Source organism: Rickettsia endosymbiont of Halotydeus destructor, from assembly GCF_049278075.1.
GTDB lineage: Bacteria > Pseudomonadota > Alphaproteobacteria > Rickettsiales > Rickettsiaceae > Rickettsia.
Genome location: NZ_JAPNPB010000002.1, coordinates 115,343 through 173,013, shown reverse-complemented (window position 1 = coordinate 173,013; position 57,671 = coordinate 115,343). Strand labels below are relative to the sequence as shown.

The window sequence follows — 57,671 nt, the reverse complement described above, 5'->3', positions numbered from 1 at the left end:
CTAGCGTATATTTAATATTTAGCAAATCACGCCCAGAACTACGATTCATGGTAATTCGTGTTAAACAACGCTCTACATCGCCGGTTTTTTTTAGTATTTCCCTAATCCCGCTAGTTATGTCTAAGTTAGAATAGAAAAATTCTGTAATATTAAGACGATGATTTATTTTAGTAATATTAGTTAAGGGGCTAGATAGAAAATTATATAGTAAACGGCTCCCAGGCTTGGTAATTGTATGATTAAGGGTGCTAAGTAAGCTACCTTTGATGTTACCAGATAAGTTAGCAACAATTTCAAGGTTACGCCTCGTTGCGAAATCAATTGTCATATGCTCCGATAAATTGACAATTTTCGGCAGCGGCAAATGCGGTATATGTTCTTTTTGTGTTAAGCTTAGATATTCTAAAATACTACCGATACTACTCACTTGTTGATCGGATATTTCACCGATAGCTTTAACATCTTTAATTTTATAAAAATCTAGAATAATTTTTTGACATTTATTAAAGGCAAAAAAACTATCTACGTGGTAAGTAATTCGAAGACCAAGTTGCTTAGATATATTGTTTGCAAGTTCTGAGGATCTTAAATTTTCGCTAAGTAAAATTTCTTTCGGTTTAAGCCGTGCCAGTTCATTTAGCACTTCATCGAAAGCAATGTTAATTATGAAAATTTGTGAAATGGAAAGATCAATATAGCAAATTGCTGCTAAATCCCTATTTTTATGTAAGGCAAGGCTAGCTAGATAATTTGGCTCGCTCGCTGAAATTAAAGATTCTTCGATAATTGTGCCAGGTGTAATAATACGAGTGACATTTCTACTCACTACCGCTTTATAACCGTCACGCTTTTTAGCTTCTTCCGGTGTTTCTAGCTGATCGCAAATAGCAACTTTATAATTTTCTTCAATTAATTTTGTTAAATATGTTTCAAGCGCATGATGAGGCACTCCGCACATCGGTATATCTTCCTCACCGTTCTTACCTCTTTTAGTTAAGGCAATACCAAGGATGCCACTTGCTAGAATTGCATCGTCGTAAAACATTTCATAAAAATCACCCATTCTAAATAACAATAAACAATCCAAATGAGCAAATTTAATATCTAAATATTGTTGAATCATTTTGGTTGCAACATCGTAATTATATTTTTGCTTAAAATCCTGAATGTTCATTTTGTCTTTATTTTATTTTTGATAACCGCACGCTATGCCTGCCGCCTTCAAATTTAGTAGCTAAAAAACTATCTATTATCTCATAAATTATTTTAGAGTCCAATATCTTAGCTCCTAGAATTAATATATTAGCATCATTATGAGCTCGTGCACTTTTTGCCGTAAATACGTCAAAGCAAAGAGCTGCTCTTATTTCTGAATTTCTATTAGCAGCAATTGACATCCCAATTCCGGTATCGCCAATTAAAATGCCGAGCGGTGCCAGTTTCTCGATAATACCGTCTACAGCTTTTTTTGCATAATCAGGGTAATCTACTCTTTCAGTATCATTAGTACCGCAATCATAAACAGTTAAAGATTTTTTTTGCAAATAACTAATAATATTGCTTTTTAATTGGTAACCGGAGTGATCGCTAGCTATTATAATATTGTAAGTTTTCATAATTAATGTTTTTTATGGAAAATAATGATAAAAATTATATACTATGCTTAATTCATTGCCTAATAATAAATTTCGGTAAATATATGATATCTCGGGTTATGTTGCTTTTTTTTACAGCGATTCTGGTTGCTAGTTGTGTTGATCAACCTGCTGCGCCTATTGAATATGGCGGAGGAACGAATACATCTAACAATATGGTAAATACTGCTAAGTCGACTAATGGGTTAGAGCAGGATGAAGGCATAATAGTCAGGAGGGATATCGAGGATGATATACAGGAAAAGACTGCTGGAATCTTGAAAGAAGAGCAGGAGAGCTCGGAAGAATCAGATGATATAATTACAGTGCCTGCAAAGGATGATAATAAAGTAATTTATCATGAAGTGCAAGAAGATGAGACATTAGAATCTATCGCTAGAGATTACGACCAAAATGTTAAAGCATTGGCAAGCCTTAATGACTTAAGTTATCCTTATCAGTTAGATGAATCTCAAATCATTAAAATTAAAGTTAGTAATGAGCTATTAAATAAAAAGAATAGAGAAAATGCCTGCCAGGTAAATAGTGATTTTATTAAACCGGTAGACGGCAAAATCATTACTAATTTTGGTGAGGAAACGCAGCACGGTAAAAATAAAGGAATAAATATTGCGGCAAAAGAAGGTAGTATAGTTAAGTCTATAACCGCTGGTACGGTAGTATATTCAGGCTATGATAAACAATTTGGTAATTTAACTATAGTAAAATTAGATTCTAGCGACTTATACGCAGCGTATGCTCATTTGAAAAGTACAGAGCTTAAAAAGGGTGATGTAGTTGCTAAAGGGGATGTAATAGGTCATGTAGGGCATACGGGCAATGCTAAGGCAGCGCAATTGCATTTTGCAATTCGTAAAGGTAAAATTGCCGTTGATCCTGCTACATATGTACCATTAAACTAATGACGGAACAATTTTTTACTCTGGATAAATACGGTAATCCTGAAAAGATAGAAATAAGAAAAAGTCAAAAAGCTAAAAATATAAGTATAAGAATTACTCATAAAGGTGCGGAATTGGTTTTACCTTTTGGAGCAAATCCCGAAAATGGTTATAAATTTTTAATAACTAAAGAATATTGGATTAGGCAAAAATTACGAACAAGATTAACTTTAGTTGAAGCTGATAATAATAAAATTCCTATTTTAGGCAAAATTTATAAAGTGGTTTATACTCTGTCAAATGATCATGCGGTAAAATTAGATGATGATACGATAAAGTTATATAGTACTGATAACTTGCGAAAAATAACTTTACAAATTTTTCTTAAAAAGAAATTATTAGAGGAAATTACTAAACTAGTAGATGTAATAGCCGGTAAACATAAGTTAGCTTATGAGAGCCTTAGAATTATGGACAATATGACTAGATGGGGAAGCTGCTCAAGCAAAGGCAATCTTGCTTTTAATTGGCGAATAGTTTTTGCTCCTTACGAGGTTTTGCAATATTTAGTTGTCCATGAGATGTGCCATTTGAAAGAAATGAATCACGGTAAAAATTTTTGGCGATTAGTGGCGAAGATTTATCCGGAATATCCGCTCGCAAGATTGTGGTTAAAGAATAACGGCAGAAATTTGTATAATTATTTGAAATGATTTAGAGGATAAAATGAGTCAAACTACCCTAACTAAAAGAGCAGTTGTTTCTTCTCTAGAAGAAATATTATATGAACCTATCAAAGTTTTAGATCACGGTTTTATTAGAGTTATCGATTATATGGGTGATGATAGTGCTGTTGTGCAAGCAGCTCGCGTGTCATATGGTAAGGGAACAAAACAGACTAATCAAGATAAGGGGCTCATTAATTATTTAATGCGTCATCATCATACCACGCCGTTTGAGATGTGCGATATTAAATTCCATATAAAATTACCTATTTTTGTTGCAAGGCAATGGATACGTCACCGAACTGCCAGTATAAATGAATACTCAGCTAGATATTCAATTTTAGGCAATGAGTTTTATTTACCGGAAAGAGAAAATATTTCAGTGCAATCCAAAATTAACAAGCAAGGAAGAGATGAAGAAAATAGCGTACCGAAAGAGCTAGCCGATAAAGTATTATTATTGCTGGAACAGGATGCGAGGAATTGCTATAGTCACTATACTGAAATGCTAAATGCCGATGAGGACGGAAATATATTAGACGAAAATACTATCGGTATTACTAGAGAGCTCGCGCGAATGAGTTTAACCCTAAATTTTTACACGGAATGGTATTGGAAAATTAATTTACATAATTTATTACATTTTTTAAGATTACGTGCTGATTTTCATGCGCAATATGAAATAAGAGTATATGCCGAGAAAATGCTTAATATCGTAAAAGCTTGGGTGCCTTTTACTTACGATGCCTTCAATGAACACCGGTTAGAAGGAAAAAGCATTTCTAAAAAAGGACTTGGTGCAATAAAAAGAATGATTAACGGCGAAAACGTCACGCATGAAACTAGCGAAATGACTAAAAGAGAGTGGGAAGAGTTGAAAGGTATTTTGGGGCTAGAATAAAGTTAGGAATGGTAGTTTTAGTAAGAATCTAATAACAGATAATGAGTTATAGCACTAATGTTCCAAGAGAGAGAAGGTAAATTTGAAGCTGTAATAATTCCAAAGAAGCTGAGTAGGATAGAGGGGATCAGAAGATTCTATCCTTATATGCAAAGGGAATGAGCTTATCAGCTATTAAGATGCAATTGCAAGAATTGTAGGGAGCGGAGATAAGTGAGAGCGTAATCAGTAAAATTACGGATAACGTAATTGATGAAGTAAGGATATGGCAGAGTCGTCCTTTAGAATGAGTATATGCGAAGTATTTTTTGATTGTTTAGTATTAAAAGTAAGGCAAGATAAGCGTATTATTAATAAAGCGATATACGTCTAATGCTAACCCATTTACGATATGAGATATGTTTTTAAAAAAATAAAAGATAATGTAGAAATTGCACCTAATTCAATACATTTTACTATATACCAATAATGCGATCGAATCGGTAAATAGTCAGTTGCGTAAAGTTACAAAAAACAAAAGAGTTTTTCCAAACGAGGCGAGGACGCAGTATTTAAGATTTTATTCTTAACGATTGATAATATGACTAGAAAATGGACAATGCCAATTCAAAATTGGAATATTGCCATGGCTCATTTTATGATCAAATTTGAGGGGAGAATTTAAGGGCTATTCTGGAATTTACACAAATCCTAGGACAGAGCCGGGAAGAATTTAGAGCCTTCTACAGAAATTTACACAATTAAATGGAAACGACTCGCTATTCATCCTGAATTTGATAAATTATATAATCTAATGTAGTTTTAAGTGCTTGTTCATAAGCGAGGAGATCATGTTCGGTACAATTATTTTGCTTTACTGCTTCGTATATTTTTCTTAGCAAAATACTACTATTGCTAATTTGAAAAAATTTTCTTTCATTTTCTTGCTTGTATTGTCGATGTGCTGCGTTACCGATTTCTGCGTGCTCATGCATTTTGGGTGTGCGTATTTGCACCTCTACCCTTCGTTTACAGGGATTAATTTCAATTACAGTATGTAAAGATTGATAACCATTTTCTTTAGGATACTCGATAAAGTTTTTACTTTTTTGTAAATCAACATTATAAAGTTTATGAATAATATCACGAGTTTTATAACAGGTTTTTTTATCGGCTACTATAGCTCGGAATGCAATAATATCGGTTAATTGTTCTAAAGTGGTTCCTTTTCTTATTATTTTTCTTAAAATAGATTCAGGTTCTTTAATTCTGCCAGATATCTCTGCCTTCACTCCATTTTTTAATAAATCTTCACGAAGAAGGCAAGCAATAATATCAATCAAATATACCCCCTAACCAATTATTTTTAGTTGTTAAACAATTATTATTTTACAAGGTTAGTTGAAATAAACTTTACAAATTTAATTTTTTAAAATTATACAACCATAATTGGTTGAATTTAACTTATCTAAAAGTTGAGAAACCGATAAATAATATCTTTAAAATTAATTTTTTCAACTATTTATTTTAAAAAATTCAGAAATTAATACTAGTTGTATGTATCTATTATCAACAACACCTAAAATTATTTCTCCCCTTTTTCTAAATTTCCTTTATAATATTTCCGATTGTAAAATTTAAAAAAACAAAAGAAATATGAGCATAATTTATGAATTACTACACAAAATTAGAAAATGAATTTTTAAAAATTTCACATATTAATAATGCGTTGAGTATACTTTATTGGGATATAGCAACTAATATGCCGATCGGAGCGGCCGAAAGCCGTACTAATGAAATAGTGACTTTAACCTCGTTAATACATTCTAGGCTAAAATCCAATGAGCTACGTGATTTAGTCGGTCAAGCTAAAGAAGAAATAAAAGAGCTAAATGATTGGCAAATGGCAAATGTTAGAGAAATAGAGAGGAATATATTAGATGCAAATTGCATTGATGATAAATTGCAGGAGAAAATTGTTGCCGCAACTACCGAATGTGAATTAGTATGGCGACAAGCGCGAGCAAATAATGACTATAATCAGTTTAAGCCTCATTTGCAAAAAGTACTAAATTATACGAAAGAACTAGCTAAAGCCCGAGCTAGCGTATTTAATTGCGGAATGTATGACGCTTTAATCGATATGTATGATCCAAATAGAAAAAGTGCCGAGATTAGAGAAATTTATAAATCCTTAAAGAAAAATATTCCGGAATTAATCAATAAAGTTGTAGAAAAGCAAAAAAGCGAAGAATTAATAGTAAGTAGTAATAAAGTAAGTGCGGATATACAAAAAACTATAGGAAAGCGTATTATGGAAATAATGCAGCTTGATCTTACTAAAGCGCGTCTTGATGAATCGGTGCATCCTTTTTGCGGAGGTACTTCAAATGATGTAAGGCTAACAACAAGATATGACGAGAATAATTTTATTTCTGGATTAATGGGGATTATTCATGAAACAGGGCATGCTTTATATGAACAAAATTTACCGAATTTATATAAAAATCAACCGGTAGGAAAAGCAAAAGGAATGGCTTTCCATGAAAGCCAATCGTTATTTATGGAAATGCAGGTAGCAAGGTCAAAAGAATTTATAGAATTTTTGGCTAAACTTTTAAAAGATGAATTTGCTTTTAAAGAAGCTGAATATTCCGCTGATAATCTTTATAAAAAAGTTACAAGGGTTAAACCGGATTTTATAAGAGTTGATGCCGATGAAATAACTTATCCAATGCATGTAATATTAAGATTTGAGCTTGAGGAGTTACTTATTGAAGGTGATTTAAATCTTGATGAACTGCCGAGCTACTGGGATGCTAAAATGCAAGGATATTTAAATATTAAACCTGAAACTTTTAGCAAGGGCTGTATGCAGGATATTCATTGGTCACATGGAAGTTTTGGCTATTTTCCTGCTTATACTAACGGTGCAATTATTGCTTCGATGCTAATGAAAAAAGCACAGGAAACTCACGGTGAGATTAAACAAGATATTTTAAAAGGCGAATTTAACAATTTAAATAACTTTTTAAATAATAATATTAGAAATTTCGGTTCATTAAAAAATTCTAATGATTTGTTAAAAGATGCTACCGGTGAGGATAAAATTAATCCTGATATATATATAAAATATTTGGAGAGGAAATATTTATAACGTTGTCATACCGTAGGAGGTATTGTTGCATGGATCGAAAAAAACTGAGCAATGCAACGATAGTCAAATCATGGCATAACGTATTTAAAACTAAATAAAAAAATAAAAAGGAAAAATTTCAGAAATATGACATCATTAAAATATAAACGGGTTTTACTTAAAGTTTCAGGCGAGGCTTTAATGGGCGATAAACAATTCGGTCATGAATATAACGTAATAAGAAAAATTGCCGAAGATATAAAAGAGGTTATTGATTTAGGAGCAGAAGTCGCTATTGTAGTTGGCGGCGGAAATATTTACCGTGGTATTAATGCGGCATTAGTAGGTATGGAGCGAGCTTCGGCCGATTATATCGGCATGCTTGCGACTGTAATCAATGCCTTAACCTTGCAGAATATCATGGAGAGCCTAAATATATATACTAGAGTGCTGTCGGCAATTCCTATGATGAGCGTATGTGAGCCTTATATTCGTCGTAAAGCTAAAAAACATATGGAAAAAAAACGAGTGGTAATTTTTGCCGGCGGTACCGGTAATCCGTTTTGTACGACCGATAGTGCAGCGGTGCTGCGAGCAATTGAAATGAACTGCGATATTTTAATGAAAGCCACGCAGGTTGATGGGGTATATGACTCTGATCCGAAAAAAAATCCAACAGCTAAAAAATATTCTACTATTAGCTATAAAGATGTTATAACTAATAATTTACAAGTTATGGATATGGCTGCCATTGCAGTTGCTAGAGAAAATAAATTACCTATAAAAGTATTTTCTATAAAAGAAAAAGGAAATTTTGCTAAAGTAATGCAAGGCAAAGGTGAGTATACGATAATTGAGGAGGTATAATACGTATGTCATTCCCGCGCAGGCGGGAATCCAGAAAAAAATTAAAAAGTTATCCTGAATTTATTTCAGGATATTTTTAATGGATGAGGCAAGCTTGTTCAGCATGGCAATAAAAACCTGGATTCCCGTTTTCACGGGAATGACATAGAGCGTGCTTTATTTATCTCTGCAACAATATCAAAATTAAATGATGGATAAAATATTATGGACAAAGCAACTTTGAAGAAAGATTTACAAGAAAGAATGGAAAAGGCTTTAAAGGTTCTAGATCATGAACTTAAAGGCTTACGTACCGGTAGAGCATCGGTTAATTTACTCGATAGCGTAGTAGTGGAAGCTTATGGCGATAGGATGCCGTTAACTCAAGTATCAAGTTTATCTACACCTGATGCAAGGACGATCACCGTACAGGTTTGGGATAAAGAAATGGTAAAGTCTGTAGAGAAAGCAATTACCGAAGCTAATCTTGGTTTAACTCCTGCAGCTGATGGCCAGTTAGTTAGGTTAGCTATTCCAAGTTTAACGGAAGAACGCCGCAAAGAACTTGCAAAACTTGCTCATAAATATGGAGAAAATACTAAAATTTCTTTGCGTAATATCAGAAGAGACGGCAATGAAGAACTTAAAAAGCTTGAGAAAGATAATATTATTGCGAAAGATGAGCATCATAATTTATCTGAAGAAGTGCAGAAATTAACCGATGAATTTAGCAATAAGGTAGATTCTGCAGTGAAACAAAAAGAGCAAGAAATATTGACTGTTTAGATCGTTTGAGATTGTCGACCAATAAAAATATAATATGTTTATGAGTAAAATTACCCCTAAAATAGATATTGCTTTTAAGAAAATCTTTGGCGTTGAAGAAAATAAGGATTTACTTATCTCGCTGATTAACTCGATAGTCTCAGAAGAAGATCTGGTTACAGATATAACATTACTTAACCCGTATAATCCTGCTAATTTTCGTAACGATAAGTTATCTATTCTTGACATAAAAGCTGAAGGGCATGATGGTAAGAGACTTAACATTGAAATCCAAATAACCAATGATGCAGAGTATGACAAAAGAGCGCTGTATTATTGGGCAAAGCTTTATACAGAACAATTAAAAACCGGTAGTGATTATTCTAAACTTTCAAAGGCTATAGGTATCCATATCCTGAATTTTACAAGCGTTCCAGGAACAGATAAATATCATAATGTTTTTCATATTAGGGAAAAAGATAGTGGTATTAAATATTTTAAAGATTTAGAGCTACATACTTTAGAACTTAAGAAATTCTCACCAAATTATGAGGAAGAGCTATCAGATATAGTAGTAAAAGTAAAAAATTCATTGGATAGGTGGTTAACTTTTTTAACTCGAAATGATTTATTAAATAAAAATAATTTACCAGAAGAGTTAAACGATATCCATATTAAAAAAGCGTTAAATGTCCTGGATATAATGAATTTTAGTGATGAAGAGCGAGAAGCTTATGAAGACCATTTAAAATGGTTGATGACTGAAGCCAGTGCTCTTAATACAGTAAGAGAGGAAGGAAGAGTAGAAGGAAGAGTAGAAGGGATAGCAATAGGTGAAGCCAAGGTAAGAGAAGAAAAGATTACTTTAGCTAAAAAAATGTTGGTGAAAAATAAATCTTTAGATGAAATCATTGAATTTACGGGTTTAACTGAAGAAGAAATTAAAAATATAAAGTAAAAACTCATATATTGCTAAAAAATAAAAACAAGAGTGATTAATGATTACACAAGAACAAGTAAAAAAAGTAGCGAAGCTAGCAAGGTTAAAATTTGAAGAAGAGAAAGTAATAAGCTTTTCAAATCAGCTTAGTGAGATTATGGCTATGATTGATGTTTTAAATGAAATAGATTGTGAAGAGGCTAAGCCTTTAACCTCGGTTTGTGATATGACCTCTAGAACTAGAAAAGATGAGGTAACTTCCTCCGATCTTTCGGAAAGGTTGTTTGATAATGTTCCGGGTAGCCAAGCCGATATGGCTAAAGAAGTAAAATATTTTATTGTCCCAAAAGTTGTTGAATAAATTATGTCAGAATTAAATAAATTAAATGTATCAGATAGCATAAAAGGTTTGAAAAACAAGGATTTTACAAGCACAGAACTAGTGAATGCACATATTAACCAAATAGAGAAGCATAAAAATCTTAATGCTTATGTAACAGAAACTTTTGATATAGCTTTACAAAGTGCAAAAATTGCTGATCAAAATTATGCTCAAAATAAAGCGAGAGCGCTTGAAGGTATTCCGATTGCCGTAAAGGATTTATTTTGTACTAAAGGCGTGCGGACTACGGCTTGCTCTAAAATACTGGGTAATTTTATACCTAATTATGAATCCACCGTTACACAAAATATTTTTGATAAAGGCGGAGTCATGCTAGGTAAAACTAATATGGATGAGTTTGCTATGGGTTCGGCAAACATCACTAGCTGTTTCGGTAATGTAATTAGCCCCTGGAAAGCAAGTGATAACAATAGCGACTTAGTTCCCGGAGGCTCTTCGGGAGGTTCGGCTGCAGCGGTTAGCGGCTTTATGGCAAGTGCGGCGCTTGGAAGCGATACGGGCGGCTCTGTGCGTCAGCCGGCAAGCTTTACTGGACTTGTGGGCTTTAAGCCTACTTATGGGCGTTGTTCAAGATACGGGATGATATCGTTTGCTAGCTCTCTAGATCAAGCCGGGATATTTACTAGAAGCGTTTTAGACAGTAGCATTATGCTTGAAGCAATGATGGGATTTGATGAAAAAGATTCTACTTCCGTTAATGCACAAGTACCGCATTTACAATCAGCTGTCGGTAGTTCTATAAAAGGTATGAAAATAGGTGTACCTTTAAGTTTAGGCGAAGACTCCATCATTGAACCCGATATTATGAAAATGTGGCAGAGTTCTATAGAGCTACTTAAAAATGCTGGAGCTGAGATAGTCGATATTACCTTGCCGCATGCTAAATACGGTGTTGCAGTTTATTACGTGATAGCACCGGCTGAAGCTTCTTCAAATTTATCTAGATACGACGGTGTTAGATACGGCATGCGAGTAGAGCGTGAAAATATGACACTTGATGAAATGTATGAAATGACGAGAACAGCCGGTTTTGGCGATGAAGTAAAACGTCGTATTATGATCGGAACATATGTACTTTCCTCTAGCTTTATGGATGCATATTATTTAAAAGCTCAAAAAGTACGCCGCTTAGTTGCTAATGATTTTAATAATGCTTTTACTAAAGTAGATACTATCTTATTGCCGTCTACTCCGAGCGAAGCGTTTAAAATCGGTGAAAAACAAAATGACCCGACTATTATGTATTTAAATGATCTATTTACTATCCCTGCAAGTTTAGCCGGTTTGCCTTGCGTATCAGTCCCGGCTAGCTTATCGGCACGAGGTTTACCGCTAGGTATGCAGGTTATAGGCAAACAATTAGATGAATATAATGTTTTAAAAGTAGCCTCGGCTATTGAGGTAGGTGTTAAACATATTAAATTTAAGCCAAAAGGTTTTTAATTATGGCATATATTGAAGGTAACACGGGAAAGTGGGAGTACGTAATCGGTCTTGAAATTCATGCTCAAATTTCCTCAAAATCTAAGCTTTTTTCAGGAAGCAGTACGACATTTGCAGCAAGTCCTAACTCCCAAGTTTCTTATGTCGATGCGGCGATGCCTGGAATGCTCCCGGTATTAAATGAACATTGCGTGCATCAAGCGATTAAAACGGGACTAGGGCTTAAAGCTAAAATAAATAAATATTCAGTTTTTGATCGCAAAAATTATTTTTATGCTGATCTTCCGCAAGGTTATCAAATCTCACAATTTTATTATCCTATAGTACAAGATGGTACTATGGAAATACCGACAAATACGGGTGAGCTTAAAACTATTCGCATTAACCGTTTACATTTAGAACAAGATGCTGGTAAGTCAATGCATGATCAATCGCCTTATTATAGTTTTATTGACCTAAATCGTGCAGGGATCGGTTTAATGGAGATTGTAACCGAGCCAGATATATCATCACCTGAAGAGGCTGCCGAATTCGTTAAAAAGCTTAGAAGCTTGCTGCGTTATATCGGTAGCTGCGACGGCGATATGGAAAAGGGATCAATGCGCTGTGATGCTAATATATCGGTAAGACGCACGGGCGAACCGCTGGGGACAAGGTGCGAAATTAAAAATATTAATTCAATTCGTAATATTATCAAAGCTATTGAATTTGAAGCAGCAAGGCAAGTGAAGCTAATCGAAGGCGGTAAGACGGTAATTCAAGAGACACGCTTGTTTAATGCTGATAGCGGTGAGACAAGAACGATGCGGCTAAAAGAAGAATCAGAAGATTATAGGTATTTTCCTGACCCTGACTTGCTACCAGTCATTGTGTCCGATGAATTGATAAATACACTAAAAGCTGATTTGCCTGAGCTTCCGGATCAGAAAATAGAAAAATATATAAGTAAGTTTGGTTTAAGCAAATATGATGCCGAAGTAATCGTTGCCGATGAATTAATTGCTAACTACTTTGAGGTAGCTGCTAATTTATGTAATCCTAAAATACTGGCTAACTGGCTCACTAGTGAGTTATTTGGGCAGTTAAACAAAGCGTCGATTAATATAGATGAATGTAAAATTACGCCTGAAAATTTTGCTAAATTAATTAAGTTAATAGAAGATGACGTTATTTCCGGAAAAATTGCTAAAACAGTTTTTGAAATTATGTTTGAAAACGGCAAAGCAGCAGACAAAATTGTAGAAGAGCAGGGCTTAGTACAAGTATCGGATGCAAATATACTTACTGCAATAATTGATAAAATATTGGCTGAGAATGTTGATTCAGTAGAAGCTTATAGAGGCGGTAAAGATAAATTACTCGGTTTCTTTGTCGGGCAAGTAATGAAAGAAACAGCTGGCAAAGCAAATCCGGCAGTGGTAAACAAGCTTTTGAAAGAAAAATTGCAGGGGTAGTTTGTTACACGTATGGTGTCATACCGTGGCTTGATCCAGACGAACGTTGTTATATGATTCTTAAAAAGCCCCAGATAGTCATGCCCGCGCGGGTGTTGTTGCGTGGATAGGTAAAAGCACCATCGGTGTCATTCCCGTGAAAACGGGAATCCAGAAAAAAATAGTCATCCTGAATTTATTTCAGGATCTACTACAAGGGATGCTGAACCAAGTTCAGCATGACAAAGTAAAGGCTAGATTTCTCACCTAGAGCAGGAATGACATATAAGGTCAGGTAATAACATTAACCTTTACTTAACTTGTTGAACAGATGGTTTACATAAAACTCTTCCCAAGCAAAGGAATGAGTATAAACCGCATAGACCTATAATAATATATAATATTCTAGTAACGCTAGACATTGCACCAAATAAGTATGTTACTAAATTAAAATCGAATATACCGATAAGTCCCCAATTTATTGCTCCTATTGAAGATAATAAACTTGCTACGGTAGTGACAGGATTACTGGAAGTATTTATTAACATCTTTAACCTCTATAATTAAATAATTAGCATTAGAATTAAATTATTATTTACAACTAAAGTCTATCTAATTTTTAATAAACTGCAAATTATTTGTTATAGGTTGCATAATTTGTTAATAAAAGTGATAATAATATAAAAACGTAAAAGTATTTTCATGAAAGTAAAACCAGTAATTATAGGGATAGCGGGAACTGACTTAACCTTGCAAGAAAAGGAGTTATTTACTCAACATCGTCCTTTAGGGGTAATTTTATTTAGACGTAATATTGCCACAAATGATGAAAATGGAAAAAAGATTCAAGATAAGCAGCAGCTTATTGAGCTTATTGCTAGTATAAAAGAAGTGCTAGGTGAGCAGTGTATAATCGCCATTGATCAGGAAGGAGGTAGAGTTAAAAAGCTTATTGCTCCTACTTTTAAATCCGCTCCTAGTGCTAAGACATTTGCCGATATAGCTGAACAAGAAGGGTTAGAGATCGCTACTAGAAAATGTAAACAAAATTATAAAGAAATAGCCGAAGAGCTTAAAAAATTAGGCTTTAATTTAAATTTTGCTCCGGTAGCTGATGTAAGACATGAAGGAGCACATGATATTGTCGGAGACAGGAGTTTTGGCTCTAACCCCGATAATGTAATCCGTTTGTGTCAGGCAGCGCTTGAAGGCCTGGCTGAAGGAGGTATAAGAGGTTGTATCAAGCATATCCCTGGGCATGGGCGTGCTACGGCAGATAGCCATTTAACACTACCAACTGTAGAAGCTTCGTTAGAAGAGCTGAAAAAAACAGACTTTGCTGTTTTTAAGGAATTGGCTAAATTCCCGGCTAGCAAACTTGCTATGACGGCGCATATAATATATAAATCGCTCGATCCTGATAATCCTGCTACCTTATCAAAAAAAGTCATTGATTATATCAAGAACGATATAGCCTTTAAAGGCTTGATTATTTCCGATGCGATAGATATGAAAGCATTATTGGGCAAGCCGGCAGATATTACTGCAGGATGTTTTGCCGCCGGGATTGATATAGTGCTGGAATGCACTGGTAATATTGACAATATGACTGCTATTCTTGCAACCGCTCCCTTAGGCAAGATAAAAGATTTTTCTGATCTATTTATTGGTTAGTAAATCGTCATTGCAAGAAGAGTAAGTTTGCTAGTCACCCATCATTGCAAGAAGACGTTGTTGCCTAGAGCAGAATTGTTATAAAGCGTTCAATATCATACCGTGGCTTGACCACGGTATCTAGTCTTTTTTTAAGGTTTCTTCAGGATGTCGTGATCAATCTATGGCATGACACTATGCAGTAACCTTAATACGATAATATGATCCACGCGAGTAATACCTTGCGAAGAGGGGCGCAACAAACCTAGACTTCTTCCCATCATTGCTAGGAGCCGCTAGGCGAACGCGGCAATCTAAAAATATAGCTATAAATTAGATTGCCACGCTCCTTTTAGTCGCTCGCAATGACGATTTTAATATCCACGTGGGCAATGTTGCCACAGAATGACAGTTCCCTAAATCTCTTCAATTTCTCTTTAAAAATAATTAATAGTAAATAATTATCAAATAATTAAACAAATATATTGAAAACATTTTAAATTAATATTAATCTGTTTTTTAATTTTTGGTTAAAGAATTAATTTTACCCATCGTACTTAGTAGCGTAGAAGGGTGGCCATATTGTAAAATATATAATGATTTTAAATAACGGCTACTTTCAATTGCAACTACCAAAAGGTGAGTTTTTTAACAGTAAATATTATCGGTAACAGTTATAGTTTCAAGCATTAAGGTAAAATGTTAATGTTTGAAGCTATATAAAAATATCTCATATTTTTTAGTAGGAGGGATGCTTGATTCACGAAACTATCAACCTATTTCAAGATACTTTGCATAAGGTCGGAGTAGGGCATGAAATATATGCAAGGCTTAAAGATCCTTACTCTATTTTAAAAAAGATGAAGAGGAAAAAGACTACAGTTGAGAAATTGAGTGACCTTATTGCGTTTCGCATTATTGTCTGCCATAAAAACGACTGCTATAAAGCACTTGATGCGTTAAATGATTTCTATCATTTAGGTTTAAAAAATATTAAAGATTACATATTGTTCCCTAAGGAGAACGGTTACCAATCTATTCATGCGATAGTAGAATTTCTTCATTCCGGGCGCAATGCCGAAATACAACTGCGAAGCCATGATATGCATAAAGTAGCGGAGCTCGGCAGAGCTGCCCATTTGACCTATAAGCAAGAGCAAGATAAGCATTTAGAAGAAGTTTTTAATAGGAATAATTATAAAATATTTCAGGCAGCAAATGAGATAAGACGTTATTTTAGTTGGACTGAAGAAGAAATTATTGCCTATGAGCAGGAAATTATGCGAATTTGGCACAGTAAAAGCGATGAAATATCCTCCTGGGAAGCATGTCCTAAAAAAGTTATTGTTTGAGATATAACCACTTCCATCATCGCGAGGAGGGGCGTAGCCCCGACGTGGCAATCCAAAAAATAAAAACTATGTGGTAAAAATATCGCTCTGCCGTCAACTATATATATAAATTTTATAAGAGTCTTGTAATTATCTATTTTTTATATTATACTGACCGAGGTGTTTAGAGACCTTTGATGTAGGCTTTAGGTATTTTGCTTTAATGATTGGGTAAAACCGACGGTTATAGCAAGTAAATCGTAAGATATACTACTTAAAGTGTATTTCGATGTTATACTAAAAAATTTTTAAACTTAAATAGGAAAAAATATGGCTCAAAAACCAAGTTTTTTAAAAAGAATAACAACTGCCTCGACTGTGGCTTTCGCTGCTGCTGCAATCGTCGGAACCGGAAGCTCGGCGTTCGGTGCTGATTTAATTACTACGGGTAATCCTGCTGATTATGCTGCTGGTGGTAATATTAGAAGTGCTGCTGCTGCTGCCCCAGTTATCCCAGCAGCAGGAGACTATTTATTTCTAGGGGGAGCACATGATGTAGTATTAGATTCAACTGTTGCCACAACAATTAACCTTTATGGTAATACTGGGCAGACAATAACAGTTGGTATAAATAATGCTACATTAACTGCGCTTGTAAATGACGTTTCGCCAGCTGCAGTTGCTAGAGCAGGTACTGCAAATACTGGTGCTATTGCGGCTGGAGCTGCAGGCGCTCCTACCGCTACTCTTGCTTTTGGTGCTGGTCCTTTTAATTTCAACTTCGTACTCAATGATGTTACTCAACTTGAGGGAGTTGATTTTGCTAATAATGATGGTACTGTAACTTTTACTGGTGCGTCTAATGGTTTAGATTTTACAAAAACGATTAGAAGTACAGGTGGTGTTAATGGTGGCATAGTTGTTGATGTAAATAACCTTATTATTTCTGGGCCTTTTGATGCAGCTAATAAAATTTCCACATTAGTAGTAAATGATACTAAAGCTGTTACTTTAAATACAGATTTAAATATTAATGGTGCAGTGACATTAAAAGGTGCTGCAGGTAACGCTGGTGGTTCTTTAACAATTGGTGCTGGTAAAAATTTAATTGTTGCTGATGTTGCTGGTGAAAATGTAGGAACTGGTACTTTGGTTTTCGAAGGTGCTTCAACGGTTACTAACGGTGTTGGTAATGGTAACGTATTAAATACCATTAGTATTGGTGATGGAACTGTTGATTTCCAAGGTGGTGTAAATGCTGTTGTTAAAGCCACTACTATTAGTCTAACAAATGCCAATTCTGCATTAAAACTTTCTACAGTTGCTCAAGCTGTTACAGGTAATATAGTTAATACGATTGCAGACGGAAATGGTTCAATTATAGTAGACGGTGCTTTTGGTCATAGCATTACAGGTACTGTTGGTAAGGTAGGTAATAGCTTAACTGCAATCAATTTTAACATAGATAATCAATTAACCGTAACTGCTCCTAATAATAAGGCTACAGATTTTGCTGTTCAGAATATTACAACATCATTAGCTAAAGCTGCTAACGGTAACGGTTCTTTAATATTAGACGGTAATTACAATATCTATAGTACTATTGGAACTACAGCTAATCCTTTAAAACTTGTTTCTATAGTTAACGTTGCTAATGCTGCTGCTACAACTACGACCTTGAAGACTGGTAATACTATTAATGCTGATACCCTTCAATTAACTGTTGCTGGTGGACCTAACAATATTCTTCAATTAGAAGCAAATACTACAGTTAATGCTAATATTACTACAGGTGCAGCAAATAATGGTATAATTACTTTAACCGGTGCGTCAACCATTAACGGTGATATCGCTACTGGTGTTGCTAACTCAATAAACGCAATTAATCTTAATAAAAATAATTTAACTTTCAGCGGAGCGAATGCATTTATACAAAATGGTGCTGCTAATGGTATTAGATTTGCTCAAGATGAAACATTAGCTGTAACCGGTACTGGTGATGTATTCATAGGCTCAGATATAAATGTGCTTACTGCCGGTAATCACGGTATTATTGATGTTGATGCTATGGGTGCAGGTAAAACTTTAGCGATTAGTGGTAACATTGGTAGTGCTGCTAATTCTCTTGCTTCATTATCCTTAGCGGGAGGTGCTAACCTTACTTTAAGCGCCGGTGATGCTTACATTAATAACTTAATAGTAGGAGATGCTACAACAGTAAAATTAGCACACAATACTTATAAAATTGTAACTACAAATACTGCAGGGAACGGCACAGTTCTTATTAGCCCAGCTGCTGCAGCAGACCCTAACGCAACTACTCTTGCTGAAGGTACAAGTTTAGGTACTAAAGATGCAGTATTAAAAGAAATTAAATTTGCTGCTGTTCCTGGTGCTCCAAGTGCTGCAACTGATGTTATATTAAATGTCGGTAAAGATGTTAGTTTATATGCTACTAATATTACTAATACTACCGCAAATACAGGTTCTTTCGAATTTAATGGCGGTGGAACGAATATTGTAAAAGGTCAAGTTGGTAAAGGAGCTCAGAAATTTAACACTGTAGCTATTACTGGTGGAACTACAGCTCAATTCTCAGACGCTGCATATTTTAATGGTGCTACCACTATAGATGCGACTTCTACTTTACAAATCGGTAATATTTATCAAGTTGATTCTATCCAAGGTGCTGCTCCGGGCCAAGGTACAGTAGAATTTGTTAACGCTGCAAATATTACAACTCAGTTAGGAAATGATTCAGGTGCTAATACTATCTCAACAATAAAAATGTCTGGGACAGGTAACGTTATATTGAATAAGTTATTGGGAGCTGCAAATATCGTTTTTGAAAATACTAATCAATTACAATTAGCAGCAACTGATAAAGTACAGGGAGCAACAATAACAAGTAACGCTGGTAATCCAGTAGCAAACGGTGCTCCTACAGCTCCTGTGGTCATTACTTCACTAGCTAACGATTCTATTGATGCAGGTCAATCAGTAGGTAGTAAAGGTAATATCGTTGCTATTGGACTTAATGGTGATCTGGCATTTACAGTTAATGAAGGTGCAGCATTTTATGGTGCTATAATTCCTGTGACTAATAACAACGGTACGGTAACTCTTGCAGCTACAAATGGTCCAAATAATGATGGTAGTATTTACGGTTTAGGTACTGCAACTAATAAATTAAAGACTGTTAACGTTACTGCAAATACAGAAAACTTTGGTGATACTTATATTTCTGCAGATACTCTTACAATTGCGGAGGGAATAACTTATACAGCGCATGGTGCTGTTGATGCTGGAATAAAATTTATTGGTGCTAATACTGGTACCATGATTTTTGCAGCTGATTCTAATCCTTTAGCCACAACAGTTATTACTACTGCTAACAATGGAAAAGGTACTGTAGAATATCAAGGAAGCGAAGTTAATGTTGGTGCTATTGGTGCTCAGGGCAAGTCTGTTACAGTAGTTAACTTTACTGGTACTAGTAATCAAGATATAGCTATTTTAAATAATGATATCTATTCTGTGAATACTAATTTTGGCGAATATGTTGTAGCAGTAAATGCTAAACAAGTAACACTTAACGGTATTTCAGCAATAGATAATGCTATAGTTCTACAGACTAACACATTAACATTTAATGGTAACTCTACCTGGGGTGATAATACTTCTATTAACACAACATTACTGAATGGAACACTTGGTAGCATTAATATTGAAAGCGGAAAAGTAACAGCTGCTGGTAATATTTTATCTACAGTTAATATTTCTGACCAAGATACATTAGGTGCAGTTGAGGCAAAATATCTATTAATTGGTGGTGGTGCAAATCTGACATTAGCTAATGGGACTACAGTTAAATTAGATGAAAATTCTACCATTAATTCTAACCAAAGGTTTGCAAGTTATAGCATCATTCAGAATAGTGATGATAAGAATTATTACGTAACACGTAGTAACAATGCAACAGGAGTATCTACTTCTGACGTAACTGATGCTGGATTTGGCGGTATTACTGGTATAGTAAAAAATACTGCGGTAATCACCGATCCACAAAACATAGGGGCTGCTCAGCAATTTACTACCAATATAGGTAACTTGAGTTCTGCTGATTCTGCTCAAGCTATAGTAGCTCTTGCAACCGATAATGCTCCTTTAATTAACAGTGTAATAGATAGCACAACTGGACACTTTACATCTTCTATCGCAAATAGAGTGGAAACTGCTAGATATACAGTATTACCTAATAATGCTCCTGAGAGAAGCCTTGCAGCTCCTGAGCGCGGTGTAGTTGGCGCAGCTGACGAGCCGGAAGATAATGTTAGCTACGGTGCTTGGCTAAAACCTGTTTATACTGATGCAACTCAGAAGAGTAAAGGCGGTAACCCCGGTTATAATGCTAAAACTACTGGAGGTATTGTCGGTATAGATACCATGGCTAATGACAACTTAATGGTTGGTGCGGCTATCGGTATTAATCAGACTAAAGTTAAGTATAAAAACTATAAATCCGGTGATAAGACTACAGTTAACGGTTTCTTAGTTTCTTTATACGGAGCGCAACAGCTTGTTGATAACTTCTTCGTACAAGGTGGTGCTACATTTAATTTAAGTCAAGTAAAAAACAAGAGTCAACGTTATATGGCTGATGCTAACGGTCAAAAAATTGCAGAAACTGCAACCAGTAACTATGATAATATGACCTTTGGCGGTAATGTAATGTTTGGTTACGATGCTAAGTTAATGGATGGTGTATTACTTACTCCAATGGCTGGTCTGAGCTATCTAAAATCAGGTGATGAAAGCTATAAGGAAACCGGTACAACATTCCAGAATAAGCAAGTTGCTAGCAAGTTCAGTGATAGAACTGACGTAGTTGTTGGCGCTAAAGTTCTTGGTGACGTGATGAATTTAAGTGGCTTCACTTTCTACCCAGAAGCTCATGCTTTTGTAACTCACAAAGTATCTGGTAAGTATGCTAAAACCCAATCTAAGTTAGATGGACAAGTAGACTTTATTACTGGTCTACCTGATAAAAGCGCTAAAACATCTTACAATGTAGGTTTAAACGTAACCGCAAGACCTGGTCCACAAATGGAGTATGGAATTGGTTATGATGCAAATCTAGCTAGTAAGTATGTTGCGCACACTGGTACATTAAAAGTTCGCGTAAACTTCTAATTACTAATCTATAGACTTTTCAAAGTACATCTTTGATAGTTTAGCGGAAAGGCTCTCTTTGAAAAAAGAGGGCCTTTTTTGTTTAGATTGCTACGTCGGGACTATTTCCCTCCTCGCAAGACATTATTGCGTGGATACCTAGGTGTCATGGCGAGGCGCTTTTAGCGCCGTGGCCATCCAGCAAAATATATTTTTATACTAAACTTGTTTAGTATTCTAATTAATCCCTTATGATATTCGAGATAACCTGGATGGCCACGGCACCAAGAGGTGCCTCGCCATGACGGTTTAATTATCCACGCAACAATGCCTTCCCGTGCATGGAGGAATCTAGAAAAATAATAGTCATCCTGAATTCATTTCAGGATCTATTACAAAAAGATGCTGAAACAAGTTCAGCATGACAATAAAAAGTCTGGATTCCCGTTTTCACGAGAATGATACCAAAGAGATTCAAGTCATACAACAACGCCTGTATTTCCTCGCAATGACGAAATAAATCGATTATTCACACAACAATGAAGGTTGAGATATCTTTGGTATCATGACCATCCAGAAATAATAAATTTCATAAAATTTTTTGTTGATTGCCACGACCTTTGCTACCCGCAACTCATCGCAATGGCGTGCGAGGTTGCTCCCATAACAATAGCTCTTCATCATGACAATATTTTTTATAAATAAATAATGATTAACTTTTTCTAAAAGTATAATTAACAAAAACTAATTATATCTTGACTTGTGATTAAAAAATTAGTATAGTGTGCTCAAATTATATTATATTTGCAGGATAGGTATATGAGTAAAAGGGAAAATAAAAATACTAATATTAGTAGTAATATAATAGAAGATATGGAGTTACTTTCCTTAAGTGAGATACCTAACAGAGATGTGAGTTCTAATGAGCTTGCGCATGCGGCAACAAATCTTGCATATAATAGTGCTAATCCAACTAAATATTTAGCAAAAGCTTTGGAAATAGTCGGTAAAGAGTTAATCGGTAGCGGCTGGGAAATATTTGCTACTTCAAGTGAAAAAGCTGAAACGAGTGAATATGGTTATAAAGCTGTAGCGTTTATTAATAAGCAAAGTAAAGAAATTCATATTGCTAGTGCTGGTACAAAAGCTGATATATATGATTTGCTGGATGATATACGCCTTACTTTCCATTATGCTCCCAATAAATTAGCGCCTGCACAAAAATTCATCGATGAAATAATTGCTAGAATTTCACAGGAAGAAGTAGCGCACGATTATATTTTTAGTACTAGCGGGCATTCTCTTGGGGCGGTTGTAGCCGATTTAACCGCGTTAGAGCTACATTCACGTAAATTAAACATTGATAAATCCACAACTTTTGACAGTCCTGGTTCTGCAGAAGTGGTGAAATATGCAATTCAAAATAAATTATTTACCGGTGAAATCAATATATCTATAGAAGAATTAGCTAAGCATTCCGTAGTGTACAATGCAAAACCTAATATTATCAATACCACTAACAATCATTTAGGAGAAGTAAATTTAACTCTGCCGCAAGTAAAAAATAATGTAGTAGAAGAACAAACACAGGAAGAAAGTTCAGGATTATGGGGTTGGGGACAATATTTATACAATACAGTCGGTTCTGCAGTTCAGGTAAGTGCTGATTATTTAGGTATTACAAACACAATAGAGCAACTTAACGGGCATAAGCTTCATAACTTTGCTGCAGTGGATAACAATCCTGTTTATTCGGTAGAAGCTTGGAGTAAAAATGAGTTATTTTTAAAGTCTAATAAAACTAACCTTGATCTTACTAAAAAAATAGAAAAATCTACGGGAACGGATGTTTTTTTAATAGATGATACGTACGATAACGATTATGTGAATATAAATGCTTATTCATATTCAGATTTACAAAACTGTGCTATGGAAGTTTCGCCGATAGGAGATTTAAATAATAATTTAGTTTCGGTGTATTAACAAAATAAATATCAAAATGTTAGATTTTTTATCTTATGGTATCGCACGTGCATTAAGAGGGGTAAGTAATACCATTTCTGAATTTGTTAGTAATATTGTAGATACCATTACTAGATATACTAACGATCAGAACCATTTTACAAAAGAATACTCATTGCACGATAATAATATTTCTACTACTGAATATGAGGTGGTTGTTAGCGGAAATGAAACATCGTCGCAAAATACTTGATAATCCTCAACTTTTTTAGTTAAAAAGCGGTTATTTACATTATTGCCTTTTTATAGTATAATATAAATATCAAACTTAAGGTATTTATGTCGATATTACCGATAGTAACGGCTCCAGATGAAAGGTTAAAACAAAAATCTTTACCCATAAAATCAGTTACTAAAGAAATTCAAAAATTTATGGATGATATGATAGAAACTATGCATCATGAAAATGGAGCAGGGCTTGCCGCGGTGCAAGTTGGTGTTTTGAAAAGAATTTTAGTAATCGATTTAAAAGATCACGACGAAGTGCTAAGACCAGAGAATTTTTACCCTCTTTTTATTGCAAATCCTGAAATAATAGAAAAATCAAAAGAATTGGTAACCGCTAAAGAAGGGTGCATTTCTGTTCCTGAACAAAGATATGAAATAACGCGGCCCGAATCCGTAAAAATAAAATATTTGGATTATCATAATAAGCCTCAGGAGCTTGAAGCAAATGACTGGTTAGCGAGAGTTATACAGCATGAATATGATCATTTAGAAGGTAAGTTAATGATCGATTATCTAAGTAGCTTAAAGCGAGATATTGCTTTACGAAAGCTCAGAAAACTTAAAAATAATATTGTGTGAAAATAATTTTCATGGGAACGCCTGGCTTTGCGTTGCCCACTCTTGAAAAACTCATAGTCTCTAATAACCATCAGGTAGTTAGCGTTTTTACACAAAAGCCAAAAGCTAAGGGTAGGGGGCTGCATGAAGCGAAATCACCAGTACATCAGTTAGCTCTGCAAAATAAAATCCCTGTTTATACTCCTTCTACATTAAAATCCACTGAAGTAACCGACCTTATTAATTCCATAGAAGCAGATATAATAGTAGTAGTAGCTTACGGGTTTATAGTGCCTCCCGCTATTCTACAAGCTAAAAAATATGGTTGTTTAAATATTCATCCGTCCGATTTGCCAAAGCATCGAGGAGCTGCGCCTTTGCAGCGTACGATTATCGGCGGCGATAAGACAAGTGCTGTTTGTGTAATGCGTATGGACGCGGGACTAGATACTGGCGATATATTAATAAAACAAAATTTTGACATACCTGTTAGAGTGACATTGGAGGAGTTTCATAATAAATGTGCTGATATGGGGGCAGAGCTTTTAATTAAAGCGTTAGATAAAATAGATCATTTAACACCTACTCCGCAAAGAAATGAAGAAGTAAGTTATGCGCATAAACTTACTAAGGAAGAAGGAAAAATTAACTGGCATGATGCTGCTTATCAAATAGATTGCAAAGTTCGCGCTATGAATCCATGGCCTGGAGTGTATTTTAGTTATAAAGATAAAATTATCAAAGTTCTTGAAGCAGATTATTTAGATCATTTTGATGGTTCTTTTTTACCAGGTACGGTTATTAACAATAAATTAGAAATAGCTTGCGGCAGCGGTATATTGATAATCAAAAAATTGCAACAAGAAGGTAGAAAACCACTAACAACCGAGGAGTTTTTACGAGGGGTGGATATAGCTGCCGGTACAGTGTTAAATTAAAATTCTTTCGAAGTTACTTTTAGGAGGAATGTTAACCATCTTTTGCAAAGTGTTTCGGGGTTATTAGTTAAATTTGATCGGTATTGTTCCGGGGACTCTATCAAACGTCATTGCGAGGAGCGTAGCGACGTGGCAATCTAGAAAATAATTAGATTGCTTCGCTTCGCTCGCAATGACGAAGTTTTTATTATTTTCTAAATTGCTGCGTCGTTGCTATCGCAACTCCTCGCAATGACGGATAAGGTTCTAGATTGCCACGCTCCTTTTAGTCGCTCGCAATGACGAATATAAATATTTTTACAAGAATGACATAAAAGACAGGCGTATAATTACTGCCCCTCTTCTTTTAAAGCATTCATAGCATCGATAAATTTTATTACCCTTTCATCTGACAAAATCTGCAAATAATCTTTGCCATTTAAAGTAAAATGGTTGTCATCCCTTTTAATATCAACTGTTAAAGTTTCTCCTTCTTTTAGCTCAGAACTCTTGCTTAAAGAAGCTACTGCATCGAATCCATATTCACGAACTATCGGCATTTGCTTCGCTAAAGTTGCTGCAAATATTTTAGAGGTCTCTATTTTTTGCATTATTGGTATGACGGCATTATTAGTATAATTAGTTAAATTACCTATAAAAACATTAGGATCGGATAATGTTACTACACTCTCAAAATTTAGAAAATTATGTAAATTAGGAATATTTGTATCAATAGCAAAATTAAATTTATCCATTGCAAGATTGATTTTATTAGATAATTTTTTTTCTTCTGGATCAAATTCTACTTCAATACTAAATTTTGAATCTTTAACTTTCGCGAACGGCTCAATCATTTTAGCAAAGTCATTTTGAGTTAGAGATTCATTAAATTTAGATGCCGCATTTGGTCCGAGTTCATTGATGGCTCTATTAAAACCTCTTTTAAAGCCGGCAAACGTATGAGCGCTAAAAGAATCTACCATTGCTTTTTCATATATTTCTGAAGGAGTGTTGGTAGTTTCAATGTTGAAAGAAAAATTAATTTTCTTGTCTTTTTCTAAATTAATTTTATAAATATTATTTTGCATTTTCCCGTTAATTTTACTATCCCAAGCAAATAAAAATGGCTTTCCTTTGTATAGTTCAGTTACAATTTGCATAAAGATAGCTTCATGCATAATTTCATCTTGCTTTTCACTGGCAGAAAATCTTTGTACAAATAATTTGCCAAGTGTAAGTAATTCATCGCTATATTTAAGGCTTAATTTATTACTATTATACATAGGTGAGTTTAACTGAGTTACTTTAACTAGATTTTCAGAATTTAAATCTTCAAAAGCAGCTTTCATTTCCTTTGCATTTTTGAAAAATTTATTTACTTTAGATGAGATTTCTTTTATATAATTTTCAGAAGTGAAAGTAATATTACCCTGAGTATCTAGCTCTAGTAAATGAAGATTATCGGCTGTTTTGCTATGAATAATCGTAATCTTATTTCCTTCAGATTCGGCTAATTTCTCTGCGGTTTTGGAGCTGTAAATTGTTGACTTATTATCATTTAAACTTAACTTCCAAAAATCTGGGGAATTGTTAAATAAAGATTTTCTAAACCAAACCGTGCTATGATCATCAGGTGCATAAAAAATACTTTCTTCGTTTTCGGCGGTAGTAATTTTTACACCATTACCGTAAGAATCAATTTTAGTAATGTTTAAAAACGGAATATGCCAAATAACGATTTCATCACTATAAGAATCAATATAATTAAACTTTACTTTCTGCAACGTTACACTAAAAGTATATTTATTAATTGTAATTGAATCATAAGTTATATATTCTTTATATTCATCAAGAACGGTGAGAATATTATTTTTAGTAGTGTCTTCAAATTTGTGTGATAAGTATCCGAAGACTAGAATTATTGAGATAACAAAGCTTATTATAAGAACGCTTTTTTTCATAGGTTAAGTATCGTTAAAAGTGTAAAGTATTAATTATAGTATAAAAAATTAATTAAGCATACAAGATTTTAATTTTTTTCTTTTAAGAGATCGGCTATTAACTGGTAGGATTCAAAAGCTTTATTCGGCTCTTCGGTCAGCAGCTCAAAACCAAGTTTTTCATTATTATTTGCTTGCCATAAGCGGCAATTATCCGGGCTAATTTCATCGGCTAGCATTATGAGAGTTTCTTCGCCGTTAAATACTCTACCAAATTCAAGCGTACATTCAACAAGCCTAATCCCGATCCCGGTAAATAAACCGCTTAAGAAATCAAATATTCGGATAGCTTGTTGCTTTACCGTAGAGATTTCTTCTTTGGTTAACCAGCCAAAATTTAATATTTGATATTCGTTAACTATGGGATATTTTAATTCACGACTTCTAACTTTAAAATCAATAATTGGTTTATCAAATACATATCCTTCTTCCATACCGAATTCCTTAACAAACCTACCGCAAGCTACTGAAGAAATTGATAATTTCATCGGGAAAACTTCCACATATTGGATTAATTGTTCCCGCATGTTTATTTTTTCTATAAAATGATTTTCAATCCCTAGAGTATCGAGTTTACTCATAATAAAAGAAGAAATATTATTATTCAGCACCCCTTTACCGGAAATATCGATTATTTCTCCGTTTTCTAAAGTAGTTTTATCGGTGAAAGCCATAATAATCAAATAATCTTCCTCGGAAGTGTATAAGGATTTACTGGAACCCTGATAAAGTATTTTTTTCATTTTGTTAAAATTTTATTTTTTTATATAGCATTGTTGCGTGGATAGGTTAAAACATGTTCTATGTCATTCCCGTGAAAACGGGAATCCAGAAAAATACTTTTAAGTCATTCTAAATTTATTTCAGGATATTTTTCGATAGATGCTGAAACAAGTTCAGCATGACAAAAGAAAAGTCTAGATTCCCGTTTGAACTACACCACAGATATTTTTATAATAATCAATATCTTTAACTTCCGGTCCGATAATTGCCAATGTTGGAGTAGTAGAGAATATTTTACCGGCTATCTTTAAAAGATCATCGGCAGTTATATTCATAATAAGATCCATAGTTTCCTCTAAAGATATATATTTATTAAAAATAGCATAATTTTTACCAATTTCTTCAGATTTATAACTAGGTTTTTCTTGTGCCATATAAATATTACTTCTTAATTGCGTTTTAGCTCTAATAATTTCAGCTTCCTGCACTGCTTGCGTAATTTTCTTTATTTCTTTTATCAGCTCTGCGCTTAATAATTCTAATTTATCGTGAGCGGTGGAGGCGTAAATAGTAAATACGCCGCTATCACAATAAGAACTATTATAACTTCCTACTCCATATACTAAACCTAATTTTTCCCTGATTTGCTGAAATAACCGTGACGACATACCGCCGCCAAATATTAAAGCAAGTAGTTGAGCTTGATAAAGTTGCTGCAGATCCAGATAGCCTACTCCTTCAAAACCTAATATTAGGGTGGTTTGCTCAAGATCCTTGACAATAGAAGAATGGCCGCCGATATATCTCGCCGGTTCAAAACTGTTATTTTTCCCTTGTTTTAAAGAAGAAAATAATTGTTCTGCCATCTTTATTATTTTATCGTGAGTGATATTGCCTGCTACCGATAAGTAAAGATTTTCTGCCGTATAATATTTTTCAGTGAAGCTTGAGAAATGTGCTTTGGTAAAAGTAGCAAGAGTTTTACTTGTTCCCAAAATGGGTTTACCTAAAGGCTGATCCTTATAAACACTATTATAAAATTTCTCGTATATAAGATCATCGGGGTTATCCTGGCTATGAGCAATTTCCTGTAGAATTACCTGATATTCCTTGGCGATTTCTTCCTCGGCAAAAACAGAATTTTGAATTATATCCGCCAATATCTCTAGAGCTTTATGGCAGTTTTCCGGTAGCACTTTCGAGTAATATATTGTTTGTTCATGACCGGTATAGGCATTAAAATGTCCTCCTATCTCGTCAAATTCTTCAGCAATTTGTTTAGCATTTCTTGTTTTTGTACCTTTAAAAGCCATATGCTCAAGGAAATGCGAAATTCCCTCTTCCTGAGGTGATTCAAAGCGACTACCGACTTTGGTAATTAAATTTATCGCTACCGAATTCACATAAGGCATATTATAGGTAAGAATAGTTAAGCCGTTATTGAGCTTACTAACATTAAAAATGTCTTTCATAAGTGATTATTGTCAAAATGTTTATCTTGTTGTAATTTTTCTCGAAGTTTTGCAAGCCTTAAGAAACGGGCAAAAGCAAAAATCATTGAATCAATAAAACCGTCAAAGCCGAATATAAAATATCGTCTGATAAAGAAAGCTTTAAAAAAGCGTAATGGCATTTCCATAATAATGCGAGCTGGCTTAGGTGTTTTACCTGCATTAAATAAATCTTCTGCCTGTTCTCTCGAGTAAAAATTTGCTTTGGCAACTAGCTGTTCAATTGAAGTACCGGAGTAATGATAAGCCAACCCGTTTAATAAATATATTTTATTTTCCGTATTGATATCGCTATTAAATACTACCGAATCGTGAGTAGTACTACCCTTCATATTACTAAAGCTAACAAAATTTTTATTATATAATCTGAGGCATTTGTTATAGGGAGCAAATCGACGTGGTTTTGAGTCTTTACGATGTATTATCAAGAGTTTTATCTGATAGGCTAAATAACGATCCTGATTATTGGAAGCAAAAATATATTCTATTTCATCTTGTAATTCTTTCGATAATTCTTCATCAGCATCAATGTTAAGTATCCAGTCATTAGCACATAGATTTTCTCCAAAAGTTTTTTGAGCCACATAACCAGGCCATGGATTAATGATTACTTTAGCTCCCAAATTTCTGGCAATTTCTACTGTCTCGTCAGTACTTTCGCTATCAATTACAATGATCTCATCCACAATATTTTTTACACTATTTATAGCTCTCGCTATCCTTGCGGCTTCATTTTTTGTAATGATAAATGCTGAGATTTTTGTCATGTGATTTTATTAAGATAGCCTATTCATAATGGGTCCACATTCGAAGGATTTTAATAATTTTTTCTTCTTCATAAACCTCATAAATAAGTCTATGTTGAATATTAATTCTTCTTGAATAGCAGCCATTTAAATCGCCGATTAACTTTTCATATGGAGGGTAAGTTTTCCAAGGGTTAGAGCTAATTATATTTAATAATTTTTCTGCGTTACTTTTTAAACCGACTTGTTTTATTTTTTTAGCATCTTTTTCTGCATGCTTAGTGTAATGAATTATATACATCTAAAAACGATTACCAAGTTAATTTATCGCTGCATTTGTCTATTGGTTCTGCTCGTCCCTCAATTATGGATTTATGCAACCCAGGAATAGATAATAGGTATAAAGTTTCTTCCATATTTCGATAATCTGCTGCTGAAATCATTACAACTTTATTTCTTTTGCCTTTAATATAGATAGGCTTATGCACTTCAGAAACGTAATCTATAAGCTGGTAAAGCTTGGCTCTTGCTTCGCTTGTATTATATATTTCCATAAAACCCTCAATTAGATTAGATTTATAGCGTACTATAAATAGTACGTTTTGTCAAGCTTTATAAACACCGAAGCAACCAAAACGCTGTTTTAACCACTAAAGTTAAAAGTAAAGTAGCAGTTATACCGCCAAGCCACAAGATAATAAACCATTGCCAGCCTTTTAGGCAAGACATTACTTGTAAAAGCTTAAAGTGTATTTTTTTAATACATTGGGTGATGCGTTGATTTTCCACGAAATATATAATAACAGTAAATTGTATAGCCTATTATTACCGGCAAAAATATTCCGGCACCTATTAATAATAATGATTGTGATTCAGGGATAGCTGCCGCTTGTGTTAAGGTTACCTGATAAGGTACTATAAATGGCCATATACTTACCCCAAGACCTAAATAACCGAGTAAAAATAAGAGAATTACGCATATAAAAGGCTGAGTTTCTTTTTCTGCCTGAATAGCTTTAATTAATTTAACAAATATAAAAGCTGTTAAAATAGGAATAATCGCCAAATATACAATATTAGGCATACTAAACCAGCGATGGCGTATTTGTTCATTTAAAAACGGTACCCATAAACTAACGAGCCCCATAAATAAGGCAACATAACACGAAATATAAAGAGCGGATTTTCTAGCCCATTTTTGAGTATCATCTGCTGTTTTCATGATCAGCCAGCTAGAGCCAAGAAGAGCATAGCCGCATATAAGAGCTAGCCCTGTCATTATGGAAAAAGGGGTGAGCCAGTCAAAAGCGCTACCGGCGAATACTCGTCCTTTAACTTCTATCCCCTGAACGAACGTACCGAGCATTATTCCCTGGCAAAAAGCAGCAAGCAGTGAGCCGAAATGAAAAGCATAATCCCAAATGTAACGATGATTTATATGAGCTTTAAATCTAAACTCAAAAGCTATGCCTCGGAATATAAGTCCAAGTAACATCAATATAATCGGAATATAGAAAGCTGGTAGTAAAATTGAATAAGCAAGAGGAAAGGCAGCCAATAACCCGCCACCGCCGAGTACTAACCATGTTTCGTTGCCGTCCCAAAACGGCGCAACAGAATTCATCATTTTATGACGACAATCATCCGTCGGAGCAAAAGGAAATAATATACCGATGCCTAAATCAAAGCCGTCTAGCAAAACATACAAGCAAATTGCTGCAGCAATTATTCCGCCCCAAACAAGCGGTAAATCTATATAAGGAGCGAAATTAAGCATAAGTTTTTTCTTAATATTTATATCATTTATGGCATTAGTGTATATGTATTTTTCTTCTTTATTATAAAGATTTCTTTTAGCTAAGGTTGCGAATGCTCTTGCTAATGTATCTCATTCGTGCTACTATATAATTAATCAAATTAAGTAATTATATGACTAAGTCAGCCTTCATAAGAGCACGAGTTGAACCGGAATTAAAAGAAGAAGCAGAAAATGTACTTGATGAACTTGGTATTACTCCTACACAAGCAGTTACCATGTTATATAAGTACGTGGCACGTGAACATAAATGGCCTACTACAATAAAGATTCCTAATACTACTACTTTAAAAACATTTAAATCCACTGATAATAAAATTGGACTTATTACCTCCAAAAACACAAAAGAAATGTTTAAAAAACTTGGTATCTAATTTGTGTTTAAACCTATTTATACTACCTCTTTTGAAAAAGATATAAAGTTAGCAATTAAGCGAGGTAAAAACCTAGAAAAGTTAAAAACACTTATAGAATTATTAGTTACCAAAACAGCTTTGTCAATAAAATATAGAGATCATCAATTAATAGGAAATTTTGTAGGTCGAAGAGAGTGCCACATAGAGCCTGATTGGTTACTGATCTATAAAATTGATAAAGAGTATATAATTTTTGAACGTACAGGTACTCACTCTGATTTATTTAAATAAACAATATTTAAAAAACTAAAGTTAATAGGCTTTAAATTGTAAAACCCTTATTAAGTTTTTTATAAATCTTTATTTCTTTGCCATTATTGGATTATTCAAACCATGTTCACCGTAAGTTTCTTTATTTTCAGTTATTACCAGTCCTTTAATGATTAAGTGCATAATATAATATAATCCTGAACCGAAGACGATTGCATAGACGATTATAAATGCAATAAGGGAAATTAAAATATATTCTCCAAGGACAGGCGAAGCTACTTCAGACGTTCGAAGAAGATTATAAACAACATAGGGCTGTCTCCCGGTTTCCGTAACAAACCAACCGGCAAGTACTGCAATAAAACCGGAAGGAGACATTGCTATATACCAATATTGAAACCATTTGGTGGTATATAATTTCTTACGCAGGTAAAGGCATAAGCCGGCAATACCGGTAAATATCATTAAGAATCCTATGCCAACCATAACACGAAAACTAAAAAATACTACAGCAACAAAAGGGCGATCTTCTTTTGACCATTCTTTTAACCCTTTTATTTCGCCGTTTAAACTATGAGTTAATATTAGACTTGCGGCTTTAGGAATTTGAATCGCATATTTAGTTTTTTCTTCTTTTTGATCAGGAAAACCTATTAGAGTAAGAGCTGCTCCTTTTTCTGTATCCCAAATCCCTTCCATAGCAGCAATTTTTGCTGGCTGATGCTTCAGGGTATTTAAGCCGTGCTGATCGCCGATAAATATTTGAAGAGGAGCAACAAATAACGCCATTAACATTGCCATAAAAAGCATGATTTTGGCATGTTCCTTATAGCGGTTATTTAGCAGATACCAACAACCTACACCGCCAACAACAAAAGAAGTGGTAAGATAACAGGCGGTAAGCATGTGTAGGAAGCGATAGGGAAAAGAAGGATTGAAAATAACTTCCAGCCAGTTTAAAGGATAGAAAAAGCCGTCTTCGCTTAATCTAAAACCTGCGGGTGTGTGCATCCAGCTATTGGCGGAAAGAATCCAGAAAGCCGAAATAACTGTGCCAATAGCCACTATTAAAGTAGAGATAAAATGTACTTTCTTGCTAACTCTGTTAAAGCCGAATAGCATAATACCAAGGAAAGAAGACTCAAGAAAAAAAGCTGTAAATACCTCAAAGCCTAACAAGGGACCAAGGACATTACCGACTTTGTCTGAAAATCCTGACCAGTTAGTCCCGAATTGATAAGACATTACTACGCCCGATACTACGCCCATACCGAAAGTAACGGCAAAAATTTTTACCCAGAATTTATATATTTCCTGATAAATATTATTTTTTGTTTTTAGCCATAATCCTTCAACGACGGCTAGCCAACTAGCAAGGCCTATAGTAAATGCTGGAAAAATTATATGAAAACTTATTGTAAAAGCAAATTGTATTCTGGATAATAATACTTGGTCAAATTCCATATTATATATTTGATTTAGGTATTGTAAAATAAAGATTGGAACTTTGCATACTGAGCTTAGAAGAAACTGGCATTGTTGTATAGTTCTTAAAAAGCGTTCGGTGTCATTCCCGTGAAAACGGGAATCCAGGCTTTACTTTGTTATGCTGAACTTGTTTCAGCATCTTTTTGTAATTAAATCCTGAAATAAATTCAGGATGACTATAATTTTTCTAGATTCCCGCCTTCGCGGAAATGACATCAAAGGATTTGTTGTAATTTTCAAACCATGCAACAACTCCTTCGTTTGCTTGCGATAACTATATCAATTTTTATTTTGCAATACCTTGATTTAATTAGCTCTTTTTAATATGATTATACTCATTTTGACCAGTTTTTATAAATTTTTCTTTTGTGGAATCCCAGCTATAATGAACATTTACAATTCTTACTTCCGTTACGTTAACATCACCGTTAGGCAATTGAGTTACATCAAACCCTCTTCGTATTGATTCGGTGATTAACGAACTTGCTTGACAAATATATTTTACGTCAAAAAAAGGCGAATCATCATTTTTTAACGAGTCTTTATTGGTTTCTAAAAGATTATTAGATAATTCTTTTTCTTTCATTTCTGATGATTTAAGGTTATTTTACTCATTTTTTGTAGCATTATTTAAAAAAAGAAGCAAGGTTTGTTTGTTAGTCTACTGATAAATTATTAAGTTATACATATTAATTGAGGTATATATTGTGGTGAAAGCTCCTAATCTTTCCAAATCTACAACAAATTTAGGTTTTTATTTTCTAAAATTTAATAAAATTAAAATTATTATGCTAGCCGTAAGCTGCATAATATTCGGCATGATACCGGCTGTTGATAGTGTATTAATGCAAAAGATTATCGATTTAATAGAATCGTTCGGGGATAATCGGGCAAATGATTTGTTATCCTCAATGGTTTTTTGGGCAATAATTTACGGCCTGTGGTGGGAAGGAATCAATATTATGTACCGTTCGTATGATTATCTTTATCTTAAAACCATACCTTATATAAAAGGTAGAATATTAGACGAACTTTATAATTATACTCAATATCATAGCCATAAATTCTTTCAGGATAATCTAGCCGGACATATCAGCAATCGTATTACCGAGACTGCTAGGTCTTTTGAAATGATTATTTCAATATTGGGTGAAAAAGTTATACGTAAAATAGCAATTATTGTTTTTGCTCTTATTGCCTTATATTCGGTACATTATGTATTTGCTACTATATTCATAATATGGATTACTGTTTTCCTGGGTATTAGCGCTTGTTTTTCAAAAAAAATTAATAAATATTCGGTAAATTATGCAAGGAGTCAATCGTTAGTTTCCGGTAATATTGTTGATGCCATAAGCAATATTAGCGCGGTTAGGATGTTCACCTCGCATAAGTTTGAACGTCACCATTTAGAGACAAGAATAGAAAATGCCGTAGCCGACGAGCAGACTATGCAGTTTTTTATGTTTAAATTACGCTATGTACTCGGGTTATCTTGCTCAATAATGATTTTTATTATGATTTATTATCTGGCATCACTACGTAGTCAATTATCTATAAGCATAGGGGATTGCGTGCTGGTACTAACACTTTGTGTAAATGTATCGGATGATATTTGGGAGCTAACTCAGGAAATCGGCGACATGTTTGAGCAAATCGGTGCATTTAATCAGGGGTTATCATTGATGGCTCCGCATATTATAACCGATATTGAAAATGCTACTCCTTTAGAAGTGAAAGAAGGGCAAATAGAATTTAAAGATGTTAGCTTTAATTATTACCGCAATAATAATTTATTTAGAAATAAATCGGTTTTAATTCCAAGCAAACAAAAAGTAGGATTGGTAGGATTTTCCGGTTCCGGTAAAACGACTTTTATAAGTTTGATTACCAGACTGCACGATATAGAACAGGGAATGATATTAATCGATGATCAAAATATTAGAGATGTAACACAGGACTCTTTACGAAAAGCTATTAGTGTTATACCGCAAGAGCCAATTTTATTTCATAGAACCATTATGGAAAACATTAACTACGGCAAAAAAGATGCAGATATTGATGAAGTTATAATCGCTGCAAAAGCTGCGCATATTCATGACGTTATAATGAATTTGCCTGACGGCTATGATACTATGTGCGGAGAGCGTGGTAATAATTTATCCGGGGGGCAAAGGCAAAGGATTATAATAGCCAGGGCAATATTAAAAAATGCTCCAATATTAATTCTTGACGAAGCTACTAGCAGTCTGGACAGCGAAACAGAGAATTTAATTCAGGAGTCAATGCGTTATCTCATGCAAAATAAAACCGTGATCGTTATTGCTCATAGACTCTCTACTTTACTACATATGGATAGGATTTTAGTTTTTAACGAAGGTAGTATAGTTGACGATGGAGCGCATATGGAACTGTTAAAAAATAGCGAATTGTATCAAAGGCTATGGAATTCACAAGTGAAAGGGTTAATAGTATAGGTTATAGTGAATACGCATATTTAAAGTATAAAACTTTATGTGTCATTCCCTCGAAAGAGGGAATCTACTTAACAATATAACAAAAGTGAGATACCAGCTTTCGCTGGTATGACACCAAATTGTTCTTAATAATCTATAAAGTTATGAAATTTTATTGGGTATATATTATTTGTTCAAGGCCACAAGGAGCATTGTATACAGGAATAACTAATAACCTAGCTCGACGTATCTATGAACATAAACAAAAATTAATACCAGGATTTAGTAAAAAACATAACGTTAATAAGCTAGTATATATTGAACAATTTAGAGATATATACGAAGCAATACATAGAGAAAAATGTTTAAAGAATTGGAATCGTTTGTGGAAGATAAAATTAATTGAGGATACTAATCCTGATTGGCAAGATTTATGTTACACAATTTTAAGCTAAATTATTTTTATATTAAATAACTATGAAACTATCAGATTTTGATTTTAATTTGCCGCCAGAGCTGATAGCGCAAACTCCTAGCGAAAAGCGTGAAAACTCAAATTTATTGGTAGCAGGAAAAAATGGTCCAATAAAAACTAAATTTTATAATATTGTTGACTATTTATTACCAGGTGACTTATTAGTTTTTAATAATAGTAAAGTGATAAAAGCTAAGTTAAATTTAGGAAAAAATGTCACTATTAACCTTAATAAAAAATTATCAGATAATAGTTGGTCAGCTTTTGCTAAACCTGCTCGTAAGCTGCATGTTGGTGATGAATTTATTTTTGATAAGCATAAAGTAGTTATTACTAAGAAGTTAGAAATGGGAGAAATTGAGTTACAATTTGTGCTTGATAATATTTCAGTATTTGAGTTTTTAGATATTTACGGCGAAATGCCGTTGCCGCTTTATATTAAGCGTCCTTTGCCCATAAAGAATGACAATGAACGCTATCAAACTGTGTATAATAGTGTGGAAGGGTCAGTAGCAGCTCCAACTGCTGGATTGCATTTTACTAATGAAACACTTGATAAACTGAAATCAAAAGGCGTGGAAACTGCTTTTGTAACACTACATGTCGGAGCAGGGACTTTTTTGCCCGTTAAATCTGAAAATATTGATGAGCATAAAATGCATTCGGAATATTGCTCTATAAGTCTTGAGGCGGCTGAAATAATCAATAAAGCCAAACAGGAAGGACGAAGAATAATTGCCGTCGGTACTACCGCTATGCGTACGCTAGAGAGTGCAGCATTTCAAGAACAAGTTAAAGCAAGGGAGTTTGAAACAAATATTTTTATCAAACCCGGTTATAAGTTTCAAATAGTCGATATGCTGCTTACTAATTTTCATTTCCCTAAATCTACTTTATTTATACTTATTTGTGCTTTTGCCGGACATAAAGAAATGCACGAATTATATAAATATGCTATAAAAGAAAAAATGCGCTTTTTCAGCTATGGCGATGCAACACTTTTGTATAGAGCTGCTATATGAACAATATAATGCAATATTCTTTTTTGACAAATTTAACAAAATTACCTTTTATAAAGGAAATTTGGCTTTTTGGATCCCGCGCAAGAGAGGATAATACTGAACGCTCTGACATTGATATTGCTCTTCTTTGTCCCAATGCAAGTGAAGAGGATTGGCATCAAGTTTTGAATATAATAGATAATGCAGATACTCTTTCGAAAATAGATTGTGTAAGATTTGATACATTAAATGACGATGATAAACTTAAACAAAATATTAGTAAGTTTAAAAAAATTCTTTATAAAAAAGGAAAAATTCTAATGGAAAAAATATTTTGGCAAGATTATTTCCAAAGCCTTGGTCAAGCAATTAATAGATTACGTGATGTTATAGAACGTTCCAAGATTGATAAAAATGACTATGCATTAGATGCTGCTATTCAGCGATTTGAATTCGTAATAGAATTATTTTGGAAAGTTTTAAAAAAAATACTTACTTATGAAGAAATTGACAGTACTACTCCAAAAGATGACCTAAGTAAAGCTTTTCAATTTAGTATCATAAATGATGAGAAGATGTGGCTCGAAATGCTTAGAGATCGTAATAATACTTCTCATATTTATAAATATGAAGATGCAAAACGAGTTTTCGAAAATATTAAATTATACCTCCCAATTTTAGAAGAAACATATCATAAATTAGAGAAAAAATATTTTGGATGACTTTAAACACCTGCTATTCGTTAACATTAGATGTAAAACAAACTGCTTTATTGGAAGAACTAAAAGAAATAGCTTTAGAGCTTAACAAGCTACCTCCCTTATTTAATATCTTCAATAAAAAAAATCTTAAAAACGGTCTGTATTTATATGGCCCTGTCGGCAGCGGTAAGACTATGCTGATGAATTCTTTTTTTGAGTTATTAACTATCTCAAAAATTATAATTCATTATCAAAATTTCATGCAAGAAATACACAAAGCTATGCATAAATTGCAAAGTGAGAATGAATCAAAAAATAATATCATTCCTAAAATAGCTAAAAATTATGCCAAGAAAACTAAAGTGCTTTGTATTGATGAGTTTGAAATTAAAGACATTACCGATGCGATGATTATCGGTAATTTACTTACGGAATTAATAAAACAGGGAGTTTTTATTTTTGTGACTAGTAATACTAAGCCTGATAATCTTTATAAAGACGGTTTACAAAAAGAGTCGTTTTTACCGTTTATTGCCAAAATAAATGATGAGTTTTATATTAAAGTCTTAGATCATAACCATGATTATAGATTTGATAAAGCCTTAGAAATAGCCAATGATAGGATAATTTACCCTATAACCCCTGAGAATCAAGGTAAATTAACGCAAGTTATTAAAGATATTACCGAAGGCTATTTAATCCCTCAGACTGTGGAAGTTTTAGGGAGAGAGATATCATTTAAGCAAGGCTATAAAAAAGTATTAGTAACAAATTTTGAGGAGCTTTTTACTCGCAATCTTAGCTACATAGATTACGTCAATATTTGCCAAAAATTTAATATTATCATAGTTGAAGACGTCCAAATTGTTTCGCCGGATAATACGGATATAGCCGTTAGATTCATTAACTTTATTGATAATGCCTATTTCTATAAAATATTATTATTCATGACGCTTGAAGACGCTCCGGAAAAAATATATCAAGGCACCGCTCGAAGAGAGGAGTTTAGACGTACCGTTTCCAGGTTACAGGAAATGAATAGTAATTCTTACATATCATAGGTGCGGATCAATTTTCTTATTGTCATCCCGTGATTTATTCACGGGATTCAGTTTTGTCGTCATTACTTCATTTATTTCATGATCTATTACAAAAAGATGCGCAAACTTGTTTAGCATAACTTTTTTCTGGATACCGTGGACAAGCCACGGTATGACAGCGAGAGTGTTTTTTGATCCATGCAACACGCTTTATGCTTCAGAAAAAGACAAAAGCTTTGGTTTGCCTTTTAACTCTGCTATTTTATCCGGTAAATTTAAATAAGCCGCTGTAGCTAACAGTAATGTTAAATGATCTTTAACATCTAGCTCCCCGGTTAGTTCTTCATAAATTTTGGTATGTAATAAATCTGTATATTTTGTAGATATTTCGACTATCTTTAATGAAGGATGAGCTTTAAAAGCATTTTTTAGTATTTTAGTCTTTTTGTTAATATTGATTTTAGGGTTTAAAGTAAAATAAAGCTCTAATATTTCATGGGTTACGCAATTTAAGTTTAAGGCTATTTCTAAATACTCAATTGCGTTTTCAGTTTTATTATTTTCTACCATATTCCTTGCTGCCAATAAATAATATTCAGCAATTTCCGAATTCATAATAATGAGCTTTATTTTGTCAAACCTTGCAAGTTTAGCTACTACAAAAGTAAATTTTCCCCATGATGCAAGTTTTCCGTAGCAATTAATAAGAATAGCTATAACTTCGCTATCATACTCGTTCAGGTTATAGACTTTAGTAGCATAGCTTTCTGCTTCTTGGTAAAAATTTTTATTGTAAAATAATAGAGCAAGTTTTTTAGCAGCAAAAGAATTAAATTGTTTATAAGTTTCCAATTCTTGAAAATGCGTAATTTTCTTACTTATTTCTTCTTCGGTTTCGGCTAAAATCAAAATATGAAATTCTTTGTTTTCTTTTTTGAGATTTAGGATTTTTCGGGCAATAGAGGCGGCTTTATTTTTATTACCTATAATATATTCCGATAACGATCTCACAAGCGAATATTGATTATTATTAATTTTGCGCTCGGTAAAAATATTTTGTATTTGCGTGGGTAGATCAATAATTAATATTAAAATTTTGATGAGGATAAAACTTACTATTAATGCTAATATTTCAAAAGCAAAAAGAGAAAAAAAGGTAGTTTCTATATGATAGTCGTATAAGGTCAAAACAACTCCTGAGTCCCTCTCTTCAACTAAGGAAAAGCCAAGATAGAGAAGTAAAAAGATAATGCATATTATAAGGAGTCGGAACATATAAATACTCAAAAAGTCATGCTGAACTTGTTTCAGAATCTATTAAAAGAGATCCTGAAATAAATTCAGGATGACACAGGATAAATTTTTCTGAATAAAAAAAGTTAATAAAAAACTCTAACTTTTTCATAATATCAACATGTAATTTTTCTTGTTCTTTTTTAGCAGGAGATTTCTTTTCTATTTTTATGAATTTTTCTAACCATAAATATCTATCAGTAGGAAAAACTTTTTCACTATCTTCAATTTTATCAAGTAAATAATTATTATTATAATTATTTAAGTCGGCTAAAATATTTTTTATTTCTGTTGGTAACGATATTATCTCTATTGCTTGTAATTCTTTATTATAGCTTTTATCTTGTAAAAAATTAAATATTAATAGATTTACATTTAATAGGTAACCACGATAACCATTTATATTAAAATCATTTTTTGTAGTAGGGATAGGAGGGGGAATAAATGAATTTACGTAATTTATTAAAGACTTAGTCGAAGAAGATTCCGGCGGTTGTTTAGTATCATCAGCTACAAGGTCGGTAGAGTCCTTTACAGGTAAAATATCTTCCTTATAAGAAGTAATTTTATCACTAAATAATTTAAAAATTTTAGCTCTATCATGATAAAGCATAAAAGCGAGAAGTATAAATATTAATATTATCGCTATAGAAAAAATACTCTTAGTTTTGACTTTCTGCATTGCGGATTAATAAATTTATTATTTTATAAGGATTTTCATCATCACAATAAACCACATTTTTAAAAAAAGGTCTAATTATATTTGCTACTTTTAGGCTAATAGTTATGAATAATGAATTTTGCAGCGATTCTAATAAATTATTTTGTCTTAACAGGTTTAGTAAGGTTTTAGCACTATTTTGTGAGTAGAGTAAAACATAATCAATACAGTCAAATGATGGAGATAGTTTATTTAAATATTTGACCTTATAGATGATTTTCCGCTTTATTTGTGATGGTAAATCGTGGGTGATTTCGTTGGAAGATAAGTATATAGCTTGATTATATAAGTCAGGTGGAAAATATTCAATCAGGTCACCAACGTTTTTCGCCACATATTTTACTATAAAGCCGCTACTCTCTAAAATTATTTTTGAAGATTCCCCAACTACCCAAACATTATAATTACTATCTTTTGACTGCTCTTTAAGGATATGGGCAGCATATTTACTAGTAATAATTATATTAGAATAATCATTTAGAATCTTCGAGGTAAAATTTAAATTTTTATATTCAATTAACGGACAATGTATATAATTAAATTTTAAATTATTAATATTATACCTAGCTATTTCTTCAATAGTTTCCTTATTTCCTTCAGTACTTCTAGTAAGTAAAACAGATTTCATACTACTCATCTTTCAAGAATTGCTCTTTCATTTTATCAGGGATTCGCATGCTCACTTATTAAGTATAAGCTGTGCGTGCTTACCCTTCAAAATAAAATTCAATTCTTGAAATACGAGCAGTATGCACATTTATAAAACTATTCAAATGGTTGGCGGAGAGTAATAGCTGCCGACAAAGTTCCTTCATCCAGATAATCCAATTCGCCGCCGATAGGTATACCGCTTGCCAGGCGGGAAATTTTAGCAGGATAAGATTTTAGATATTCAGTAATAAAATAAGCGGTAGTTTGACCTTCTAAAGTGGAGTTAGTAGCTATAATAACTTCCTCAATATTTTCTTCCTGGCATCTAGTAAGCAACTCGGGTAGCCTTAATACGGAAGGGTTTTGCCTAGCTGTTGCCGATAAATTATGTCCAAGCACATGATACTGACCTTTAAAAATGCCGCTACGCTCCATAGCCCATAACTCTGCAACCGTTTCCACGATAGCGATAACCGATTTATCTCGCACAGGCGACGAGCAAATACGGCAGGTAGTCGTTGTATCCATATTGCCGCAAATATCACATTTTACTATTTTATTCTCAACATTTATTAAATTCGTAATTAATCCTTTCAATCTTATATCTTTGTCTTGTAACAAATATAAAACAATTCGCCTGGCAGATCGTCCGCCAAGACCAGGCAATTTAGAAAAAAGATAAATTAGTTGATCAATTTCGTTGGTATCATCCATATATTTTTAATTTTTTATAACTACCGTACCGGCAATTTTATCATGTAATGCTTGTTTTTGCGAGGAAAAAAGAATCAGCCAAATACCGAAGGGGAAGGTCATATAGCCTAAGAATCTTCTTATTAACTGCCATAATGTCGGTTTTGCAAAAGTTATTGCATCGACTATTTTCATGTGCATAATCATTTTACTTGGTGTTGCGCCCTTATAATACCAAAATCCAACAAAATAAGAGCCGATTACTGTTAAATTAGTTATTAGCATTGAAATATTATAAAAAATATATTTATTAAAATTTCCTAATTTAAGATATGCAAAAAATTCCGGTCTTATTGTAGCAACAAACATATTAGCATAATTATATAACTCAATATTATATTTAATAAAATAATCCTTATAGAAGAAAACCATTAACCAAGAAGAACAAAAATGTAAAATAGGAAATGTTATAAGGGATAATAAAGCTAAATCTAAAGCGGTGCAAAAAATCCGTGGAATTAGTTTAGGATAAATAATTTGTTTTTTCATTGTTAATTATTTTTATTTAATGATAGAGCAATTCTTGAAATCATTTGAGTATACTACTAATATAAATTATAATTTAAAACATTTATTTTAAAATATTAATATGACGCCATTTGAAACATACAGCTTATTATTTATCGATAGTTTCGTCTCTAATCTAGTTATAGGATTTCAGCGAGAACTAATATTCCACTCGATGAAGATGTTTGGAGTTTATAATCCTTTAATGATGCTGCCGGTAGCCGTTAGTGCTTCTATGGCTGCTATTACCGTAAATTATATTTTCGGCAGAATATTACTAAATATTTTTTATTTTTCTCGAAATGAGCAAAATATATTAAGACATAAAAAATTTGCACAATTTTGTTTAAAATATGATGTAATTTTGCTTTCTCTAATGGTTTTTCCTTTCTGGGGTAGTTTTATTTCTTTATTTGCCGGCTTTTTTAGAATAAATTTTTTAAAGTTTTTAAGCGTTGGTTGTGTAGTAAAAGCATGTTATTATGGAATTGTATTGTATATAATATGAAAATTATTAAAATGTCATTCCCGTGAAAACAGGAATCCAGTAATAATAGTCATCCTGAATTTATTTCAGGATCTACTAAAAAAGATGCTGAAACAAGTTCAGCATGACAAAAAAACGTAAATATCATGTACTAAAAATTAATTACTTTAAAAAATATGAAAAAACTAGAAAAAACAAATTCACACCGACAGCACAAAGTAGCAACTTTAATAAACGAAGCTTTAATTGAAATATTAAGACGTGGCCGTATGCTTGATGTGCGGCTTTTTGATTGTCCAATAACAATTACAAAAGTCTTAGTAACGGCTGATTTAAAAATCGCTAATTGTTATTTTTTGCCTTTTAATACTAATTTAAAAGAAGCAGAATTAATAGAAGCTTTAAATAAATCTAAATATGCTATTCGGAATTTTGTAACTCAGAAAATTAATATGAAATTTTCACCGGATATTCGTTTTCATTATGATCATGGTTTTGATAATGCAGCGAAAGTAGAAAAACTATTAAAACAAACGAAAATGACGGAGATTATTGAATAATGCTGCACCCTGCTAAATATTTTTTATATAAGAAAAAGAATAGCGTATCATTATTTTTTAATTTTTTGGCGTTTAGTTTAGTTATTGCTGCTTTTATATTTATATCCTGGGGCTTAAAGGAAATGACCGAGCCGTTAAATACTTTAACGCTCGACCCGGTCTCGCTCGAATATAGTAATTTAATAGCTTACTCTTTTAGAACTGTTTTACGAATGATGATTGCAATGGTCATCTCTTTAATTTTTACTCTTATATATGCAACGCTTGCTGCTAAAAATTCTCGTTTAGAACAAATTTTAATTCCGTTATTAGATATTTTGCAGTCGGTGCCGATTCTAGGCTATATTTCTTTTACCATTACGGCTTTTTTGGCTCTTTTTCCTTCCAGTATTATGGGAGCAGAATGTGCGGCGATATTTGCAATTTTTACTTCGCAGGTCTGGAATATGATTTTTAGCTGTTACCAGTCCTTTAAAACCGTACCGGAAGAATTAAACGATGTGGCGAGTGTTTTTAAAATGTCTGGGTGGCGGAAATTTTGGCAAATAGAAGTGCCTTTTGCCATTCCTTCATTGGCTTGGAATATGGTAATATCCATGTCTAGTAGCTGGTTTTTTGTGGTAGCATCCGAAGTAATTATGGTAGGAAACAACAAAATCACTTTACCCGGTATTGGCTCATATATATATTTAGCAATTGAACAACAAAATACAGCAGCAATATTGTATGCGGTGCTAGCAATGTCGTTAATAATTATACTATATGATCAGCTATTATTACGTCCGCTCATAGTATGGTCGGAAAGATTCCGCTATGAAACATCCACAGGAGCTAAATCAGGTTATTCATGGGTATTAACTATATTTCAACAAAGCATAATTATTAAAAAACTTTTTTCTCCCTTAGCATTTATTGTAAAATTTCTTCTCTATTCTTCTTTATTTAACAGTATTGCCGTAATTAATCCCAAAATTGTAGAAAATAATCATAATAAAGTATGGTTAAATTATTTATGGTATTTGACGTTGATATTTAGTGGTGCAATTACTCTTTTTTATATAGGTTCTTTTTTACAAAATGTTGGTTGGCATGAGATTGTTAAAGTATTTATTTTGGCATCAATTACTTTATTAAGAATCGTAATATTGATAATTCTGGCATCGCTATTTTGGGTGCCTATCGGTATATATATCGGCTTACGTCCTCGGTTAACGGCAATCGTTCAGCCTTTTACTCAATTTTTTGCAGCTTTCCCAGTAAATTTATTATTTCCAATAGTTTTTATTGTCATAACTAAATACGATTTAAATCCTAATATTTGGCTTAGCCCTTTAATGATTGTAGGGACACAGTGGTATATATTATTTAACGTTATAGTCGGAGTGTCGGCTTTGCCGAGTGATCTTAAAGACGTAGCAAAAATTTTAAACGTTAAAGGTTTGGAATGGTGGAAAAAAGTAATATTACCGGCAATAGCTCCTTATTTTATTGTCGGCGCTATTACCGCTTGTGGTGGAGCGTGGAATGCAAGCATCGTTGCCGAGGTTATTAATTTCGGTAATCAGAAAATAGTAGCTAAAGGCCTTGGAAGTTATATAGCAGAAATGACAGTAGCAGCAGATTTTAATAAAATAATCCTAGGAATTGGGGTGATGTCGCTATTTGTCGTGCTGATAAATCGTTTATTTTGGCAACCGATTAACGAATATTCTAATAAGAGATTTCAGTTATTATAAAAATACTCTATGTCATTCCCGCGAAGGCGGGAATCTAGTAATCTAGTCTTTTCTTTGTCATGCTGAACTTGTTTCAGCATCTCTTGAAAAAGATACTGAAATAAATTCAGCATGACTATTTTTTAGCCTGGATTCCCGCTTGCGCGGGAATGACATAGAGTAAAAATTGTCCGGTACTATAGGTTTATGAACTAGATCTAGTAAAATAATAGCAGTATATAATCATAAACTTGGTGCATTCGATTGGATTTGAACCAACGACCTTTGCCTTCGGAGGGCAATGCTCTATCCAGCTGAGCTACGAATGCCTAACAGCGTCATTCAGGAAACTTGACACAAGCGAATTTTTCAGAATTCACCTGTGCTCACGTATATTACAGTGTCCATACATGGTTTGACCCAGTAGTGTACGAACGTTCCCGATGTCATTCCTGCGAAGGCAGGAATCCAGGTTTTTCTTTTTCTATCATTGCGAGAAAACATTTATGCCGACGAAGCAATCTAATTAAATCTAAGAGAGATTGCCACGCTCCCTGCAGTCGCTTGCAATGACTGGTATAAGCTGGATTCCCGTTTTCACGGGAATGACATACTGCTGTTTTTATAGGATCATACAACAATTCGTTCGCAATGAAAGAGTTCCTTATATTAATTTATCGTCTGACCACTCTGGTATTAAAAAATATGTCATGAAGCATTTTTCTGTCTTTATTAAAAAGCATAAAAATAACGTTTATTATAAAACCTATTATTGTTATATTGATAAGGAAAAGAGCAGTGTATCTAAAAAAGACCTCAACAGAATCAAGCCTATGGCCATACATGTCGATTAATTTCATATTTAATAATTGCTTACCGGGAGTAGCTTGTGATTTTGAAGATTCAAAATAAGCAAAATAAAAAGAACCCATAATAAACAAAAAAGGTAGAGAAATATACCAAAAAACAACAGTACCCCAAGCAATATATAAAATAGAAGCCTTTATCGAAAACCACAAGTTTATTAGACTAAACTCTGTTATATTAAATTCTGTTATGTTGACAAAAAAGAATATTAATATAATAAGAGTTATTTCTAAAATTTCAGTGATAAAAATAATTATGAGCTTATCAATTAAAAAAGCAAGGAATCTCCTAAAAATCATAAATTAATCTTTAATTGATTTTTATCGCCTTACTACTCGCGTACCGCAAATCATATCAGGTATGGAGGTTTTTTCTTTGGTAAAAATTATACAAAGTAAATTTATTATTCCTGCTATTCCAAATCCAAATATAATTATTATTAGATATAATAGTAACCTAGAAAAAGACTTTAAAAAATTAATTTTTGTTCCGTTTTTGTTTGTTATTTTTATATTCAATAAGTACTTTCCTGGAGTAGCGTGCATTTTAGAGCTTTCAAATAAGGACCAGTATAAATTATTTGAGTCACAAAGATAAGCCCCAAATCTCCGCCAAGCACCGCAATATGTATAATCGCTCATAAATTAATCTTCAATATGTGGCGGTACTTCAAACGTATGGAACGGCGGAGGTGAAGTAAGAGTCCATTCTAAAGTGTCAGCACCTTCTCCCCATGGATTAGCCGGACATTCTTTACCATATTTTAACGTATAGAAAACAATAAATACGAAATAAAGAGCAGCGCCCATAGAAATAGCGGCGCCTATGGACGATACCATATTCCAGCCAGCAAAAGCCTCAGGGTAGTCGGGTATTCGTCTTGGCATACCGGCAAGTCCTAGAAAATGCTGCGGGAAAAATGTTAGGTTTACTCCAATAAAAGTAACCCAGAAATGGATTTTTCCAAGTATTTCAGGATACTGTTTCCCAGACATTTTACCGAACCAGTAATAAAATCCGGCAAATGCCGTGAATAAAGCACCGAGCGACATCGTATAATGGAAATGTGCCACGACATAATAAGTATCATGTAACACTCTGTCGAGTGCCGAATTTGATAGAATTATACCAGTAACACCGCCGATAGTGAATAATATAATAAATCCTATTGAGAATAACATCGGCGTTGGAAAAGTAAGCGAACCTCCCCACATCGTTGCAATCCAGCTAAATATTTTGATCCCAGTCGGCACGGCAATAATCATTGTGCCGGCGGTGAAATATATTAGAGCATTATACGAAAGCCCAACAGTAAACATGTGATGCGCCCAGACTATAAAGCCAACAAAGCCGATAATAGCCATAGCGGCAACCATACCCTGGTAGCCGAATATCGGTTTGCGAGAGAATGTAGATATAACCTGGCTAACTATTCCGAAGCCGGGCAATACTACTATATATACTTCAGGGTGACCGAAAAACCAAAATAAATGCTGAAATAATACCGGATCGCCGCCGCCGTCAGGTTTGAAAAAGTTAGTACCGAAATTACGATCCGTTAATAACATGGTGATAGCACCGCCAAGTACAGGCATAGCGAGAATTATTAAGAATGCTGTAACTAAAATAGACCAAACGAATAACGGCATTTTAAATAATCCCATACCTGGGGCACGCATATTAAAGATAGTAACGATTAGATTAATTGAGCCGAGAATTGAAGATAGCCCCGTTAAATGCAAGCTGAAAATAGCCATATCCACCGCAGCTCCCGGATGTCCGCTTAAACTACTTAAAGGAGGGTAGAGCGTCCAACCCGTGCCAGGGCCGCCGTCAACAAATGCCGAAAGCATAAGTAATAGAAAAGCAGGAACTAATAGCCAGAAGCTGATATTATTAAGACGGGGAAAAGCCATATCCGGCGCACCTATTAGTAGCGGTACGAAATAATTACCGAAGCCGCCGAACAAAGCCGGCATAATCATAAAAAACACCATAATTACTGCGTGAGCAGTGATCAGTACGTTATATAATTGGAAATCATGATTTAGAAAATGCCCGCCCGGCATAGCCAGCTCTAGCCTAAACAGTAGTGAAAACAACCCCCCGACAATTCCGGCAAAGATCGCAAATATGATATACATAATGCCGATATCCTTGTGATTAGTCGAAAAAAGCCACCTCCGCCAACCGTAAGGGATGTGATGGTCATCGTGATTTAGGTCGTTAGTAGTTATACTCATAATTGTTATTTTGCTTGTGTTAATTTTTTATTTTGTTTGTTCGTGTATAGCAATTATGTCATTCCCGTGCAGGCGGGAATCCAGACCTATCTCTTCCGTCATTGCGAGAAGGCATGTATGCCGACGAAGCAATCTTATGAAATCTAAGAAGGATTGCCGCGTCGCTACGCTCCTCGCAATGACAAATATAAACACTCCTCGTAATGATAAGTATAAATATTTTTCTGGATTCCCGTTTTCGCAGGAATGACATAGAGGCACAAAAATAACATCAAAAATATTGTATCATTTTCCTTAAAAATCAGGAAGATTATATTTAATATTTTGTCTCTTAAGGTTATTTACATATAATTTTAATATCTTCTCAAGCTTTATTTGATCTTTTGGTTTATTTTTAGTTATTATGTAATTTACAAAACTTAAACCTACAAAAGATATAGGTGATTTTTTTAAAAGAGAAATTACTTTCTTTAGCAATTTTGGTATCATAATTGCTATATTATCTAAAAGCGACTCAGCGTATAATAAAAAGCCTTTTGCCATTCAAGATCATTAAGCACATCCGGTTGATTTCTATACTCTTCTTCACTCATTATCATTTTGCCTGGTTTAATTTCTCAATATTCGCTCCGACTATTGCCGAGATATTACGGGTGATTTTATCATAATCCCAATCCCACCATTTAATTTTAAGTAATTGCTCAATTATTTCGTCGGGAAATCTTTGGCGTACTATCTTTGCAGGATTGCCGACAACGATACTATAAGGAGGTACGTCTTTCGTTACAACGGAGCAAGCACCGATAATTGCACCGTTACCTATATTAACTCCGGGCATGATAGTAGAGTTTGTACCAAACCATACATCATTTCCTATAATTGTATCTCTTCTTTTATCAGGAGAAGGCGTATAATTATTCCAATTTTCAAAAATAAAGAAAGGGTAAGTAGAAAACCCGTCCATTGGGTGATTCATATCATCGGTTATAAAATTAGTACCCATAGCGATAGCACAAAATTTACCTATAATCAATTTAACGAAATAAGCTCCTCGAACATTTTTATATTCAAATTTCTCAGGATTATTGGAATCACTATAATAGGTATAATCACCTACTATTATGTTAGGATTATGGATAAAATGTTTTAAGAATATCGTTTCTTTCACTTGTTTAGGAAAAAGATGAGGATAAAGGTTATTGTGGCTAGTCATATGAAAAAGTATTATTCAATATATAATTTTATACTATATTAAGGTTATTTTTTCTGGATTCCCGTTTTCGCAGGAATAACATAGAGGCACGGAAACGACATAGAATATGCTGTATCTATCCACGCAACAATCCTTTCTCATATCTCATTTATCCTTACTCGCGACCCAATTGTCAAAATCCTCTTTGCTGACTACCTCTATAGCAATTGGCATAAAGCCGTGATTAATGCCGCAAAGCTCGGAGCATTGACCGTAATATACACCTTTTTTAGCAATTCTTGTCCATGTTTCGTTAATTCTTCCTGGTACGGCATCTATTTTAAAGCCAAGTGATGGCACGGCAAAACTATGTATTACGTCACCAGCAGTAATGAGAAATCTTACGGTTGCATTTTCAGGTATGATAATGCGATTATCGACGTCTAACAATCTTTTTTGTCCGGCTTTCAAATTCTCGTCAGGGATCATAATACTATCAAATTCTATATTACCCTGATCAGGATATATATAATGCCAATACCATTGATAGCCGACGACTTTAATAGTTATATCAGCTTGCGGTATTTTTTCGGCAAAGCGTAAAATCCTAAAAGACGGTACGGCAATAATAATCAAGATTATTATCGGGATTATGGTCCAAATTATTTCAATCAAAATATTATGAGAAAATTTAGCCGGTACAGGGTTAGCTCTAGCGTTAAATTTAACACATACATAAGCTAGTAAGCCAACAACAAAAAGGACAATAGCGCCGGAGATGAAAAGTAAAAAATTATGAAACCAATTTAATTCTTCCATTAAAGGACTTGCTGGCGGTTGAAATAACATTTGCCAAGGCTGCGGCTCTGAAGCTAAGCAAGTAGTATTGATTAGCAATAGACCAAGAAGTATAACGATGTTTTTCATAATTTGTAGCTGGATATGTCTTTAAGGTTTATGTTTAATATAGTCAATATAAAATGATATGAAGTTTTATTAAAGCAAAAAATTATATAAATTTTTATTGTAATTTGTTTCCTCATAAGTCATATTAGATTTATATGTGAAAATTTTATCTCATAAGATCGGCAATTTTAATGAAAACTACAATACTACCATATAATTTAGATTCTATACTAATAAACCCTGCTATTAGTTCACGCCTAAAAAAAATCCTTAATTACTCGTCGTTATTATTATTTATTGCTTTAGTTGCGTTTGTGTCATCTAGTGTTAATAAATATGTTAATGATACCTTATCGATAAAATTAGTACAAGCAGAGCCTGAAGATTTTCAGGAAAATATTTTCTCACAAACTGTAATAGTTAAGAAGGGAGATACCTTAAAAACTATTCTTACTGCGCAAAATATTCCTAAAGTAGATATAGAAAAAATTGTCAGGTTAGTAAAAAGTGGTAAATTAGAGGCTACACTGAAGATAGGACAGCAAATTAATTTTGAATATGAAACAAAAATTACTGAAAATGCTGAAGAAGATTTAGCTTCTGAAATATCTTTTTTAAATAAAATAACTATTGCGGTCGATAAATTAAAAACTATTGAAGTTATTAGAGAAAACGATGATTTTCTTGTCCAAAATGTAATTATTCCTTTAAATAAAGAGCTTGCTAAATCCTCAATAGTTATTAACTCAAATTTTATGTCGGCTCTTAAAAGCCTTGGTCTGTCAAACAATAGTATAATAGAGCTGATAAACGCTTATGCTTATCAGATAGATTTTCAGCGTCAAATAAAAAGTGGTGATACCGCAACGGTTATAACGGAAAAATATGTAACGGAAGATGGGAAGTTTTCTCATCATGGCAAAATTTTATACGTTTCATTAAATTTGTCAGGTAAGGAATATAATATTTATCGTTATTCACATGATAATATGCAAAATAATCATAGTTTTTTTTCTGAAGACGGTAAAAGCGTAAAAAGAAGTTTACTAAAGACACCGTTAAAACTTATTCGAGTTTCTTCACATTACGGCAATAGAAAACATCCAATTCTTGGTTATACGAAAATGCATAAAGGAGTTGATTTTGCCGCTCCGAAAAACACGCCTATATCTTCTGCCGGTAACGGGGTAATAACAGAAATGCGCTGGAAATCCGGTTATGGAAATTTTGTAAAAATAAAACATAGCGGTACGTTATCTACTGCGTATGCTCATGCTACTAGCTTTGCAAAAAATCTTAAAGTCGGTAGTATAGTAAAACAAGGGCAGGTAATTGCTTACGTCGGAAGTACCGGTAAAGCTACGGGACCGCATTTACATTATGAAGTTGAAATTAATGGCAAAAACGTTAACCCTATGTCGGTTAAAACTACACCAGGCATAGAACTAAATGGCAAGAATCTAGTAAAATTTAACCAGTTTAAGAAAGAAATCAAAACATTAAGCATTAAACTTGATAAAGAATTAAAAATCGATAGCAACGCGGAAGTGTCTTTGTAAGTTTCATGTGTCATACCGTGGTCAGGCCGGCGTTGTTGCATGGCTCGGAAATTATACCAAATTCTCCGATGTCATTCCCGAGAAGGCGGGAATCCAGAAAAAGGTAAAATAATTTAAGCTTTTAGTTGTAAAATTTATAGTGTTTACGCCTTTTAGTTTCTAGATTCCCGCCTTCGCGGGAATGACATCGAGCGCTTTTAAGAGCCATGCAACAACGCTGGTCAAGCCACGACATGACATCGAGACGCTCTACGGCTTGAACGCATTAAACTGATAAATAAAGCTTCTTATCTTCTCTACAATAAAATATAAATATGCCGTTACTTTTAAAATTAAAAAAATTATATTTAACCTTTGCTCGTAGTAGCCGTATAATAATTACTTTAGTAATTATCGACCAAATAACAAAATGGTGGTTTATTAACAATTTAAGGTGGAAACCAGGATTAACGTTAAAGCTCACCTCTTTTTTGGATATGGTATATAGCTGGAATTACGGTATTAGTTTTGGACTAATGCGAAATTATTATCAGTATAGTAACAGTTTTTTTGTAGTAACTAATACAATTATTGTATGTTATTTATATTATATGATGATTCGTTCTACTAGTATTACCGCTTTTGCCAGCTATAGCTTTGTAATTGGCGGCGCTATTGGGAATTTAGTAGATAGATTCGCTCGTGGTGCAGTATTTGATTTTATACATTTCCATTATTACGATTATAGTTTTCCTGTGTTTAATTTAGCTGATTGTTTTATTTCGCTTGGAGTATTTGTCTTAATAAGAGATTTTTATAATAGTAAAAAAATTGTTGAAGAAAAAACAAAGGCTGATTATGATAAAGCACAAATTGAAGCTATGGCAGAAAAAATCCGTCAGGCAGAATATAAAGATACTAATTTTTAATTTAAAGGTAATTAAGTGCGTATAATTTTTTTATTATTTACTATTTTGGTAGTTACATCTGCATGTAATAAAAAATTAAAAGAAACCGTCGGTATATCTACCTCCGGGCCTAATGAATATCAAGTTCAGCGTAGTAAAATGCTGGAGGTTCCGCCGCATTATGATTTGCCGGCCCCCGCTTCTCAACAGCTGCCTAACAATAAAGGGTATGTACCCGGAGGGTTTAATGAGGGTGAGAAAGCTTTAATACAAGAAATGAATTAATTGCTTTATGTCATTCCTGCGAAGGCGAGAATCCAGTCTTGTCATGCTGAACTTGTTTCAGCATCTCTTGCAAAAGATCCTGAAACAAGTTCAGCATGACTTATAAAGTGTTTTTTCTGGATTCCCGTTTTCACGGGAATGACATAAGAAATAGTAATACATAATCATAATGATTACCTCATCGCAAAAGCAAAATATCGGTATTTTCGGTCTCGGTAAAACTGGTATATCTGTTTATGAAATATTGAAAGATGAAGCGCAAATAATCGTTTATGATGATGTTAAAAATAACCGAGACATATTTGCAGGTTTTTACGGAGAGAAATACTTAGCCGATTTAACGAGTCCGAAATGGCAAAGCTGCGATAAAATCATACTAAGTCCCGGTGTTTCATTGGAGCATGAAATAGTGGAGTTAGCAGGTCGTTATAATATTCCTATTACTTCAGATATAGATTTATTATTTGAAAAGTCTAAAAATTCCAATTTTATTGCTGTTACCGGTACAAACGGTAAAAGTACTAGTACTGCCTTAATCAGTCATATTTTAAATTCAAACGGTTTTGATTATCCCGCGGTTGGGAATATAGGTATTCCTGCTTTAAAAGCCGGAGTCGGTAAAGCAGGTTACGTGCTTGAATTATCTTCTTTCCAATTAGATCTAATAAAAACTTTTAAAGCAAATATAGCCGTACTTCTCAATATTACCCCTGATCATTTAGACAGACATAAAGATATGAATAGCTATATTACTGCCAAATGTAAAATTTTTGATCGTATGAGTAAAGGCGATTATGCAATAATTAATATCGATAACGATTATTGTAAAGAAATCTTTTTAAGGCTGAAACAAAATCAAAATATAAATGTTGTTGCTTTTTCAGTTCTTGAAATCCTTGATAAAGGAATTTCAATTGTTAAAGATAAAATTTATGATAAATTTTTTGCTGATGAAAGTTTTGCTTTGCCATTTAATAGAAATCTTCAGGGGTTGCATAACTATGAAAATATAGCAGCAAGCTATGCCGCTGCAAGATCTATGAAAGTCAAATCTTCGCAAATACTTGAAGCTATAAAGCAATTTCGCGGTTTGCCGCATAGGATGCAATATATCGGGAATGTGAATGATATAAACTTTTATAATGATAGTAAGGCGACGAATGCTATAGCTGCCTTACAGTCAATTAAAGCTCTTGATAACGTCTACTGGCTAGCGGGAGGGATAGCTAAAGAAGGAGGAATTGAAGAAATCAAACCTTTATTCGATAAAATTAAAAAAGCTTATTTGTTTGGAGAAGCTAAAGAAATATTTGCGGAAACTCTTAAAGGTAAAGTAGATTTTGAAATATGTGATGATCTAGAGCAAGCATTTAAGGGCGCTTACGAAGATGCTAGTAAAGATAAAGAAGGAGTTAAAAATATATTACTTGCTCCTGCTTGCGCTTCATACGATCAGTTTAAAAGCTTTGAACAGCGAGGCGAGTTATTTATTAATTTGTGTTCGGAGAAGATAGATTAAAATGTCACAAAATAACCAAATATCTAATAATTTTATTAAATTGTGGTGGCGTAATACCGATCAGCAAATTGTGATTTCATTAATGATTTTATTTGCTTTTAGCCTAATGTTAGTTACTACATCCGGGTCGGCAGTCGCAAATAGAATTGGTCTAGAGGAAAATTATTTTTCTTCGAGGCAAATATTTTATTTAAGTGCGGCCTCTGGAATTATAATATTATTTTCATGTTTTAATAAGAAATGGCTTAAACGATTTGCCATACTAGGTTTTATTTTGAGCGTAATATTACTAATTCTGGTTAAATTTTTTGGTTACGAAGTGAAAGGAGCTACGCGCTGGATTAATATTTTTGGTTTATCGATTCAACCGTCGGAATTTATAAAACCGTTTTTTGCAGTGGTTATAGGTTGGATATTATCATTGAAATTTGAAAAAGATTTCCCAAGCTTTTCTGTTAGTATTATTCTCTATTCTATTGTTGCCTTATTATTGATTATTCAACCTGATTTTGGCATGCTAGTAATGATTACAGCAGTTTTCGGTATTCAGCTTTTTATTGCCGGTATGCCAATATTCTGGATTACACTAACTAGCTTTATTGGAATGGTAGGAGTAAGTATCGCTTATTTTTGGTTGCCGCACGTGACTCAAAGAATCAATTCTTTTCTAGATCCTGATAGTAGTGAAAATTATCAGGTTAGTAAGTCTTTAAGAGCTTTTGAGCATGGTGGTTTATATGGCCGTGGCCCTGGTGAGGGGGCAGTCAAGCAGGTGTTACCTGATTCACATACGGATTTTATTTTTGCAGTTGCCGGAGAAGAATTCGGTGCAATTATCTGTTTAATTGTTATCGGGATATTTGCTTTTATAGTGCTAAGAAGTTTTGTTAAAGTGGTAAATGAAAAAGATAAATTTATTCAATTTGCTGCAAGCGGGATAATTGCTCAGTTGGGTTTACAATCAATTATTAATATCAGCGTAACGCTGCATTTATTGCCTACTAAGGGTATGACGTTACCCTTTATTAGTTATGGTGGATCTTCAACCCTTGCCATAGCTATAGCAACTGGCATGCTGTTAGGTTTTACCAGATATAAGACTCCGTTGACCTCCTATAGAATTTTACACTATTGATATGAAAAAAATAATTTTGGTAGCAGGAGGCACAGGAGGGCATTTTTTTGTAGCAAAAGCTATTGGAGAAGAATTAATAACCAGAGGATATGAAGTTCATTTTATAACTGACCTTAGGTGCCAGAAATACATACCAAATTCCGAAATTAAATGTACAGAAGCAATTTCTCATGGACTCGTGTCCTCACCTATTAAGTATAGGCTGCGGGCACTCACCAATCAAATTACTCCTGTACACTTTAATTTGGGAATTGGTAGAATTCAAAAGGCAAAATTGACGTTTCATATAATAGATTTAAAAAGATATTCTGCCTCTTCCCTACAAAAAATTAGATTTTTTATAGCTTTGTTTAGGAGCGTGCTTAAATCCGTTAAACTATTACATAGCCTTAAACCAAGCGTCGTAGTCGGCTTCGGAGGATATCCGGTTGTGTCTTCAATGTTTGCGGCAATGTGGCTAAGGATACCGATTATAATCCATGAACAAAATTCTTATCTCGGAAAAGTTAATAAGTTTTTTGCAAAATTTGCTACAAAAATTGCTTTATCTTATGAGCAAACTAAGAATCTAACTAATATTTCGGAAAATAAAATAGTAATTACTGGTGGAATAGTTAGAGAAAGTATTAGAAATATAAACCGTTATGGCGTTACGAAGAGCGGCGAAGCTATGACGTGGCAACCTAGGGGATTATTGATAAAAAGTCTAGATTCCGTGGTCAAGCCACGGAATGACAAGATTTTCGCTAGCAACGATACCTTCAGGATATTTATTTTCGGGGGTAGTCAGGGAGCTAGAATATTTTCTGAATTATTACCT

At 33.6% G+C, this 57,671-nt stretch carries 58 protein-coding genes, 1 tRNA gene and 1 pseudogene (2 of these 60 running past the window's edge); 34 read left to right on the top strand and 26 right to left on the bottom strand.

What is annotated here, in order from left to right; translation table 11 throughout:
• Window positions 1-1,174: the 5' portion of a DNA mismatch repair protein MutS gene (mutS, locus tag OTR29_RS03210; protein WP_422229223.1), read on the bottom strand. It extends 1,502 nt beyond the left edge of the window; 1,174 of the gene's 2,676 nt are visible here — the first part of the coding sequence; the start codon lies at window positions 1,172-1,174; the stop codon falls past the left edge of the window.
• Window positions 1,175-1,181: 7 nt separating this feature from the next.
• Complete coding sequence (gene rpiB, locus OTR29_RS03205; protein ID WP_422229222.1) at window positions 1,182-1,616, bottom strand: ribose 5-phosphate isomerase B; 435 nt, start codon at window positions 1,614-1,616, stop codon at window positions 1,182-1,184.
• An 83-nt stretch (window positions 1,617-1,699) separates the two neighbouring features.
• Between rpiB and OTR29_RS03200 the strand changes: the two genes are divergently transcribed.
• The 4 genes and pseudogenes from OTR29_RS03200 to OTR29_RS03185 all read left to right on the top strand — a co-directional run.
• The gene (locus OTR29_RS03200) at window positions 1,700-2,557 is read left to right on the top strand and encodes a M23 family metallopeptidase (RefSeq protein WP_422229221.1); all 858 of its coding nucleotides are present in this window, start codon (window positions 1,700-1,702) and stop codon (window positions 2,555-2,557) included.
• A complete protein-coding gene (locus OTR29_RS03195; RefSeq protein WP_422229220.1) occupies window positions 2,557-3,249 on the top strand; it encodes a M48 family metallopeptidase in 693 nt (230 codons plus the stop codon). Before OTR29_RS03200 ends, OTR29_RS03195 begins: the two co-directional genes overlap by 1 nt.
• A 13-nt stretch (window positions 3,250-3,262) precedes the next feature.
• Window positions 3,263-4,162, top strand: a complete 900-nt coding sequence (gene thyX, locus OTR29_RS03190; RefSeq protein WP_422229219.1) for an FAD-dependent thymidylate synthase — start codon at window positions 3,263-3,265, stop codon at window positions 4,160-4,162.
• 4 nt (window positions 4,163-4,166) lie between these two features.
• Window positions 4,167-4,826, top strand: a pseudogene (locus OTR29_RS03185) (transposase); the annotation flags it as partial.
• A gap of 94 nt (window positions 4,827-4,920) precedes the next feature.
• Here OTR29_RS03185 and OTR29_RS03180 read toward each other — a convergent pair.
• Window positions 4,921-5,484 (bottom strand): nucleotidyltransferase family protein, encoded by a 564-nt coding sequence (locus OTR29_RS03180; RefSeq protein WP_422229218.1) that lies wholly within the window; start codon window positions 5,482-5,484, stop codon window positions 4,921-4,923.
• 326 nt (window positions 5,485-5,810) lie between these two features.
• Between OTR29_RS03180 and OTR29_RS03175 the strand changes: the two genes are divergently transcribed.
• From OTR29_RS03175 to gatB, 7 genes are all read left to right on the top strand, one after another.
• Window positions 5,811-7,298 carry a carboxypeptidase M32 gene (locus OTR29_RS03175; RefSeq protein ID WP_422229217.1) on the top strand — a complete coding sequence of 496 codons (1,488 nt, stop codon included), beginning with the start codon at window positions 5,811-5,813 and terminating at the stop codon, window positions 7,296-7,298.
• Between the two features lie 126 nt (window positions 7,299-7,424).
• Entirely contained in the window at window positions 7,425-8,144 is a 720-nt protein-coding gene (gene pyrH / locus OTR29_RS03170) for a UMP kinase (protein WP_422229216.1), read from the top strand.
• Window positions 8,145-8,348: 204 nt separating this feature from the next.
• On the top strand, window positions 8,349-8,909 hold the full coding sequence (gene frr, locus OTR29_RS03165; RefSeq protein WP_422229215.1) for a ribosome recycling factor: 561 nt from the start codon (window positions 8,349-8,351) through the stop codon (window positions 8,907-8,909).
• Window positions 8,910-8,949: 40 nt separating this feature from the next.
• Window positions 8,950-9,846: an Rpn family recombination-promoting nuclease/putative transposase gene (locus tag OTR29_RS03160; RefSeq protein WP_422229214.1), complete on the top strand. Its 897-nt coding sequence runs from the start codon at window positions 8,950-8,952 to the stop codon at window positions 9,844-9,846.
• A 40-nt stretch (window positions 9,847-9,886) separates the two neighbouring features.
• A complete protein-coding gene (gatC, locus tag OTR29_RS03155; protein ID WP_422229213.1) occupies window positions 9,887-10,189 on the top strand; it encodes an Asp-tRNA(Asn)/Glu-tRNA(Gln) amidotransferase subunit GatC in 303 nt (100 codons plus the stop codon).
• A gap of 3 nt (window positions 10,190-10,192) precedes the next feature.
• On the top strand, window positions 10,193-11,674 hold the full coding sequence (gatA, locus tag OTR29_RS03150) for an Asp-tRNA(Asn)/Glu-tRNA(Gln) amidotransferase subunit GatA (RefSeq protein ID WP_422229212.1): 1,482 nt from the start codon (window positions 10,193-10,195) through the stop codon (window positions 11,672-11,674).
• Between the two features lie 2 nt (window positions 11,675-11,676).
• On the top strand, window positions 11,677-13,128 hold the full coding sequence (gatB, locus tag OTR29_RS03145) for an Asp-tRNA(Asn)/Glu-tRNA(Gln) amidotransferase subunit GatB (protein WP_422229211.1): 1,452 nt from the start codon (window positions 11,677-11,679) through the stop codon (window positions 13,126-13,128).
• Between the two features lie 290 nt (window positions 13,129-13,418).
• Here the strand turns inward: gatB and OTR29_RS03140 are convergent, their stop codons facing one another.
• Window positions 13,419-13,655 carry a DUF378 domain-containing protein gene (locus OTR29_RS03140; protein WP_422229210.1) on the bottom strand — a complete coding sequence of 79 codons (237 nt, stop codon included), beginning with the start codon at window positions 13,653-13,655 and terminating at the stop codon, window positions 13,419-13,421.
• Between the two features lie 154 nt (window positions 13,656-13,809).
• Here OTR29_RS03140 and nagZ point away from each other — a divergent pair, with 154 nt between their 5' ends.
• The 7 genes from nagZ to fmt all read left to right on the top strand — a co-directional run bounded on the left by nagZ (window position 13,810) and on the right by fmt (window position 25,009).
• Window positions 13,810-14,781: a beta-N-acetylhexosaminidase gene (nagZ, locus tag OTR29_RS03135; protein WP_422229209.1), complete on the top strand. Its 972-nt coding sequence runs from the start codon at window positions 13,810-13,812 to the stop codon at window positions 14,779-14,781.
• Between the two features lie 734 nt (window positions 14,782-15,515).
• Entirely contained in the window at window positions 15,516-16,112 is a 597-nt protein-coding gene (locus OTR29_RS03130; protein WP_422229208.1) for a nucleotidyltransferase family protein, read from the top strand.
• 309 nt (window positions 16,113-16,421) lie between these two features.
• A complete protein-coding gene (locus OTR29_RS03125; RefSeq protein ID WP_422229207.1) occupies window positions 16,422-21,284 on the top strand; it encodes an autotransporter outer membrane beta-barrel domain-containing protein in 4,863 nt (1,620 codons plus the stop codon).
• A gap of 843 nt (window positions 21,285-22,127) precedes the next feature.
• Entirely contained in the window at window positions 22,128-23,246 is a 1,119-nt protein-coding gene (gene rlip / locus OTR29_RS03120; protein WP_422229302.1) for a secreted effector lipase Rlip, read from the top strand.
• 16 nt (window positions 23,247-23,262) lie between these two features.
• Entirely contained in the window at window positions 23,263-23,478 is a 216-nt protein-coding gene (locus OTR29_RS03115; protein WP_422229206.1) for a hypothetical protein, read from the top strand.
• Between the two features lie 86 nt (window positions 23,479-23,564).
• Window positions 23,565-24,092, top strand: a complete 528-nt coding sequence (gene def, locus OTR29_RS03110; RefSeq protein ID WP_422229205.1) for a peptide deformylase — start codon at window positions 23,565-23,567, stop codon at window positions 24,090-24,092.
• A complete protein-coding gene (fmt, locus tag OTR29_RS03105; RefSeq protein ID WP_422229204.1) occupies window positions 24,089-25,009 on the top strand; it encodes a methionyl-tRNA formyltransferase in 921 nt (306 codons plus the stop codon). Before def ends, fmt begins: the two co-directional genes overlap by 4 nt.
• Window positions 25,010-25,338: 329 nt before the next feature.
• Here fmt and OTR29_RS03100 read toward each other — a convergent pair whose 3' ends face one another.
• The 7 genes from OTR29_RS03100 to cydB all read right to left on the bottom strand — a co-directional run bounded on the left by OTR29_RS03100 (window position 25,339) and on the right by cydB (window position 31,745).
• Entirely contained in the window at window positions 25,339-26,949 is a 1,611-nt protein-coding gene (locus OTR29_RS03100; protein WP_422229203.1) for a phosphoribosylaminoimidazolesuccinocarboxamide synthase, read from the bottom strand.
• 68 nt (window positions 26,950-27,017) lie between these two features.
• Window positions 27,018-27,731 (bottom strand): phosphoribosylaminoimidazolesuccinocarboxamide synthase, encoded by a 714-nt coding sequence (locus OTR29_RS03095; protein ID WP_422229202.1) that lies wholly within the window; start codon window positions 27,729-27,731, stop codon window positions 27,018-27,020.
• A 174-nt stretch (window positions 27,732-27,905) separates the two neighbouring features.
• Window positions 27,906-29,183, bottom strand: coding sequence for a M16 family metallopeptidase (locus tag OTR29_RS03090; RefSeq protein WP_422229201.1), 1,278 nt, complete (start codon window positions 29,181-29,183; stop codon window positions 27,906-27,908).
• Window positions 29,180-29,989, bottom strand: a complete 810-nt coding sequence (locus OTR29_RS03085; RefSeq protein ID WP_422229200.1) for a glycosyltransferase family 2 protein — start codon at window positions 29,987-29,989, stop codon at window positions 29,180-29,182. The genes OTR29_RS03090 and OTR29_RS03085 overlap by 4 nt, the downstream gene beginning before the upstream one ends.
• Before the next feature lie 19 nt (window positions 29,990-30,008).
• On the bottom strand, window positions 30,009-30,269 hold the full coding sequence (locus OTR29_RS03080; protein WP_422229199.1) for a Txe/YoeB family addiction module toxin: 261 nt from the start codon (window positions 30,267-30,269) through the stop codon (window positions 30,009-30,011).
• Between the two features lie 10 nt (window positions 30,270-30,279).
• Window positions 30,280-30,522, bottom strand: a complete 243-nt coding sequence (locus OTR29_RS03075) for a type II toxin-antitoxin system Phd/YefM family antitoxin (protein ID WP_422229198.1) — start codon at window positions 30,520-30,522, stop codon at window positions 30,280-30,282.
• Between the two features lie 203 nt (window positions 30,523-30,725).
• Complete coding sequence (gene cydB / locus OTR29_RS03070) at window positions 30,726-31,745, bottom strand: cytochrome d ubiquinol oxidase subunit II (protein ID WP_422229197.1); 1,020 nt, start codon at window positions 31,743-31,745, stop codon at window positions 30,726-30,728.
• A 152-nt stretch (window positions 31,746-31,897) separates the two neighbouring features.
• Here cydB and OTR29_RS03065 point away from each other — a divergent pair, with 152 nt between their 5' ends.
• The gene (locus tag OTR29_RS03065; RefSeq protein WP_422229196.1) at window positions 31,898-32,158 is read left to right on the top strand and encodes a type II toxin-antitoxin system RelB/DinJ family antitoxin; all 261 of its coding nucleotides are present in this window, start codon (window positions 31,898-31,900) and stop codon (window positions 32,156-32,158) included.
• Window positions 32,159-32,161: 3 nt separating this feature from the next.
• Window positions 32,162-32,431, top strand: a complete 270-nt coding sequence (locus tag OTR29_RS03060; protein ID WP_422229195.1) for a type II toxin-antitoxin system YafQ family toxin — start codon at window positions 32,162-32,164, stop codon at window positions 32,429-32,431.
• 69 nt (window positions 32,432-32,500) lie between these two features.
• On the opposite strand, the gene OTR29_RS03055 is transcribed toward OTR29_RS03060, so the two are convergent.
• Both OTR29_RS03055 and OTR29_RS03050 read right to left on the bottom strand, forming a co-directional pair.
• Window positions 32,501-33,874: a cytochrome ubiquinol oxidase subunit I gene (locus tag OTR29_RS03055; RefSeq protein ID WP_422229194.1), complete on the bottom strand. Its 1,374-nt coding sequence runs from the start codon at window positions 33,872-33,874 to the stop codon at window positions 32,501-32,503.
• Between the two features lie 334 nt (window positions 33,875-34,208).
• On the bottom strand, window positions 34,209-34,484 hold the full coding sequence (locus tag OTR29_RS03050) for a DUF2671 domain-containing protein (protein ID WP_422229193.1): 276 nt from the start codon (window positions 34,482-34,484) through the stop codon (window positions 34,209-34,211).
• A 121-nt stretch (window positions 34,485-34,605) separates the two neighbouring features.
• On the opposite strand from OTR29_RS03050, the gene OTR29_RS03045 reads away from it, so the two are divergent.
• From OTR29_RS03045 to zapE, 5 genes are all read left to right on the top strand, one after another.
• Entirely contained in the window at window positions 34,606-36,375 is a 1,770-nt protein-coding gene (locus OTR29_RS03045) for an ABC transporter ATP-binding protein (RefSeq protein ID WP_422229192.1), read from the top strand.
• 143 nt (window positions 36,376-36,518) lie between these two features.
• Window positions 36,519-36,809, top strand: a complete 291-nt coding sequence (locus tag OTR29_RS03040) for a GIY-YIG nuclease family protein (protein WP_422229191.1) — start codon at window positions 36,519-36,521, stop codon at window positions 36,807-36,809.
• 22 nt (window positions 36,810-36,831) lie between these two features.
• On the top strand, window positions 36,832-37,851 hold the full coding sequence (gene queA / locus OTR29_RS03035) for a tRNA preQ1(34) S-adenosylmethionine ribosyltransferase-isomerase QueA (protein WP_422229190.1): 1,020 nt from the start codon (window positions 36,832-36,834) through the stop codon (window positions 37,849-37,851).
• Window positions 37,848-38,552 carry an HI0074 family nucleotidyltransferase substrate-binding subunit gene (locus tag OTR29_RS03030; RefSeq protein ID WP_422229189.1) on the top strand — a complete coding sequence of 235 codons (705 nt, stop codon included), beginning with the start codon at window positions 37,848-37,850 and terminating at the stop codon, window positions 38,550-38,552. Before queA ends, OTR29_RS03030 begins: the two co-directional genes overlap by 4 nt.
• Window positions 38,549-39,592 carry a cell division protein ZapE gene (zapE, locus tag OTR29_RS03025; RefSeq protein ID WP_422229188.1) on the top strand — a complete coding sequence of 348 codons (1,044 nt, stop codon included), beginning with the start codon at window positions 38,549-38,551 and terminating at the stop codon, window positions 39,590-39,592. The genes OTR29_RS03030 and zapE overlap by 4 nt, the downstream gene beginning before the upstream one ends.
• A 189-nt stretch (window positions 39,593-39,781) precedes the next feature.
• On the opposite strand, the gene OTR29_RS03020 is transcribed toward zapE, so the two are convergent.
• From OTR29_RS03020 to OTR29_RS03000, 5 genes are all read right to left on the bottom strand, one after another.
• Entirely contained in the window at window positions 39,782-40,846 is a 1,065-nt protein-coding gene (locus OTR29_RS03020) for a tetratricopeptide repeat protein (RefSeq protein WP_422229187.1), read from the bottom strand.
• Window positions 40,847-40,862: 16 nt separating this feature from the next.
• Window positions 40,863-41,546: a hypothetical protein gene (locus OTR29_RS03015; RefSeq protein ID WP_422229186.1), complete on the bottom strand. Its 684-nt coding sequence runs from the start codon at window positions 41,544-41,546 to the stop codon at window positions 40,863-40,865.
• Window positions 41,527-42,213 carry a uroporphyrinogen-III synthase gene (locus OTR29_RS03010; RefSeq protein WP_422229185.1) on the bottom strand — a complete coding sequence of 229 codons (687 nt, stop codon included), beginning with the start codon at window positions 42,211-42,213 and terminating at the stop codon, window positions 41,527-41,529. The genes OTR29_RS03015 and OTR29_RS03010 overlap by 20 nt, the downstream gene beginning before the upstream one ends.
• Before the next feature lie 137 nt (window positions 42,214-42,350).
• Window positions 42,351-42,950 carry a recombination mediator RecR gene (gene recR, locus OTR29_RS03005; protein ID WP_422229184.1) on the bottom strand — a complete coding sequence of 200 codons (600 nt, stop codon included), beginning with the start codon at window positions 42,948-42,950 and terminating at the stop codon, window positions 42,351-42,353.
• A 6-nt stretch (window positions 42,951-42,956) separates the two neighbouring features.
• Window positions 42,957-43,478 (bottom strand): RDD family protein, encoded by a 522-nt coding sequence (locus OTR29_RS03000; protein WP_422229183.1) that lies wholly within the window; start codon window positions 43,476-43,478, stop codon window positions 42,957-42,959.
• A 100-nt stretch (window positions 43,479-43,578) separates the two neighbouring features.
• Here OTR29_RS03000 and OTR29_RS02995 point away from each other — a divergent pair, with 100 nt between their 5' ends.
• The 3 genes from OTR29_RS02995 to OTR29_RS02985 all read left to right on the top strand — a co-directional run bounded on the left by OTR29_RS02995 (window position 43,579) and on the right by OTR29_RS02985 (window position 46,279).
• Window positions 43,579-44,004: a DedA family protein gene (locus tag OTR29_RS02995; RefSeq protein ID WP_422229182.1), complete on the top strand. Its 426-nt coding sequence runs from the start codon at window positions 43,579-43,581 to the stop codon at window positions 44,002-44,004.
• Window positions 44,005-44,159: 155 nt separating this feature from the next.
• Window positions 44,160-44,543, top strand: coding sequence for a 30S ribosome-binding factor RbfA (rbfA, locus tag OTR29_RS02990; RefSeq protein ID WP_422229181.1), 384 nt, complete (start codon window positions 44,160-44,162; stop codon window positions 44,541-44,543).
• Between the two features lie 122 nt (window positions 44,544-44,665).
• Window positions 44,666-46,279 (top strand): ABC transporter permease, encoded by a 1,614-nt coding sequence (locus OTR29_RS02985; RefSeq protein WP_422229180.1) that lies wholly within the window; start codon window positions 44,666-44,668, stop codon window positions 46,277-46,279.
• Here the strand turns inward: OTR29_RS02985 and OTR29_RS02980 are convergent.
• The 8 genes from OTR29_RS02980 to coxB form a co-directional block, all read right to left on the bottom strand.
• The gene (locus OTR29_RS02980) at window positions 46,267-46,392 is read right to left on the bottom strand and encodes a hypothetical protein (protein WP_422229179.1); all 126 of its coding nucleotides are present in this window, start codon (window positions 46,390-46,392) and stop codon (window positions 46,267-46,269) included. The genes OTR29_RS02985 and OTR29_RS02980 overlap by 13 nt on opposite strands.
• Window positions 46,393-46,510: 118 nt before the next feature.
• Window positions 46,511-46,587 (bottom strand) — tRNA-Arg (locus OTR29_RS02975).
• Between the two features lie 345 nt (window positions 46,588-46,932).
• Window positions 46,933-47,424, bottom strand: a complete 492-nt coding sequence (locus tag OTR29_RS02970; RefSeq protein WP_422229178.1) for an RDD family protein — start codon at window positions 47,422-47,424, stop codon at window positions 46,933-46,935.
• Between the two features lie 21 nt (window positions 47,425-47,445).
• Complete coding sequence (locus OTR29_RS02965) at window positions 47,446-47,766, bottom strand: RDD family protein (RefSeq protein WP_422229177.1); 321 nt, start codon at window positions 47,764-47,766, stop codon at window positions 47,446-47,448.
• Window positions 47,767-47,769: 3 nt separating this feature from the next.
• Window positions 47,770-49,368 carry a cytochrome c oxidase subunit I gene (gene ctaD / locus OTR29_RS02960; RefSeq protein ID WP_422229176.1) on the bottom strand — a complete coding sequence of 533 codons (1,599 nt, stop codon included), beginning with the start codon at window positions 49,366-49,368 and terminating at the stop codon, window positions 47,770-47,772.
• Window positions 49,369-49,662: 294 nt separating this feature from the next.
• Window positions 49,663-49,911 carry a hypothetical protein gene (locus OTR29_RS02955; protein ID WP_422229175.1) on the bottom strand — a complete coding sequence of 83 codons (249 nt, stop codon included), beginning with the start codon at window positions 49,909-49,911 and terminating at the stop codon, window positions 49,663-49,665.
• A 52-nt stretch (window positions 49,912-49,963) separates the two neighbouring features.
• Window positions 49,964-50,581, bottom strand: coding sequence for a CatB-related O-acetyltransferase (locus OTR29_RS02950; RefSeq protein ID WP_422229174.1), 618 nt, complete (start codon window positions 50,579-50,581; stop codon window positions 49,964-49,966).
• 144 nt (window positions 50,582-50,725) lie between these two features.
• On the bottom strand, window positions 50,726-51,487 hold the full coding sequence (gene coxB, locus OTR29_RS02945; RefSeq protein ID WP_422229173.1) for a cytochrome c oxidase subunit II: 762 nt from the start codon (window positions 51,485-51,487) through the stop codon (window positions 50,726-50,728).
• 170 nt (window positions 51,488-51,657) lie between these two features.
• Here coxB and OTR29_RS02940 point away from each other — a divergent pair, with 170 nt between their 5' ends.
• The 6 genes from OTR29_RS02940 to murG all read left to right on the top strand — a co-directional run.
• Entirely contained in the window at window positions 51,658-53,025 is a 1,368-nt protein-coding gene (locus OTR29_RS02940; protein WP_422229172.1) for a M23 family metallopeptidase, read from the top strand.
• 314 nt (window positions 53,026-53,339) lie between these two features.
• The gene (gene lspA, locus OTR29_RS02935; RefSeq protein WP_422229171.1) at window positions 53,340-53,933 is read left to right on the top strand and encodes a signal peptidase II; all 594 of its coding nucleotides are present in this window, start codon (window positions 53,340-53,342) and stop codon (window positions 53,931-53,933) included.
• A gap of 15 nt (window positions 53,934-53,948) precedes the next feature.
• Window positions 53,949-54,197, top strand: a complete 249-nt coding sequence (locus tag OTR29_RS02930; protein ID WP_422229170.1) for a DUF3035 domain-containing protein — start codon at window positions 53,949-53,951, stop codon at window positions 54,195-54,197.
• A gap of 172 nt (window positions 54,198-54,369) precedes the next feature.
• Window positions 54,370-55,716 carry a UDP-N-acetylmuramoyl-L-alanine--D-glutamate ligase gene (gene murD / locus OTR29_RS02925; RefSeq protein ID WP_422229301.1) on the top strand — a complete coding sequence of 449 codons (1,347 nt, stop codon included), beginning with the start codon at window positions 54,370-54,372 and terminating at the stop codon, window positions 55,714-55,716.
• Window position 55,717: 1 nt separating this feature from the next.
• Complete coding sequence (gene ftsW / locus OTR29_RS02920; protein ID WP_422229169.1) at window positions 55,718-56,851, top strand: putative lipid II flippase FtsW; 1,134 nt, start codon at window positions 55,718-55,720, stop codon at window positions 56,849-56,851.
• 1 nt (window position 56,852) lies between these two features.
• Window positions 56,853-57,671, top strand: partial view of an undecaprenyldiphospho-muramoylpentapeptide beta-N-acetylglucosaminyltransferase gene (gene murG, locus OTR29_RS02915; RefSeq protein ID WP_422229168.1) — the 5' portion only. The gene runs 477 nt beyond the window's last position; only the first 819 of its 1,296 coding nucleotides appear in the window; its start codon is at window positions 56,853-56,855; the stop codon falls past the right edge of the window.

Excerpts from the sequence above, each read along its gene's own strand:
- rpiB (WP_422229222.1), bottom strand. The coding sequence starts at position 1,616 with ATGAAAACTTACAATATTATAATAGCTAGCGATCACTCCGGTTACCAA.
- OTR29_RS03200 (WP_422229221.1), top strand. The coding sequence starts at position 1,700 with ATGATATCTCGGGTTATGTTGCTTTTTTTTACAGCGATTCTGGTTGCT.
- OTR29_RS03195 (WP_422229220.1), top strand. The coding sequence starts at position 2,557 with ATGACGGAACAATTTTTTACTCTGGATAAATACGGTAATCCTGAAAAG.
- thyX (WP_422229219.1), top strand. The coding sequence starts at position 3,263 with ATGAGTCAAACTACCCTAACTAAAAGAGCAGTTGTTTCTTCTCTAGAA.
- OTR29_RS03175 (WP_422229217.1), top strand. The coding sequence starts at position 5,811 with ATGAATTACTACACAAAATTAGAAAATGAATTTTTAAAAATTTCACAT.
- pyrH (WP_422229216.1), top strand. The coding sequence starts at position 7,425 with ATGACATCATTAAAATATAAACGGGTTTTACTTAAAGTTTCAGGCGAG.
- frr (WP_422229215.1), top strand. The coding sequence starts at position 8,349 with ATGGACAAAGCAACTTTGAAGAAAGATTTACAAGAAAGAATGGAAAAG.
- OTR29_RS03160 (WP_422229214.1), top strand. The coding sequence starts at position 8,950 with ATGAGTAAAATTACCCCTAAAATAGATATTGCTTTTAAGAAAATCTTT.
- gatC (WP_422229213.1), top strand. The coding sequence starts at position 9,887 with ATGATTACACAAGAACAAGTAAAAAAAGTAGCGAAGCTAGCAAGGTTA.
- gatA (WP_422229212.1), top strand. The coding sequence starts at position 10,193 with ATGTCAGAATTAAATAAATTAAATGTATCAGATAGCATAAAAGGTTTG.
- gatB (WP_422229211.1), top strand. The coding sequence starts at position 11,677 with ATGGCATATATTGAAGGTAACACGGGAAAGTGGGAGTACGTAATCGGT.
- OTR29_RS03140 (WP_422229210.1), bottom strand. The coding sequence starts at position 13,655 with ATGTTAATAAATACTTCCAGTAATCCTGTCACTACCGTAGCAAGTTTA.
- nagZ (WP_422229209.1), top strand. The coding sequence starts at position 13,810 with ATGAAAGTAAAACCAGTAATTATAGGGATAGCGGGAACTGACTTAACC.
- OTR29_RS03125 (WP_422229207.1), top strand. The coding sequence starts at position 16,422 with ATGGCTCAAAAACCAAGTTTTTTAAAAAGAATAACAACTGCCTCGACT.
- OTR29_RS03115 (WP_422229206.1), top strand. The coding sequence starts at position 23,263 with ATGTTAGATTTTTTATCTTATGGTATCGCACGTGCATTAAGAGGGGTA.
- def (WP_422229205.1), top strand. The coding sequence starts at position 23,565 with ATGTCGATATTACCGATAGTAACGGCTCCAGATGAAAGGTTAAAACAA.
- OTR29_RS03100 (WP_422229203.1), bottom strand. The coding sequence starts at position 26,949 with ATGAAAAAAAGCGTTCTTATAATAAGCTTTGTTATCTCAATAATTCTA.
- OTR29_RS03095 (WP_422229202.1), bottom strand. The coding sequence starts at position 27,731 with ATGAAAAAAATACTTTATCAGGGTTCCAGTAAATCCTTATACACTTCC.
- OTR29_RS03090 (WP_422229201.1), bottom strand. The coding sequence starts at position 29,183 with ATGAAAGACATTTTTAATGTTAGTAAGCTCAATAACGGCTTAACTATT.
- OTR29_RS03085 (WP_422229200.1), bottom strand. The coding sequence starts at position 29,989 with ATGACAAAAATCTCAGCATTTATCATTACAAAAAATGAAGCCGCAAGG.
- OTR29_RS03080 (WP_422229199.1), bottom strand. The coding sequence starts at position 30,269 with ATGTATATAATTCATTACACTAAGCATGCAGAAAAAGATGCTAAAAAA.
- OTR29_RS03075 (WP_422229198.1), bottom strand. The coding sequence starts at position 30,522 with ATGGAAATATATAATACAAGCGAAGCAAGAGCCAAGCTTTACCAGCTT.
- cydB (WP_422229197.1), bottom strand. The coding sequence starts at position 31,745 with ATGCTTAATTTCGCTCCTTATATAGATTTACCGCTTGTTTGGGGCGGA.
- OTR29_RS03065 (WP_422229196.1), top strand. The coding sequence starts at position 31,898 with ATGACTAAGTCAGCCTTCATAAGAGCACGAGTTGAACCGGAATTAAAA.
- OTR29_RS03055 (WP_422229194.1), bottom strand. The coding sequence starts at position 33,874 with ATGGAATTTGACCAAGTATTATTATCCAGAATACAATTTGCTTTTACA.
- OTR29_RS03050 (WP_422229193.1), bottom strand. The coding sequence starts at position 34,484 with ATGAAAGAAAAAGAATTATCTAATAATCTTTTAGAAACCAATAAAGAC.
- OTR29_RS03040 (WP_422229191.1), top strand. The coding sequence starts at position 36,519 with ATGAAATTTTATTGGGTATATATTATTTGTTCAAGGCCACAAGGAGCA.
- queA (WP_422229190.1), top strand. The coding sequence starts at position 36,832 with ATGAAACTATCAGATTTTGATTTTAATTTGCCGCCAGAGCTGATAGCG.
- OTR29_RS03030 (WP_422229189.1), top strand. The coding sequence starts at position 37,848 with ATGAACAATATAATGCAATATTCTTTTTTGACAAATTTAACAAAATTA.
- zapE (WP_422229188.1), top strand. The coding sequence starts at position 38,549 with ATGACTTTAAACACCTGCTATTCGTTAACATTAGATGTAAAACAAACT.
- OTR29_RS03020 (WP_422229187.1), bottom strand. The coding sequence starts at position 40,846 with ATGTTCCGACTCCTTATAATATGCATTATCTTTTTACTTCTCTATCTT.
- OTR29_RS03015 (WP_422229186.1), bottom strand. The coding sequence starts at position 41,546 with ATGCAGAAAGTCAAAACTAAGAGTATTTTTTCTATAGCGATAATATTA.
- OTR29_RS03010 (WP_422229185.1), bottom strand. The coding sequence starts at position 42,213 with ATGAAATCTGTTTTACTTACTAGAAGTACTGAAGGAAATAAGGAAACT.
- recR (WP_422229184.1), bottom strand. The coding sequence starts at position 42,950 with ATGGATGATACCAACGAAATTGATCAACTAATTTATCTTTTTTCTAAA.
- OTR29_RS03000 (WP_422229183.1), bottom strand. The coding sequence starts at position 43,478 with ATGAAAAAACAAATTATTTATCCTAAACTAATTCCACGGATTTTTTGC.
- OTR29_RS02995 (WP_422229182.1), top strand. The coding sequence starts at position 43,579 with ATGACGCCATTTGAAACATACAGCTTATTATTTATCGATAGTTTCGTC.
- rbfA (WP_422229181.1), top strand. The coding sequence starts at position 44,160 with ATGAAAAAACTAGAAAAAACAAATTCACACCGACAGCACAAAGTAGCA.
- OTR29_RS02985 (WP_422229180.1), top strand. The coding sequence starts at position 44,666 with ATGACCGAGCCGTTAAATACTTTAACGCTCGACCCGGTCTCGCTCGAA.
- OTR29_RS02980 (WP_422229179.1), bottom strand. The coding sequence starts at position 46,392 with ATGCTGAATTTATTTCAGTATCTTTTTCAAGAGATGCTGAAACAAGTT.
- OTR29_RS02970 (WP_422229178.1), bottom strand. The coding sequence starts at position 47,424 with ATGATTTTTAGGAGATTCCTTGCTTTTTTAATTGATAAGCTCATAATT.
- OTR29_RS02965 (WP_422229177.1), bottom strand. The coding sequence starts at position 47,766 with ATGAGCGATTATACATATTGCGGTGCTTGGCGGAGATTTGGGGCTTAT.
- ctaD (WP_422229176.1), bottom strand. The coding sequence starts at position 49,368 with ATGAGTATAACTACTAACGACCTAAATCACGATGACCATCACATCCCT.
- OTR29_RS02955 (WP_422229175.1), bottom strand. The coding sequence starts at position 49,911 with ATGGCAAAAGGCTTTTTATTATACGCTGAGTCGCTTTTAGATAATATA.
- OTR29_RS02950 (WP_422229174.1), bottom strand. The coding sequence starts at position 50,581 with ATGACTAGCCACAATAACCTTTATCCTCATCTTTTTCCTAAACAAGTG.
- coxB (WP_422229173.1), bottom strand. The coding sequence starts at position 51,487 with ATGAAAAACATCGTTATACTTCTTGGTCTATTGCTAATCAATACTACT.
- OTR29_RS02940 (WP_422229172.1), top strand. The coding sequence starts at position 51,658 with ATGAAAACTACAATACTACCATATAATTTAGATTCTATACTAATAAAC.
- lspA (WP_422229171.1), top strand. The coding sequence starts at position 53,340 with ATGCCGTTACTTTTAAAATTAAAAAAATTATATTTAACCTTTGCTCGT.
- ftsW (WP_422229169.1), top strand. The coding sequence starts at position 55,718 with ATGTCACAAAATAACCAAATATCTAATAATTTTATTAAATTGTGGTGG.